Origin of the sequence: Vreelandella subterranea (genome assembly GCF_900111305.1) — a bacterium.
Taxonomy (GTDB): domain Bacteria; phylum Pseudomonadota; class Gammaproteobacteria; order Pseudomonadales; family Halomonadaceae; genus Vreelandella; species Vreelandella subterranea.
Genome location: NZ_FOGS01000004.1, coordinates 1 through 56527 on the forward strand (window position 1 = coordinate 1; position 56527 = coordinate 56527).

At 59.0% G+C, this 56527-nt stretch carries 52 protein-coding genes (1 of these 52 cut by a window edge); 30 read left to right on the forward strand and 22 right to left on the reverse strand.

Going from position 1 to position 56527, the window contains the following annotated elements:
- Window positions 1-254, reverse strand: a 254-nt coding sequence (locus BMX75_RS07000) for a helix-turn-helix domain-containing protein (RefSeq protein WP_139197154.1), incomplete at its 3' end; no start/stop codon positions are given.
- 405 nt (window positions 255-659) lie between these two features.
- Between BMX75_RS07000 and BMX75_RS07005 the strand changes: the two genes are divergently transcribed.
- On the forward strand, window positions 660-1658 hold the full coding sequence (locus tag BMX75_RS07005) for a virulence RhuM family protein/type II toxin-antitoxin system death-on-curing family toxin (protein ID WP_092826551.1): 999 nt from the start codon (window positions 660-662) through the stop codon (window positions 1656-1658).
- 11 nt (window positions 1659-1669) lie between these two features.
- On the opposite strand, the gene BMX75_RS07010 is transcribed toward BMX75_RS07005, so the two are convergent.
- The 6 genes from BMX75_RS07010 to msrP all read right to left on the reverse strand — a co-directional run bounded on the left by BMX75_RS07010 (window position 1670) and on the right by msrP (window position 6129).
- A complete protein-coding gene (locus BMX75_RS07010) occupies window positions 1670-2191 on the reverse strand; it encodes a hypothetical protein (protein WP_092826553.1) in 522 nt (173 codons plus the stop codon).
- Between the two features lie 36 nt (window positions 2192-2227).
- Window positions 2228-2524, reverse strand: a complete 297-nt coding sequence (locus BMX75_RS07015) for a DUF1330 domain-containing protein (RefSeq protein ID WP_092826555.1) — start codon at window positions 2522-2524, stop codon at window positions 2228-2230.
- A gap of 72 nt (window positions 2525-2596) precedes the next feature.
- A complete protein-coding gene (locus BMX75_RS07020) occupies window positions 2597-3115 on the reverse strand; it encodes a cupin (protein ID WP_092826557.1) in 519 nt (172 codons plus the stop codon).
- 77 nt (window positions 3116-3192) lie between these two features.
- Complete coding sequence (locus tag BMX75_RS07025; RefSeq protein WP_175474708.1) at window positions 3193-4344, reverse strand: alpha/beta hydrolase; 1152 nt, start codon at window positions 4342-4344, stop codon at window positions 3193-3195.
- A gap of 145 nt (window positions 4345-4489) precedes the next feature.
- Complete coding sequence (gene msrQ / locus BMX75_RS07030; RefSeq protein WP_092826561.1) at window positions 4490-5110, reverse strand: protein-methionine-sulfoxide reductase heme-binding subunit MsrQ; 621 nt, start codon at window positions 5108-5110, stop codon at window positions 4490-4492.
- The gene (gene msrP, locus BMX75_RS07035; RefSeq protein ID WP_092826563.1) at window positions 5110-6129 is read right to left on the reverse strand and encodes a protein-methionine-sulfoxide reductase catalytic subunit MsrP; all 1020 of its coding nucleotides are present in this window, start codon (window positions 6127-6129) and stop codon (window positions 5110-5112) included. Before msrP ends, msrQ begins: the two co-directional genes overlap by 1 nt.
- Window positions 6130-6434: 305 nt before the next feature.
- Here msrP and BMX75_RS07040 point away from each other — a divergent pair, with 305 nt between their 5' ends.
- On the forward strand, window positions 6435-8153 hold the full coding sequence (locus BMX75_RS07040) for a mechanosensitive ion channel family protein (RefSeq protein ID WP_092826565.1): 1719 nt from the start codon (window positions 6435-6437) through the stop codon (window positions 8151-8153).
- Between the two features lie 24 nt (window positions 8154-8177).
- Here the strand turns inward: BMX75_RS07040 and BMX75_RS07045 are convergent, their stop codons facing one another.
- Window positions 8178-8963, reverse strand: coding sequence for a glutamate racemase (locus tag BMX75_RS07045; RefSeq protein WP_092826567.1), 786 nt, complete (start codon window positions 8961-8963; stop codon window positions 8178-8180).
- A 185-nt stretch (window positions 8964-9148) separates the two neighbouring features.
- Here BMX75_RS07045 and BMX75_RS07050 point away from each other — a divergent pair, with 185 nt between their 5' ends.
- A complete protein-coding gene (locus tag BMX75_RS07050) occupies window positions 9149-9904 on the forward strand; it encodes an alpha/beta hydrolase family protein (RefSeq protein WP_092826569.1) in 756 nt (251 codons plus the stop codon).
- A gap of 50 nt (window positions 9905-9954) precedes the next feature.
- Here the strand turns inward: BMX75_RS07050 and BMX75_RS07055 are convergent, their stop codons facing one another.
- A complete protein-coding gene (locus tag BMX75_RS07055; protein WP_092826571.1) occupies window positions 9955-13098 on the reverse strand; it encodes an acyl-[ACP]--phospholipid O-acyltransferase in 3144 nt (1047 codons plus the stop codon).
- Between the two features lie 159 nt (window positions 13099-13257).
- Here BMX75_RS07055 and BMX75_RS07060 point away from each other — a divergent pair, with 159 nt between their 5' ends.
- Window positions 13258-14007, forward strand: coding sequence for a helix-turn-helix domain-containing protein (locus BMX75_RS07060; protein WP_092826573.1), 750 nt, complete (start codon window positions 13258-13260; stop codon window positions 14005-14007).
- On the opposite strand, the gene BMX75_RS07065 is transcribed toward BMX75_RS07060, so the two are convergent.
- Window positions 14004-14939, reverse strand: a complete 936-nt coding sequence (locus tag BMX75_RS07065) for a LysR substrate-binding domain-containing protein (RefSeq protein WP_092826575.1) — start codon at window positions 14937-14939, stop codon at window positions 14004-14006. The two genes, BMX75_RS07060 and BMX75_RS07065, sit on opposite strands and share 4 nt — an antisense overlap.
- 166 nt (window positions 14940-15105) lie before the next feature.
- Here BMX75_RS07065 and BMX75_RS07070 point away from each other — a divergent pair, with 166 nt between their 5' ends.
- A complete protein-coding gene (locus BMX75_RS07070; protein WP_245748426.1) occupies window positions 15106-15966 on the forward strand; it encodes a DMT family transporter in 861 nt (286 codons plus the stop codon).
- 42 nt (window positions 15967-16008) lie between these two features.
- On the opposite strand, the gene BMX75_RS07075 is transcribed toward BMX75_RS07070, so the two are convergent.
- From BMX75_RS07075 to BMX75_RS07085, 3 genes are read right to left on the reverse strand one after another with little or no spacing between them, the layout of a single operon-like run.
- Window positions 16009-16347: an AzlD domain-containing protein gene (locus BMX75_RS07075; protein ID WP_092826579.1), complete on the reverse strand. Its 339-nt coding sequence runs from the start codon at window positions 16345-16347 to the stop codon at window positions 16009-16011.
- A complete protein-coding gene (locus BMX75_RS07080) occupies window positions 16344-17066 on the reverse strand; it encodes an AzlC family ABC transporter permease (protein ID WP_092826581.1) in 723 nt (240 codons plus the stop codon). Before BMX75_RS07080 ends, BMX75_RS07075 begins: the two co-directional genes overlap by 4 nt.
- A complete protein-coding gene (locus tag BMX75_RS07085) occupies window positions 17063-17593 on the reverse strand; it encodes a helix-turn-helix domain-containing protein (RefSeq protein ID WP_092826583.1) in 531 nt (176 codons plus the stop codon). Before BMX75_RS07085 ends, BMX75_RS07080 begins: the two co-directional genes overlap by 4 nt.
- A 156-nt stretch (window positions 17594-17749) precedes the next feature.
- Between BMX75_RS07085 and BMX75_RS07090 the strand changes: the two genes are divergently transcribed.
- The gene (locus tag BMX75_RS07090) at window positions 17750-19051 is read left to right on the forward strand and encodes an MFS transporter (RefSeq protein ID WP_092826585.1); all 1302 of its coding nucleotides are present in this window, start codon (window positions 17750-17752) and stop codon (window positions 19049-19051) included.
- An 81-nt stretch (window positions 19052-19132) separates the two neighbouring features.
- On the opposite strand, the gene BMX75_RS07095 is transcribed toward BMX75_RS07090, so the two are convergent.
- Window positions 19133-19768 carry a CDP-alcohol phosphatidyltransferase family protein gene (locus tag BMX75_RS07095; RefSeq protein WP_092826587.1) on the reverse strand — a complete coding sequence of 212 codons (636 nt, stop codon included), beginning with the start codon at window positions 19766-19768 and terminating at the stop codon, window positions 19133-19135.
- A 274-nt stretch (window positions 19769-20042) separates the two neighbouring features.
- Between BMX75_RS07095 and BMX75_RS07100 the strand changes: the two genes are divergently transcribed.
- The 4 genes from BMX75_RS07100 to BMX75_RS07115 all read left to right on the forward strand — a co-directional run bounded on the left by BMX75_RS07100 (window position 20043) and on the right by BMX75_RS07115 (window position 26160).
- Complete coding sequence (locus BMX75_RS07100; RefSeq protein WP_092827026.1) at window positions 20043-21671, forward strand: DASS family sodium-coupled anion symporter; 1629 nt, start codon at window positions 20043-20045, stop codon at window positions 21669-21671.
- Window positions 21672-21765: 94 nt separating this feature from the next.
- The gene (locus BMX75_RS07105; protein ID WP_092826589.1) at window positions 21766-22911 is read left to right on the forward strand and encodes an exonuclease SbcCD subunit D; all 1146 of its coding nucleotides are present in this window, start codon (window positions 21766-21768) and stop codon (window positions 22909-22911) included.
- Window positions 22908-25511 carry an AAA family ATPase gene (locus BMX75_RS07110; protein WP_092826591.1) on the forward strand — a complete coding sequence of 868 codons (2604 nt, stop codon included), beginning with the start codon at window positions 22908-22910 and terminating at the stop codon, window positions 25509-25511. Before BMX75_RS07105 ends, BMX75_RS07110 begins: the two co-directional genes overlap by 4 nt.
- Window positions 25512-25656: 145 nt before the next feature.
- A complete protein-coding gene (locus tag BMX75_RS07115; protein ID WP_092826593.1) occupies window positions 25657-26160 on the forward strand; it encodes a phosphatidylglycerophosphatase A family protein in 504 nt (167 codons plus the stop codon).
- A gap of 9 nt (window positions 26161-26169) precedes the next feature.
- Here the strand turns inward: BMX75_RS07115 and msrA are convergent, their stop codons facing one another.
- Complete coding sequence (msrA, locus tag BMX75_RS07120; protein ID WP_092827028.1) at window positions 26170-26793, reverse strand: peptide-methionine (S)-S-oxide reductase MsrA; 624 nt, start codon at window positions 26791-26793, stop codon at window positions 26170-26172.
- Window positions 26794-26893: 100 nt separating this feature from the next.
- Window positions 26894-27802, reverse strand: coding sequence for a LysR family transcriptional regulator (locus tag BMX75_RS07125; RefSeq protein WP_092826595.1), 909 nt, complete (start codon window positions 27800-27802; stop codon window positions 26894-26896).
- A 139-nt stretch (window positions 27803-27941) separates the two neighbouring features.
- On the opposite strand from BMX75_RS07125, the gene BMX75_RS07130 reads away from it, so the two are divergent.
- From BMX75_RS07130 to BMX75_RS07175, 10 genes are all read left to right on the forward strand, one after another.
- Window positions 27942-29459, forward strand: coding sequence for a CoA-acylating methylmalonate-semialdehyde dehydrogenase (locus tag BMX75_RS07130; protein WP_092826597.1), 1518 nt, complete (start codon window positions 27942-27944; stop codon window positions 29457-29459).
- Window positions 29460-29486: 27 nt separating this feature from the next.
- The gene (locus BMX75_RS07135; RefSeq protein WP_092826599.1) at window positions 29487-31151 is read left to right on the forward strand and encodes a GMC family oxidoreductase; all 1665 of its coding nucleotides are present in this window, start codon (window positions 29487-29489) and stop codon (window positions 31149-31151) included.
- A 191-nt stretch (window positions 31152-31342) separates the two neighbouring features.
- Window positions 31343-31546: a cold-shock protein gene (locus BMX75_RS07140; protein ID WP_009101184.1), complete on the forward strand. Its 204-nt coding sequence runs from the start codon at window positions 31343-31345 to the stop codon at window positions 31544-31546.
- A gap of 260 nt (window positions 31547-31806) precedes the next feature.
- Window positions 31807-33576 (forward strand): SLC13 family permease, encoded by a 1770-nt coding sequence (locus BMX75_RS07145; RefSeq protein ID WP_092826601.1) that lies wholly within the window; start codon window positions 31807-31809, stop codon window positions 33574-33576.
- A 91-nt stretch (window positions 33577-33667) separates the two neighbouring features.
- Window positions 33668-34333 (forward strand): alpha/beta hydrolase, encoded by a 666-nt coding sequence (locus tag BMX75_RS07150; RefSeq protein ID WP_092826603.1) that lies wholly within the window; start codon window positions 33668-33670, stop codon window positions 34331-34333.
- Window positions 34334-34373: 40 nt separating this feature from the next.
- Entirely contained in the window at window positions 34374-35072 is a 699-nt protein-coding gene (locus tag BMX75_RS07155; RefSeq protein ID WP_092826605.1) for a hypothetical protein, read from the forward strand.
- The gene (locus BMX75_RS07160; protein ID WP_092826607.1) at window positions 35069-36559 is read left to right on the forward strand and encodes a complex I subunit 5 family protein; all 1491 of its coding nucleotides are present in this window, start codon (window positions 35069-35071) and stop codon (window positions 36557-36559) included. Before BMX75_RS07155 ends, BMX75_RS07160 begins: the two co-directional genes overlap by 4 nt.
- On the forward strand, window positions 36556-38061 hold the full coding sequence (locus BMX75_RS07165) for a proton-conducting transporter transmembrane domain-containing protein (RefSeq protein WP_092826609.1): 1506 nt from the start codon (window positions 36556-36558) through the stop codon (window positions 38059-38061). Before BMX75_RS07160 ends, BMX75_RS07165 begins: the two co-directional genes overlap by 4 nt.
- On the forward strand, window positions 38058-39830 hold the full coding sequence (locus BMX75_RS07170) for a complex I subunit 5 family protein (RefSeq protein WP_092826611.1): 1773 nt from the start codon (window positions 38058-38060) through the stop codon (window positions 39828-39830). Before BMX75_RS07165 ends, BMX75_RS07170 begins: the two co-directional genes overlap by 4 nt.
- Window positions 39831-39851: 21 nt before the next feature.
- A complete protein-coding gene (locus BMX75_RS07175) occupies window positions 39852-40856 on the forward strand; it encodes a YihY/virulence factor BrkB family protein (RefSeq protein WP_092826613.1) in 1005 nt (334 codons plus the stop codon).
- Window positions 40857-40911: 55 nt separating this feature from the next.
- Here BMX75_RS07175 and BMX75_RS07180 read toward each other — a convergent pair whose 3' ends face one another.
- Complete coding sequence (locus BMX75_RS07180; protein ID WP_092826615.1) at window positions 40912-42321, reverse strand: PhoH family protein; 1410 nt, start codon at window positions 42319-42321, stop codon at window positions 40912-40914.
- Between the two features lie 359 nt (window positions 42322-42680).
- Between BMX75_RS07180 and BMX75_RS07185 the strand changes: the two genes are divergently transcribed.
- From BMX75_RS07185 to BMX75_RS07210, 6 genes are all read left to right on the forward strand, one after another.
- Entirely contained in the window at window positions 42681-42950 is a 270-nt protein-coding gene (locus BMX75_RS07185) for a hypothetical protein (protein ID WP_092826617.1), read from the forward strand.
- A gap of 166 nt (window positions 42951-43116) precedes the next feature.
- A complete protein-coding gene (gene ybaK / locus BMX75_RS07190; protein ID WP_092826619.1) occupies window positions 43117-43584 on the forward strand; it encodes a Cys-tRNA(Pro) deacylase in 468 nt (155 codons plus the stop codon).
- A 93-nt stretch (window positions 43585-43677) separates the two neighbouring features.
- Complete coding sequence (dbpA, locus tag BMX75_RS07195; protein ID WP_092827030.1) at window positions 43678-45075, forward strand: ATP-dependent RNA helicase DbpA; 1398 nt, start codon at window positions 43678-43680, stop codon at window positions 45073-45075.
- A gap of 45 nt (window positions 45076-45120) precedes the next feature.
- Window positions 45121-45999 carry a PA4780 family RIO1-like protein kinase gene (locus BMX75_RS07200; protein WP_092826621.1) on the forward strand — a complete coding sequence of 293 codons (879 nt, stop codon included), beginning with the start codon at window positions 45121-45123 and terminating at the stop codon, window positions 45997-45999.
- Between the two features lie 167 nt (window positions 46000-46166).
- A complete protein-coding gene (locus BMX75_RS07205; RefSeq protein ID WP_092826623.1) occupies window positions 46167-48056 on the forward strand; it encodes an ABC transporter ATP-binding protein in 1890 nt (629 codons plus the stop codon).
- A gap of 31 nt (window positions 48057-48087) precedes the next feature.
- On the forward strand, window positions 48088-49095 hold the full coding sequence (locus BMX75_RS07210; RefSeq protein ID WP_092827032.1) for a zinc-dependent alcohol dehydrogenase family protein: 1008 nt from the start codon (window positions 48088-48090) through the stop codon (window positions 49093-49095).
- A 97-nt stretch (window positions 49096-49192) separates the two neighbouring features.
- Here BMX75_RS07210 and BMX75_RS07215 read toward each other — a convergent pair whose 3' ends face one another.
- Window positions 49193-49924, reverse strand: a complete 732-nt coding sequence (locus tag BMX75_RS07215; RefSeq protein WP_092826625.1) for a YebC/PmpR family DNA-binding transcriptional regulator — start codon at window positions 49922-49924, stop codon at window positions 49193-49195.
- Window positions 49925-50118: 194 nt separating this feature from the next.
- Here BMX75_RS07215 and BMX75_RS07220 point away from each other — a divergent pair, with 194 nt between their 5' ends.
- Window positions 50119-50736: a LysE family translocator gene (locus BMX75_RS07220; RefSeq protein WP_092826627.1), complete on the forward strand. Its 618-nt coding sequence runs from the start codon at window positions 50119-50121 to the stop codon at window positions 50734-50736.
- An 87-nt stretch (window positions 50737-50823) separates the two neighbouring features.
- Window positions 50824-51309 carry a glutathione peroxidase gene (locus BMX75_RS07225; protein ID WP_092826629.1) on the forward strand — a complete coding sequence of 162 codons (486 nt, stop codon included), beginning with the start codon at window positions 50824-50826 and terminating at the stop codon, window positions 51307-51309.
- On the opposite strand, the gene BMX75_RS07230 is transcribed toward BMX75_RS07225, so the two are convergent.
- Window positions 51306-51689: a DUF7079 family protein gene (locus BMX75_RS07230; protein WP_092827034.1), complete on the reverse strand. Its 384-nt coding sequence runs from the start codon at window positions 51687-51689 to the stop codon at window positions 51306-51308. The two genes, BMX75_RS07225 and BMX75_RS07230, sit on opposite strands and share 4 nt — an antisense overlap.
- A 139-nt stretch (window positions 51690-51828) precedes the next feature.
- Here BMX75_RS07230 and fabV point away from each other — a divergent pair, with 139 nt between their 5' ends.
- On the forward strand, window positions 51829-53034 hold the full coding sequence (gene fabV, locus BMX75_RS07235; RefSeq protein WP_092826631.1) for an enoyl-ACP reductase FabV: 1206 nt from the start codon (window positions 51829-51831) through the stop codon (window positions 53032-53034).
- A 164-nt stretch (window positions 53035-53198) separates the two neighbouring features.
- A complete protein-coding gene (locus BMX75_RS07240; protein WP_175474711.1) occupies window positions 53199-54176 on the forward strand; it encodes a GlxA family transcriptional regulator in 978 nt (325 codons plus the stop codon).
- On the opposite strand, the gene BMX75_RS07245 is transcribed toward BMX75_RS07240, so the two are convergent.
- From BMX75_RS07245 to BMX75_RS07255, 3 genes are all read right to left on the reverse strand, one after another.
- Window positions 54168-54962 carry an SDR family NAD(P)-dependent oxidoreductase gene (locus tag BMX75_RS07245; RefSeq protein ID WP_092826633.1) on the reverse strand — a complete coding sequence of 265 codons (795 nt, stop codon included), beginning with the start codon at window positions 54960-54962 and terminating at the stop codon, window positions 54168-54170. The genes BMX75_RS07240 and BMX75_RS07245 overlap by 9 nt on opposite strands.
- Before the next feature lie 155 nt (window positions 54963-55117).
- Window positions 55118-55438, reverse strand: a complete 321-nt coding sequence (locus BMX75_RS07250; protein ID WP_066321531.1) for an antibiotic biosynthesis monooxygenase family protein — start codon at window positions 55436-55438, stop codon at window positions 55118-55120.
- Window positions 55439-55529: 91 nt separating this feature from the next.
- Window positions 55530-56527 carry the 3' portion of a C45 family autoproteolytic acyltransferase/hydrolase gene (locus BMX75_RS07255; RefSeq protein ID WP_092826635.1) on the reverse strand. Its footprint extends 37 nt past the window's final position, so the window shows 998 of its 1035 coding nt (coding positions 38-1035); its start codon lies beyond the right edge, outside the window; its stop codon occupies window positions 55530-55532.

Sequence of the window (56527 nt, forward strand, 5' to 3'; positions counted from 1 at the left end):
AGTTGCTTGGCGACGATGTTGATCATGCTGGGCAGGCGCTTTGTCCATTTCCAGGCGGTACGTCGCCGGTCATTACTACGGCACTGAGCCATCTCAGGCTCATAACCGTTGTCTGTCGCGTTACGACGCAACTCACGGCTTATCGTGCTGTTATGAACGCCAAGGTTTTTAGCGGCCTGTCGCTGGCTCATCCCCACCCCAATACAAGCGTGAATCTGGTATCGTTGGGTCTGGGTCAGTTGTCGGTATCCCATGCTCTGCTTCACTTTGGTCGGTAAAGCAGGGAGGGTACCGGCGCTGGCCCTCCTGCTTCTACCGGGTGGTCCAAAGTGCTGCAGTTATTCTATGAATCCAGGCTTTACAAGCTACCCGGCGGTGTGCGCAGTATGCGTTATTAGTCGCTGCCATTTCTGCATGTTGCCTACCATTGGCGTCGGCTAAACACACCTGCCTTTAATCCCACCTGCCCCCTCTTGATGCTCCTTCCCGGTATCTATTCGCTAAGGCAGCCTGTGACGACGCTGTTTCGTCATTTTGGTAACAATATTTTTTTGATAAATAGCATGTATGAATATACAGTTAATGAGAGGGTTATGTTTGGCTAATTAAGGGATTGCGTTAGCGATGTGTTGGCCGCAATAAAATGGAGGCAGCAGTCGATGAATGACCAGCAAATACAGATATTCACCAGCGAAGATGGGCAAGCACACCTAGAGGTGACGCTGGAGCAAGAGACCGTTTGGCTGAGCCAAGCGCAGATGGGGAGCTTGTTCGCTACTACATCCGAAAACGTTCTCATGCACTTGCAAAATATTTTTAAAGATGAGGAGCTGAGTGAGCAGGCAACTACTAAGGATTTCTTAGTAGTTCGCCAAGAGGGCAAGCGACAGGTTCGGCGCCGTATCAAGCATTACAATCTGGATGCGATTATTTCGGTGGGGTATCGGGTCAGCTCCAAGCGTGCCACCCAGTTCCGCAAGTGGGCCACGCAAGTATTAAAAGACCATTTAGTTCAAGGCTATACCCTGAATCAGCGTCGCCTGACCGAACGTGGCATAGAGTTCGAGCAGGCGGTGAGTTTGCTCAGCCGCACCCTGACTAATCAAGGCCTGGTTTCAACAGAAGGCGAAGCGGTTGCTCGCGTGATTAGCGATTATGCGCGTTCCTGGAGTCTGCTACAGGGCTATGATGAGCAGCAATTAACCGAGCTAAACATCAAGCAGCCCGGTATGCACTCGCTGGAGTTGGAAGAAGCCTTGAGAGCCATTGGTGAGTTAAAGCAAACCTTGATCGCCAAAGGCGAGGCAACCGAACTGTTTGGGCAGGTGCGGGGCGACGGTTTGACATCAGCCTTGGCCACCATTGAACAGGGCTTTGGCGATGAACTGTTTTACCCCAACGTAGCCACCCGAGCGGCGCATCTGCTTTACTTTGTGGTTAAAAACCATCCATTGGCCGATGGAAATAAGCGCTGTGGCTCGTTTCTATTTTTGTGGTATCTGCGCCGCAACGCGGCCTTACTCGCCCGGCCTGTCGAGCAACTGATCAACGACAACACCCTGGTGGCGTTAGCGTTGTTAGTGGCTGAAAGCCTGCCCGATCAGAAAACGCTGATGATACGGCTAATCGAGCATTTTATTCTGCTGAAGGAAAGTTAATGGCCGGGCTATTACGGCTGAGGAGAGTTCTTTGCTGGCTCCGGCTCGATCACGATTTCATGCGCAAGCCGCTCTTCTTCCAGCGCTGCCAGGGCAATTTGATAGCAGTCTTCGATATGACGGTTGCCCATCACCTTCATGGCGGTGAAGCTGATGCTGCCTGCCACGGCGCTGCCGATCAGCGGGACAAACTTAGTCACGCCTTTTGCGGCGACCTTGATGCCCATCTTGTTGAGCACCGTCACGATAAGCTTTTTAGTAATGTATTTCCCGGCAAGCTTGCTGCCGGTGTTGGAGATGGCGGTCATCACAAAGAGCTTGGAGTCGGTATCCAGGCTTTCGATTTGTTCAGGCGATAAGCCAAATTTTTCATTAATTCGGGGAATCAACCGCATCAAGATGGCCACGTCTGAGCCAAGATCCACCCCCGGGATGGGAATGATCGCCGCCCCGGCAGAAAGGCCTGAACTCCTCGTGACCATCGAATGGCACGACTGCTTGATGGCGTCGAGGTCTTCACGTGACTCGATCATGATGCGGTCCTCTCTTGATAGACGATGGTGTGTTACTTAGGCGCCTTCAATCCCATCCACGATAAACACCCGATAGTCGGCCCCCTGAAAACGGTGCTGGCGGGCTTCCTGGTACGCGGGGCTTTCATACCAGGCGCGGGCGGCGGCCATATCGGGAAAGCGTAGAATGACGGCCCCTTCCATGGCGCTACCTTCGAGCACTTTGAAATCGCCGTAGAACGCGAGCGGTTCCGGGTCGTGGCCTTCGCGGGCGGCTTTGGCCTTTTCGCTATAGCGCTCCATTTCGTCACTGTCGTGGGTGTGTTCTTTGATCATTACCACGTAAGCGGTCATATGAGGCTCCTGGTCGGTGTGAAGTGTGGGTCTCTGGGCATCATACCGCCTATGGGCAGGGCGCTGCCCGTTTTAAGCGTCTTGTCTCCAAAGCGATGTGAGTGAACCGCCGACAGGGTCGTTCTCGGGCAGCGCCACGCTAGCCACACGTGCCTTAGCCGCTTCCAACTGTGCCGGGTCGCCGCGCTCTATGGCCGGGTTTTGCCCCGGCGGGTAGGCGCCCACCATGCAAAAGTCATCATCCGCCTCGAGGCTGGCATGCCCTACACCTGCGGGCAGCACCAGCACATCGCCCACACAAAGCATCAGTTCGCGGCCGTTGGGGCCGCCCAGCCGGGCACGGGCCTGCCCGCGAAAAATGCCCAGTACCTCATGGGCAGTGGAGTGGAAGTGATCAAAGTCATAGAGATGGTAGCGCCATGACGGCGGCCAGCCATGGCGCTTGAAAATGGCTTCGAACGTGGCGGCGCGTGCCTCTGGATCAGGTGTGTCGATAACGTCTCGGTAGATCAGTACCGGCAGTGGGGAGTTGGGGTAGCCGGTTGTTTCATCGCTGTCGACATACAGCGTTTCGGGTTGTGGGGTATTCATCAAGGCCTCCGGTGTCATGATGTCTGACTCGTAGCGTAGTTGTGAGTTGCGCGGTGAGTCAGCCCCGTTGCCGACGATCAGTCGCCCGTGATGTCGCGGATATTGTCCAGAAGGTCGTCAAAGTAGGGGTTCCAGGTCAGGCGGGCATGGTATTTTTCCGCTTCTTTATGCCCCCAGGCGCTAAACCACAAAGCGCCAGCGTCGTCGGGTGGTTCTAGATCCCCCTGGCCGTTTTCCAGCATGGTGTAGCTGCCCGCTTCGCCGTAGTAGGGGTTGTCGGGCGCAAACAGCACATTCATGTGGGAAAAGTTGCTGATCCGCCGGTCGGGCAGGTAACTGGTCAGAGAGGTGACGCGTGGATCATCAAGGTGTTGAGGCGTGTCGCCGTACCACACGAAGCGCGATGCCGGGTGGGTGAAGCGGGTTTGAAAGGCATCGAGCGTCGCGTCTGGGTCCAGCACGCTGTCGTGCTGGCTCATGGTCATCAGTACGGGTTTATCGAAGCGCTCGGCGGCGAGGTTTTTTTGCACGGCATTGACCGAGCGATAATACAGCGAGGCGCCGCGCGATGGCAGCGACTGGTAGGTGACGATATTGTCTTCGTCATCGATATCGAGCCAGTCCCAGAAATAAGAAATGGCCGGGGCGAGAAAGAGGTATTGGCTGTCCGAATAAAAGCCGGGAGAGAATAGCAGCAACCCGTCGACGCGATCGTCCTTGAACGCTTGGGAAGTGACCAGATTGCCACCGGTCGAGAACCCGCCCAGCCAGAGCTCATCGACTTCATCCGCAAGCAGCTGGGTGTGATGGGCGACGGCATCTTCCCAATCCTCATGGCCCGGGAGCATCAGGTCGGCGGGGCGGGTGCCATGGCCGGGCAACAGAATCGAACGAACCAGCCAGCCGTCTTCCGCCATGGCGTTGGTCATATCCGTGAAGTACCAAGGGCTTGAGCCCAGCCCGTGCACGAACAGAATGCCGCGCTTTGCCAGTGTGTCCGGGCGACGTTCAAACGGCGCGTTGAGCGCTATCTCTCGCTGGTGGTCGTCGCCGATGAAGGCGCGATTGTCGGCAATCCACGCGCGGGTGTCGCGCACGTACTGATCGAAACTGGCCTGGTCATGGCGCGGCAGGCTGCCCGAGGATTGAAAGCGTGGAGAATCCGGCGGCACGGCGCAAGAGGTCAGCAACACAAGGGCGGAAAGCAGAACGCTCAGACGAAGAAACATGCAATGCTCCATCAGTAAGTGACTTGGCCTTTGATAGGCCTTGGGACTGCCTCACTGTCGTAACGGATCACCGGCTTCTACTTCCTTTTTCAGTGGCGAGAAGCTTCTATCCATTTCCATTTGGTTTCGCACATCTATATAAGTATTAAGATCGACTCAACTGATAACGCAGTTTAGGCAGGGATCGCGACACAGGAGGAAGACGGGTGGCCATGACGAGCGCGCCGATGACCGCATACATGGCCCATTCGCCCATGTCGGCGCGTACCACCCAGAAGAAGTGCAGCAGCACCAAGCCCAGAATGGCGTAGGAAAATTTGTGCAGCGACTTCCAGCGCTTGCCCAGGCGGCGCATCGACCATTTGTTGGACGTCGCGCCCAGCACGGCCAGGCCGATCAAGGCGATCATGCCGACGATAATGTAGGGCCGTTTGACGATTTCGCTGCCCAGCAGTGCCCAGTTCAGCCCCAGGATAAACAGCGCGTAGCTGAGCAGGTGCAGGGTGGCGTAGGCGAGTGTCCAGAGACCCAGCTGGCGCCGGATCAGCGCGAAGCCTTTCCAGCTGGTGAGCTTGGTAAGTGGTGTGAGGCTGAGGGTAAGCAGCAGTAACCACAGCCCGCCGATGCCAATGTTGAGCAGCAGGTAGCGCCCCGGCTCAGGCCCGGCGGCGTTGTTCGCCACCTGCCAACCCCAGAATATCAGCGGCGCGAGTGCTGCCAGAAACACCGCCGCACGCCAGGCTAACCATTTGCGCTGCGTTGCCATCAGTAGTGCTTCCTCAAATCCATGCCCGCATACAGTTCAGCGACTTCATCCTCGTAGCCGTTGAACATCCGGGTGTCGATGGTATTGGAGTTGAACAGGGTGTTGGGCAGACGGCGTTCGGTCGCCTGGCTCCAGCGGGGGTGATCCACATTGGGATTAACGTTGGCATAAAAGCCGTACTCATCCGAGGCAATTTGCTGCCAGGAGTTGACCGGTTGTTCTTCGACCAGCGAGATGCGCACGATTGACTTGATACTCTTGAAGCCATACTTCCAGGGAACCACCAGCCGCAAGGGGGCGCCGTTCTGGTTGGGCAGCTCGCGGCCGTACATGCCCATGGCCATTATCGTCAGTGGGTGCATGGCTTCGTCTAAACGCAGGCCTTCCACATAGGGCCAGTCGATGATCGAGAAGGATGAACGCTGACCGCGCATCTGATCCGGGTCGACCAGGGTTTCAAAGCGCACGTACTTGGCTTTGCTGGTGGGGTCGGCGCGTTTGATGATCTCGGCGAGCGGGATGCCAAGCCAAGGAATCACCATCGACCACGCTTCAACGCAGCGTAGGCGATAAATACGCTCTTCAAACTGTGACGGTTTGACCAGATCCTCGAGCGCAAAACGCCCGCCGTTGTTCACTTCACCATCGACCACCACGCTCCACGGCTGGGTTTCCAGGCTGCCTGCATGGCGGGCAGGGTCGCCCTTGTCGGTGCCGAACTCGAAGAAGTTATTGTATTGGCTGGCGTCATCAAAGGGCGCGAGCTTGTCTTTTTCAGGGTCGCTTGGGGTGATGGCATCCCACTTGGCATCGCTGATTTTTTCTTTCAGCCAACCGGGTGCATCGCCTTCGGGAACGTCCGAATAGTCCTCGGCGGCTGCCTGGGCATGGCCTGAGAGCGCAAGCCCTGCCCCCAGGCCTGCCATACCGCCCATAAAGCGCCGTCGTGAAAGGTAAATGGATTCCGGCGTGACGTCGGATTCGTGCAAATCACTCGGTTTGGCAATCTTGATGAGCATTGGATGCCTCCTGTGGGGGTAAGCCGATCGCCGCATTGGGGCATCTTTTTTGGCGAAGTCCCCATCGCTATCTATCGGCAATGGCACTTGGATGACCAAGCACGTTAAAAAGTTCTACGTAACTTTTAACACAATGGATGCAGGGAGAGGTAACGATGAACTGTAGCGAAGGCGACAGCATTAAGCCCCTGGAGAGCCTTGATTCATCGTATAAGGTAGGCTGTACTTTTATCCGCTACTGACACGGATAGCCTTCCTGGCAGTTGGTGGCAGATATCTGGGCTCACTCAACTTAAAAGGCGTTTATGAAAAAAAGTAACGCGTGGCTGATACTGGTGGTGGCATTCACTTTTTCCAGTCTGTGTGCGGCCCAAACTCAAGGAGATGAGAGCGAGAACCCTCGGTGGTTTAACGTTGATTCGCTCAACACGGGCCTTGGCGAAGTCCCTGAGGAAGCCAACCGGGTCACGCCACGTGAGACCATGCGAAGCTTTCTCGATCTCACCGAACAGGGCGAGTACGAAAAAGCGGCCCACATGCTCAATCTGTCGGAATTGAGCGCAGCTGAGCAGCGCGAACAAGGTCAGGAACTGGCTCGGCAACTGGCAGAAGTGTTCAAGCGTGGCGAACGGATCAGCGTCGATAACCTATCGGGGCGCGAAGACGCCGTGATAGAAGACCCCGCCGGACAAAACCCGCGCGTTGGCGAAACGCGGCGTAACCTTGAGTTGGCATCGTTGCGAGCCGATGGGCAAACCTATGATATCCGGCTAGCTCGCTACCGCGTGGGGGATGATGAACCGGTGTGGCTGATCATGCCTATCAGCGTCTCGTATATTCCAGTGCTTTACGATCAGTACGGGCCGTCGATGCTCGAGCAATACATTCCCGAAAGGCTGCAGTCGTCGTTTGGCATATTGCGGCTTTGGGAATGGCTCGCTATTCCGGTCTTTTTGCTGTTCGTAGGCATGGTGGGCTGGGGGATCCACCGCTTGATCGGTTTGATGTCGAACTGGCTGCCCTTCGGCGCTTTCCGCATGTTTGCCGAGCAGATTGGTATGCCGACGGCACTGATCGTGATGTCGCTGTTTACCCAAATGCTGCTGGACTACGTGGTGTCGTTTTCGGCGGTCGCGACCACCACTTTCCGTGTGTTGCTTATCGGTATTCTTGCCTGGGGCGCAGGCACCATCGCGCTGCGCTTTGTGGATACCCTGATGCTGCGCATGACGCGGCGACTGGTGGGGGAGATCGATGACAATAAGCCCAAGGACGAGCGCAAGCTGCTGACATCGCTTTACGCGCTGCGCCGGATCATTATTCTAATCACCGTCACGGGCATGTCGGTTTACATCCTGGGACAGGTTCAACTCTTCGAGACCATGGGCTTATCGATTCTGGCCTCGGCCAGCGTCTTGGCAGTATTGGTGGGGGTGGCAGGCCAGGCGGTGCTAGGCAACATCCTGGCTTCTTTCCAGTTGTCGTTTGCCAAGCCCATCCGGATTGGCGATTTGGTTATATTTGAAGACCAATGGTGCTATGTGGAAGGTATCTTTTACACCTATATTCGCTTGAGAACCTGGGACGAGCGGCGGTTGATCGTCCCCGTGACCTACTTTACGTCCAAGCCTTTCCAGAATCTCTCGGTCAAGAGTATCAAGATGTATCGCTATGTGGAGCTGACGCTGCACCTGAGCGCGGATATTGGCCTGATAAGAGACAAGTTTTTTGAGTTTGCCAAGGAAGAAGACAACGTCATCGAGCACCATAAGCTGCTTTGTTACGTGACAGCACAAACGGCAACTGCACAAACCGTGACCTGTTATCTAATGACCTCTGACCCCATGGCCGGGTGGACCGCGGAAATGCACGTACGCGAAAAGCTCATGGCGTTCATCCGCGATAATCATCCCGAGTGGTGGCCGAGAGACGTCGTGGTTATCAGCCATCAGGATGTTGCGCGTGGAGCGAAAGTTAAACACTCCTCGGAGGCGGACAACGCTGAGGGGAAAGCGTCGGAATAGAATGCTGACGCACAGCATTGCGCCTTATGGCGCTGAGACTACCTCTAACGGGATGTCCACGCCGAATTGCTGCAACATGCGTCGGAAGGTCTCTACATTATAGGTCTCACTTTCTGTTACCAGCCCTTGGATCTGACCTGTACCCAGTGTCCCTTCGCCTAGCCCCGTGACAATCGATTCAGCGGGGTCGAGGAAGCGGCAATTGGGTCGCGCTGCTTCAAAGAAGGGACGCAGCCATGGTAAATGCGTACTAGAAAGTGTCAGCGTGTCGATATCGGGATGCTGTCGGAAGACGTCGTCGATAAAAGCCGTGACTGCTTTCTGCGTTGCGTTTGGGTCGAATAGAAAGGCGCCATTCTCGACAAATTCAACCATGGACGAAGCATTGATCAGGCTGACATTATCCGAGTGGGACGCATGTCGAGCGATGAACTTCTTCAGTGAAGAGCTTTCGATGAGTGAATGCACCCCCATGATGCCAACCTTGCCGCTCGCTGACATGGCGAGCGCTTCTTCGATGGGTGGGTAGACGCCGAACAATGGCACCAAGGTGTTCTGACGAATGTCATCCAGCACCATGATAGAAGGGGCATTCGAGGCGATGACAATAGCCGAGGGAGCGTAGCCCTCAAGAAAACGCAGCGTGCGGTTCATGACAGCGAGTAGTTCTTCCCGCCCCTTGCTCCCATAAGGAAAGCTTGCCCGGTCAGCGAAATACACAATGTCCTGTTGTGGAAGACGCTTGTGTATCTTGTCAACGATGGCGTAGCTACCAATGCCAGCGTCGAAAACAGCGATTGGCTGATGCATAGCAATATCCTTGGTTTCAGCGATATCTAATTATTAAAAAGATTTCAATGCTATGGAAGCAATATCATCAACTGTTAATCTAGTTAAGTTTTATACGATGCTGAGGCGCGGTACTGTATGAACCTAGGAAGAATGAATAACATGGCGTTGGCGGGGAAGTTTAGAGCTAAGGAGTGGCTGTTTAAATGCCGTTAAATATCGTGCAGCGCGAGCTGCCTGGCTGGGGCGTTACTTATGGTCCGTCGGGCGATGGCCCTTTCCCAGCCATCATGTTGCTGCATGGCTCTGAAGGTGCCTGGGCAGGGTGGAGTCATCGTGACGCAATGCTATTCGCCGCCCATGGCTTCTTGGCGTTCCCTTACGGCTACTCAAGCGGCGGCAATGCCTGGAACGCCGGGCATATTATCGATTACCCGCTGGATCGTAGCGTAGAGGCATTTAAAGCCCTATGGGAATTCCAGTTCGCTGATGAGCGAGTAGGGCTTTATGGTCTTTCACGCGGTGCCGAACAGGCTTTATTGCTTGCCTCACTGATGGCAAGAGATAAGATTGAAGGAGCGCCAGATGCGATCGCAGTCCATAGCCCACCCGATGTGGTGTGCGGTGCCTTTGATGCCCGTGGCTTTCGCGATGCGGGTGATCCGGGCTGGCAAGCCTGGGACGTCAGCAAACGCGCCTGGACATGGCAGGGGAGTCATGAAGGCCTACTGCCCACCACGCCTATCGAAATTGAGCGCTACCCTGGACCGCTGTTTCTCTCCCATGGCACGCAAGACCGCATGTGGTCGGTTGAGATGACCAAGCGCTTGGAGCAGCGCCTACTCAAGCATGGCCGCAGCCCTGAAGTGCACTACTATGAAGGCGAAGATCATATTCCCAGCGGCGCTGGGCAGAACCAGCACTTTGAGCTGCTTCTGGGCTTCTTTTCAAAACACCTGTAAGTCACTGTTCATCATTTTCCCATCACCACGGTTGCGCAATTACTAAAAGGTTAACGAGCAATCAGCGTCAAAAAACCATCTTCATCGATAAACCCTTTATCGCCGGTGACAAACCAGCGCTGTTCGTCGAGCTCCTTGATGACGTCATCTTGGCGGGTCGGGTCGTTCAGATAGCCCAGCATCACCTGCGGGCCGCTGATCAATATCATGCCCGCTTCACCGGTGGCCAACTCTTCAAAGCTCTCCGGATCAACGATCTTGAAGCTGGTGCCGGGTAACGGCATACCTACGGTGCCTGGCTTGCTGCCGCGTTGTACCTGCTGGTAGTTAGCGTCCACGGCGTCGGGCAGGTTGACCGATGCCACCGGTGCAGTTTCAGTGGCGCCATAGCCTTCGTAGATAGGCGTGCTGAATTTTTGCGCAAAGCTGGCGCGCAAGCCCTCATCGAGTCGCCCTCCCCCTACGATGACTGCCCGCAAGTTTTCCAGCATTGGTGGATGAACCTCTGGGCACTCCACAAACGATGCCAGAGAGCTGGGCATACTAAACATGAGGCTGACTTTGTACTTGGCAATGGCACTGGCGATTCCCGGGGCATCGGTGGGGTCGGGGTGGCACACCAGCGGCAGCCCTTCAATCAGCGGTAACAACTGAGTCACTGTGAGGCCGAAGGCGTGGAACAGGGGTAGCGAGCCCATCACCACATCGTTGCTCTGGGTGTTGAGTACATCCGAGGTTTGTTTGATATTGGCCATCAGGTTGCGGTGGCTGAGCATCACGCCTTTGGGTTCGCCTTCGCTGCCGCTGGAGAAGAGGATGGCAGCGGTCGCGTCGGCATCTTGGCCATGGCAGAAGCAACGCTGGAGTAGCCAAGTCGGCAGTATTCTTACCGCAAGCCAGGTGCTCAAGCGCTCGGCGCGGCCAATCTTGGTCTGCAGGTCTTCTAAAAAGACTACCTGCTGCTCACTGAGCAATTGGCTAACGTCGAGCCCGCGCTGCTCAAGCTTCTTCACAAAGCGCTGTGAGGTGAACACAGTGGTGATTTCCGCCTGGGAAAGGGCCGAGGAAAGTACTTCCTGGTCGGCGGTATAATTCAGGTTCACCAGTGTTTTACCGGCCAGCAGCGTGGCCATATTGGCAATGACCCCGGCACTGCTGGTGGGCAGCAGCAGGCCAACGTTCTGTCCTGGGTTGAGTTTGCGAATTCGTTTTGCCATCAGCAGGCTGGCGGTGAGTACCTGGCTTGCGTTGAGTGGGCGGCCCAGATTATCGGCCAGGGCAAGCTCGCCAGGGCGGCGTTTAACGCTTTGAATCCAGGCGTTGGGTAGGCTGGAAAGCTCCCCCATGGCCTGCTGCCAGGAGCGGGTCGCCTGCTCAAAAATACGCCGTTTCAGCACGTCAGCGGGGGTATCTTTGGGCAGCGGCTTGCCAAAGGCGACCACCACCGAGCGGTGCAGCGGTGCGTTGCGCAGCTCCTTTAACTTGCTGGAGGAGCGGGAGAACTGGCTGCCCCAGAGGCCGCGCAGGTAGAAAGGCACAATCTTGACGTCGGGGTTGGCCATGTTGCAGGCGCGCTCGTAGCCGCGGCGGAACTCGCCCAGTTGGCCAGTGCGGCTAATCGCCCCTTCGGGAAACAGGCACACCACTTCGCCTGCGTTGAGTTGTTCAGCAACATCGGCCAGGGCCTTTTCGGCACCACTGCCGCGCTCGATGGGAATACAGCCGAGTGCTTTGAAGAACCAGTTGAGGTACCAGCGCTGGTAAACCGATCTGAGCATCACAAAGCGTACCGGGCGGGGGCTGGCGATCTGCACCATGGCCCAATCCACCCAACTGATATGGTTGCCCAGCAGCAGCACGCCGCCCTGGGCGGGCAGGTTCTGCAAGCCCTGCACATCGACCCGGTAGCGGCGGGTCAGCAGGAAGCTCAACAGAAAGCGCACCAGGCTTTGGGGCAGCTTAACAATGGTGTAGCCACCGCCGACCATCGCCACGGTGGCGATGAGCAGCAGCAGGTAGTGGCTATCCACACCCGCGAGGGCGAACAGCGCCGTGAGCACCAAAAAGCCCAGCATGGCGATGTTCTGGATCCAGTTATTGGCGGCCAGCACGGTGCCTAACTCGCTGTCGGCGGCGTGAAACTGGATCAGGGCGTTAAGCGGCACGATAAACAGCCCGCCCATCATGCCGATAAACACGAAGTTCAGTGCCTGGCTGCCGGGCGTGGAGAGAAGCGGCAGGCACCATAACCCCACGGCCACCCCAACAGCGCCTACCGGAATCAAGCCTGTTTCTATGCGGTTATGTGAAAGCTTGCTGGCCAGCATGGAGCCCAGCGCAATCCCGATACCGCTAGCCGCCAGAATGCCTTGCAGCACCAGGGTGTTATCGATACTGAGGGCGTCTTTGGCATAGGCGGGGAAGGCCGCCAGCAGCACCTGGCCCACCGACCAGAAAGTGGCCAGGCCGATAATGGAGAGCCTGATCACGGGCTGGCGGACGATAAGCTGCAGGTTATCTTTCAGCGCAGCACCCTTAATGTAGCGCTGCCAGGTGAGCGGGGTATCCGGTTGCGTAGTGCTATCAAGCGGCAGACGGTAAAGCGTTGCCACTTGAATAGCGCTATTGAGCACCAGCAGCCAGCCGAGCGGCGCTATTTGGCGCAATAGCTGCGCTGGGGTGTGATCATCTGGCGATACCCAGGTCTCAAACAGGGCGGTAAATGCCACGGTGCCCGCCAGGATAGCGCCGATAGTCACGGCCTGAATCAGCCCGTTGGCCTCCGCCAGGCGCGGTTTGCCGAACAGCCCTTTGACCAAGCCGTACTTGGCCGGTGAGTAGAAGGCTGACTGAATCGCCAGCAGCAGCGTCATCGCAAACGCCAGCCAGAACCAGCCTTGGTAGTAGGCAGCGGTGATGCCCAGTGACACCGCCACGGCGGCCCAGGCCGATGCGCACAGCACGCGTACCTTGGGGTAGCTGTCTGCCACGTGCCCCGCCGGGCTAAACAGCAGGATAAATGGCAGTAAAATCAGCCCATTCACCAGCGCGGTGAGGACGACCTGCGTTTCGCCATCGTAACTTTTAAAGATCGTGTTCTGAATGACAATCTTGTGCCCCAAATCCACAAAGGCATTGAGAAAAATGGCGATCAGGTAGGGCAAGGCGCCCTTTAAATGCAGCAGTCGTTGCATGGTTGTGTAGCCTTTTAAGTCCCTGGAAGTGTTGGCACTTTCTCTATGAGGCTTACTGGTTGCAACTCATTTGCACAAAGTTGTGATATAAGTGCCGGTTGGTAGCGTTATGCGATACTTTGATGTGTAATGCCTTCCATGCCGTCCAAGGAAGTTTTTATGTCTCAAGCCGAGTCACTGATTGAAACGCTTAAAAGCCAGTTGCGCGCTCAGGGGAAAACCTATGCCGATGTTGCCCGGTGGCTAGCACTCAGCGAGGCCTCGGTGAAGCGCTTGTTCGCTGAAAAGCACTTCACTTTGGCGCGGCTAGAGTGCATCTGTGATCAGCTTAACCTTGAGTTCGCTGAGCTGGTGCAGACCATGCAGGCAGGGGAGCAGCGTCTGCAGGAACTGACTCAGGCCCAGGAGCAAAGTATCGTCGATGACCATGAGCTGTTTCTGGTAGCGGTCTGCGTTATCAATGGCTATAGCTTCGATGAAATTCATCACCAGTACCAGCTAAGTGAAGCCGAGTGTATTCAGCAGTTACTCAAGCTTGAGCGTCTTAAACTCATTGAGCTGCTTCCTGGTAATCGGATCAGGCGGCGGGTAGCTGCCAATTTTCGCTGGCAGGCGGATGGGCCGATCCAGCGCTTCTTTCAGCAGCATATCGCCAACGAGTTTTTCCGCTCCCGCTTTGATAGCGACAGCGAGAAGCTGGTGGTACTCAATGGCCTGTTATCCCCCGCCGGTAACGCCGAGTGGCAGCAGACCATGCAGCGCTTGGCTAAAGAGTTTCATGCGCTATGCGAACGAGAGAGCGGGCTGCCTATCCACCAGCGGTTTGGCACCACTTCCGTGCTGGCGGTAAGGCAGTGGCAGTATGGGTTGTTTCAGGATTACAAACGTGAAGCCGAGGCAAAATCCTAAAGCGCTGTACCACGAAAATGAGCGGCTTCTTGCTCTAACCACTCGATGAAACGCGCCACTGCCGGAGGTGTTACCCCTTCAGAAGGCAGAACCAGTTCATAGGCGAACGGAGAAGCGAGCGGATACTGTTCCCCAAATGGGCGCACCAACACGCCGCTGGCGAGCCGGTCGGCCACGAGAGGGTAACTGGCCAGTACTACGCCTTGCCCGGCCATAGCCTGGTCGAGGGCCAGGCTGTAGAGCGAGTATTGGCGCTGGTGGGGGAGCTTCTTGATGGCCACTCCGGCGTTTTTAAACCAGTCTTGCCAGCTTGGGATCGGGTGGCCCGCCTGGCTGCACCAATCGACGGTGAGCAGTGTCTGGGCCATCAAGTCGGCGGGCTCGTGTATATCTTCCTTGGCCAACAGGGTGGGCGAGCAGACAGGAAAGAGGGTGTCTTCAAATAGACGCTGGCTGGTAACGCCGGGCCAGGGCCCCTGGCCGTAGCGCAGCGATAAGCGTGCCCTGTTGGGCATCCATAGCGGTGGCGTTAAGCGCGCCTCGGCATCCAGAGAGATTTCTATGTGCCGCTCACTGGCTTCAAAGCCGGGTAAGCGGGGGAGTAGCCAAAGCTGTAGGAAAGAAGGCGGTGCACTCAGTAGTAAGCGAAAAGCGTCTTCTGAGCGCTCGGTGACGTTCTGCACGCCACTGGCGATGCGCAAAAGCCCCGCTTGTACATCTTCGGCAAGCCCCCGGCCAGCTTCGGTGGCGCACACGCCATTGGCATGCCGTTCAAACAGCACCACGCCCAATCGATCTTCCAGCTGTTTCACCTGTCGGCTAACGGCGCCAGGGGTTACTCCCAAACGAGACGCGGCGGCTTTAAAGCTATTTTCCCGCACCGCTTCGGCAAACGCGCGCAGTGCATTCAGCGGTAGCCTCTCAATTTTCATAGCGTGAGTTTTCCTGAGTCTAGGCCTGATAAGTAATCGCTTGTACGCAATTTCGCTGGCTGCTGCAATGAGCGCCTTGATGCTAGAGGAGCTCACGATGAATAATCAAAGGATAGTCTCAAATGCCGATACTGCCAGCATACTTGGGCGTTCGCAGCGAAAGTCTGTGGATACTACAGCCGCATCGTTAATGCTCCTATTTTGCCTGGTGCTAGGGTTTCAGCAGGTGGCGATCAAAGGCGTGGCTGAGGATATCTCACCCGTCGTGCAGATTGCCCTGCGCTCCGCTATCGCCGGTTGTCTGGTGGGGGTGCTGGCCTATTGGCGCGGCATTCGCTGGGCGGATATGAGCCGCCATCGGGGCGCTGGGTTACTGGTTGGGCTCGGGTTTGCGGCCGAGTTTGCTTTTGTTGCCTGGGGGCTGACCTACACATTGGCATCGCATATGTCGGTCTTTCTCTATACAGCCCCCATTTTCGCCGCGCTGGGGCTGCACCTGTGGGTGCCGGGCGAGCAGCTCTCCCTTCGCCAATGGTGGGGTGTTGGTCTGGCGTTTATGGGCATGGTGATTGCCATGGCGCCCAGCGGTGCCTATAGCATCGATATCCTCATCGGCGATGCGCTGGGTTTGCTGGCCGGGCTCTCTTGGGCGGCGACGACGGTGGTGATCCGCAAGACCTCGCTTTCCGAGGCGCCCGCGGAGCTCACCCTGAGCTATCAACTGAGTGTGACGGCGCTGGTGCTATTGCCAGTGGCGGCGTTATCAGGCCAGTTAATGAGCGCGCAACTTACCTCCATGGCGGTTGCCAGCCTTGGTTTTCAGGCGCTGATCATTTCATTTGCCGCGCTGATGCTGTGGTTCACGCTGCTGCGCCGCTATCGCGCGTCCCAGTTGGGCGTGTTCTCGTTTCTGGGCCCGCTGTTCGGCATCCTTTTTGGCACTCTGTTGCTCAACGAGCCGCTAAGTATCAATTTTCTGATGGGTGGCGGCGTTATCCTGGTTGGCATTGTACTGGTGACGCGATAAGGCCGTTGATCCCGACGTGATAGGCGGTGGCTTGACGAGGGCTTACCCCACTAAAGCCGCCACGATTTCCACCAGGCCAAACACGCTGACGCCGGCGGCCACTGGCCAACCCAGCGAGCGTAACCGCCGCCACACCAGCAGCGTGACGCCAAGCCCGATGACGGTCGCTATCCAGGAAATGAGACCAGGGTTCACTGGCACAACGGATACGCCTAGCACGGCCGCAATCATCAGCGGGCCGAGGATGCCAAGCCACTGGGGCATGGCGTTCATGCCGGTGTCGCTATCCAGGCGTCGCTGCATCCACATGAATGGCACTACCCGCATGAGCAGGGTGCCAAAAGCCGACACCACAACGGCGAGCCAAAGCGCGGTGCTCATGAATCACGCCTCCTGTTGTCGAATCTTACCGTGTAGAAGCATAGCGCGCCGCAGGCGGCCGCCAGCGGAATGGCCACGTTGCTCCAGCCCACCAGCGTCAAACCCAGCGCAGCCAGGATAGTGAGCCCCATGGCCATCGCCCAGCGTTTATCGGTGAAGCGAGGCGCCACCATGGTAAGAAACAGCGCGGGGAGCGCGAAGGGCATAATCTCCCCCAATAGTGGCCAGCGGGCGGTAAACGCTTCCCCGGCGGTGGCGCCTACGGCGGTGCCGATGATCCAGGCGCCCCAGGCCAGCAGCGAGGCGCCGACAAACCAGCTAAACCGTTTGGCGTCAGGCAGTTGGGGGAGGCGTGTCAGGGCTAGGGCAAATACCTGATCGGTCAAACCGTGCATCAGCCAGGGCCAGTGGCGGCTGCGCGGTAACAACGCCGCCAGGTTAGGGCCGTACACCACATGGCGTACGTTAATCAGCATTGTCATGGCCACGACAAGCCATAGTGGAGACCCCGCGGCCACCATGCCCACGAACAGGAACTGCGAGGCGCCGGCGTAAATCAGCGTCGAGATCACGACCGCTTCCCAGGTGCTGAAGCCTGCCTGGGTGGCAATCAACCCAAACGAGAGGGACACCGGTATGTAGCCACCCAGTAGTGGAATTGCTTCACGAACGCCCTGCAGCGCGCTTAGGACGGGAGAATATCGGGCAAGCTGGCTCATGGTGTTTCGCCTTCTTTGCCGTAGGTAATGGTCATTAGCAGGGTGGCCGCCGTCGCTTGGGTGCGGTAGAGGTGAGGCCGGTCAGCGCAAAAGGTGACATGGCACCCAGGGGTCAGCGTTGTCGTATCTCCCTCAGGCCCTGCTTCCAGCCAGCCGCTGATCAGCGTGAGGGATTCTCGCGTGCCCGGTGTATGGGCTTCGGCACTGCGTAATGTATGGGGTGCGCAGCGCATCCAGTAGGCGTCCACCTGGGGTGAATCCTTGCCCTGATCGATAAGACGCACCTGAACGCCGTCTTCGCCGAGCGGCACGGAAATAGGCGCGACCAAGGTGCCGAAGGGCACGTTCAACTGCACGGCCAGGCGCCAGATCGTGTCCAGGGTAGGGTTGCCGTTGCCTTGCTCGAGGCGGCACAGGTTGGATTTGGCGATGCCTGCCTTGCTGGCCAGCTGCGAAAGCGACCAGCCGCGTTCTAGGCGGAGTCTTTGTAAATGGTGGCCAAGGGTGTTGAGTGAAAGTGAATCCATGTGAGCGCCGCCTGTTGGCTATATAGATGTTCCTTTTATAGAACGTTCTATATAAAGAACGTTAGCCTGTCAATCATCCAGCCTATCAATGATAGCGTCCATGGCGAATGGCACTCTTTATGCATCACCATTGAGGTACTGCCACGAGGAAGCGCAATGCGTTCATTGGCGATGCTCAAACCGGTCAGATCGATTCTTTGGAGTGTAGCGCTGTTGCTGCTGGGCAATGGCCTGCTCAATACGCTGTTAACCTTGCGCGGCACGGGAGAAGGTTTCTCCAGCGCGGTACTGGGGATGATCATGTCCGGCTATTTCGTCGGTTTCATCTGCGGCACCTGGGTGAGCGGACGGTTGATTCGGCGAATGGGGCATATCCGCACCTTTGGGTTCTGTGCGTCGATTTGTGCGACGGTGGCGCTTTTGCACCTGGTGTTTATCACGCCCTGGGTATGGCTGCCGCTGCGGGTTATCTACGGCCTCTCGTTTATTACCCTGATTACCGTGATCGAAAGCTGGCTGAACAGCCAGGCGGCAAGCCATGAGCGCGGGCGTATTTTTGCCGTCTACATGGTCGTCAACCTGGGTGCGCTGGCCACGGCTCAGCAGCTTCTGCGGCTCTCGTCGCCCCAGGGCTTTTTGCTGTTTGTGGTGATTGCCATCCTGATCAGTTGGGCGCTGCTACCGATCACCATGACCCGTCGCGTCCAGCCCAAGATTTCCGAGCGACCCAAAAGCAGCCTGCGGGCGCTGCTGGGCTTCGCCCCGCTGGCGGTAGCGTGCGCCGCGCTCTCGGGGCTTGCCATGGGGGCATTCTGGTCGATGACGCCGGTCTATGCCACGCAGCTGGGGTTTGATATCGCTGGCGTCGGTCTGGTGATGAGCGTGGCGATCATCGGTGGCGCGCTACTGCAGATTCCCATTGGTCGCTTCTCGGACAAGCACGACCGCCCCAAAGTGATGACCTGGGTGGTACTGCTGGCGGCGCTGGTCGCCGCGGCCATGCCCTTTGCGCCCAGCCATGAAATGCTGCTTGGGCTATATTTTATCTGGGGCGGTTTGGCGTTCTCGCTCTACCCGCTGGCGGTGGCGCAGCTGATTGACCAACTCCATCCCGATGAAATTGTCGCCGGCTCGGCGGACATGTTGGTGATGCACGGCGCAGGCTGCGCGGTGGCACCGATTGCCGCGGGGTCACTGATGACGGTCGTCGGCGGTCACGGCCTGCCTATCTATATTGCCTGTGTGTTTGCCCTGCTGGGTGCGTATGCCATCTACCGGCGTCGTCGGGTAACGGCCCTGGTGACCCACACGGCGCACTTCGAGCCGATGGTGCAAAGTAGTGCAGAGGCACTGGAAATGATCTTTGATGATGCCCAACGTGATCTTTTTGACGACCCAAGCTTCTACGAACCGCATGAGCGCGAGCGGCTTAGAGATGCTTTAACGTCAAAAGCATGACGCTGGTGTCGGGTACTGCCCATGTCATTGTGCTGGCGCAAAGCAATGTCTGTGCTTTGCCAGCCCGGCTAGGGGTGGGGCTTATCCCATGCCACCTCCGTTGGCTTTGTGGGCGCGCAGCGTCCAGTAGCCGCCCCATAGACGCGTGGCCGTGGTGATCAGGCAGGCGATCGCAAACACCACCGCCAGGATAGCGAAGTGCGAAGGGAACAGACAAAACAGCACCAGAGCCACTACGGTCTCGGTGCCTTCGGTCAGCCCTTCCAGGTAGTAGAACGCCTTGTTGGGAAAGTGGGGGCGCTCGATGGCCTGCTGCTTGGCGGCAATGGAAAAGGCCAAAAATGACGTGCCGGTGCCGATAAAGGCAAACAGCAGCAGCGCCGCCGCCAGGGCGTTTTCCGCCGGATTGGCCAGGGCAAAGCCCAGCACCACCGCCGCGTAAAATACAAAATCGAGGCCGATATCCAGAAAGCCGCCCGCCTCACTCGACCGGCCGCTTACCCGTGCCAGCGCGCCGTCCAGGCCATCGCCCAGGCGGTTGAGTACCACGGCCACCAGCGCAAGACCGTAGTATTCCCAGGCCAGCAGCGGCAGGGCGCTGATGCCGATCAGGAAAGCGACGAAGGTCACCTGGTCGGGCGTGGCGCGCCCCTTCAGCCGTTGAGCGAGCCGTTCAAGCGGGCGGTGGGTCAGCGGCATGGTCCAGCGGTCGAGCATATGTGGCTCCTTGGAAGAAAAACAGCAAGTTAACATATCGACTAATCAGTGGTGCGGTGTCGTGGGCTGCCGTATTTGATAATACTAAAGTCGTTATACTTTGGTATTAGTAAGCCATAAAGTACTGGACTAAAGGCGTAGGGAAGTGGAAAACGGGGCCCCGAGAATCCGCGTGTATTGATAGGCTCACTGGTCAATGGTGGGTCGTGCGCATTGTTCAATACCTTACACCCTACTCCGTGAGCGAAATTGTCGTATGCGAAGCAATGGAATGATGACGGTGTGGGACCAGCTCTGGGTCTCTCACCAACAGGCAAAAACACTCTTGATGTGCGCGCTGCCCACCTCGGGTGGTGTGGGAGGCGGTGCCTCTTCAGGCAATGGCTCGGGCGGGGAGCCGCGTCCGCCAGCATATACAAAGCCGCAAAAAGTCGGGCTGGTTTTGGGGCCGCTGCTGTTCGCCTTTGTGTTGCTGTTTTTCCATCCTGCCGACCTCAGCGTTGAAGGCCGCATGGTGCTGGCCACCACATTGTGGGTGGCCGTGTGGTGGATTACCGAGGCGATCCCGATTCCGGTGACGTCGCTTTTGCCCATTGTATTGCTGCCGATCACTGGGGCGCTTGAGGGCAGTCGGGTAACGGCGGCCTACGGTAACCCGATTATCTTTTTATTCCTGGGCGGCTTCATGATCGCCCTGGCAATGGAGAAATGGGGGCTGCACAAGCGTATTGCGCTGGTGATTATTGGTCTGCTGGGGACCAGTATCAACCGCATCGTGCTGGGCTTTATGGCGGCCACCGGGTTTTTGTCGATGTGGGTGTCCAACACGGCCTCGGTGATGATGATGCTGCCGATTGGCACGGCGATTGTGTACCAGGTTACCCAGGAGCTGAGCAAAACAGATGGCGACCACAGCGACGATATCGATAAATTCAGCAAGGCGCTGATATTTGGTATCGGCTACGGTGGCACCATTGGTGGCCTGGGCACCTTGATTGGGACGCCGCCCAATATCATTCTGGCGGCCACCGTGTCGGAGCTGTTCGGGGTGCAGATCTCCTTCGCCGAATGGATGTTGTTTGCCTTTCCCGTGGTAGTGGTTCTGCTCTTCGCCGCCTGGCTGCTGCTGACCAAGGTGGTTTATCGCGTCAGGCTTGCCGATTTGCCAGGGGGCAAAGCGGTGATCGACAAGGAAAAACAGGCGCTGGGTACGACCAGTTTTGAAGAAAAAGCCGTGCTGGCCGTGTTCCTGTTTGCGGCCTTCATGTGGATCACGCGCTCGTTTTTATGGGAAGGGCAGTTGCTCAATATCCCCGGCATCAACGACACCATGATTGCCATGGTGGCGGCCATTGCGCTGTTTTTGATTCCCTCCAAAAGTCGCGGCGGCTGCCTGCTGGACTGGGAGGTGGCCAAGGATGTGCCCTGGGGCATTCTGCTGCTGTTCGGTGGCGGCCTGGCGATTGCCGCTGGCTTTAGTTCCTCTGGCCTGGCCGTGTGGATCGGCGAGCAGATGAGCGTGCTGGAAGGCGTCAACTTCCTGATGGTGATTCTGCTGGCCAGTGCCATGGTGCTGTTCCTGACCGAAATCACCTCGAATACCGCCACCGCGACGATGATTCTGCCCGTGCTGGCGTCGCTGGCGCTGGCGCTGAACGTGCACCCCTTCGTGCTGATGGTGCCCGCGGCCATGGCCGCCAACTGCGCTTTCATGCTGCCGGTGGGCACGCCGCCCAACGCGATCATTTTCGCCACGGGCAAAATCAAGATTATCGAAATGGTGCGCAACGGTTTCGGGCTCAATATCCTGGCGCTGGTGCTGATCGTCGCGGCGGTCTATATCCTGCTGCCGATGATGTGGGGCGTTGATTTGACCAGCTACCCCGACGCCTTCCGCCGTTGATTCATTGGCGGTTGAGCTTGGCCTGTAACGCCCCGCCACGAGCGGGGCGTTTTGCTAGTATGATGCCGTTATTCTTCTTGCTGCTGAGTTTGTCATGCGTCTACTGCACACCGCCGACTGGCATCTGGGTCGGCTGTTTCACAACCTGTCGCTGCTGGATGACCAGCGTTACGTCCTCGATCAACTGATCGATATCATCGACCGGGAGGCCGTCGATGCGGTGCTGATCGCCGGGGATATCTATGACCGCTCGGTGCCGCCTGCCTCGGCGGTCGCCCTGCTGGACGACGTCCTGAGGGCACTGTGCAGCGAGCGCAATCTGCCGGTGGTGATGATTTCCGGCAACCACGACAGCGCCCAGCGGCTGGGCTTTGGCGCGCGCCATTTACGTCAGGCGGGGCTGCACATTCTGTCTGACCTGGCCGACATCGAACGGCCGGTGACGCTGTCTGCCAACGGCGTGGAGGTGGATGTTTTCGGCATTCCCTACGCCGACCCGGAATATGTGCGCAGCCAGTTAGGGGTCGACGTGCGCGACTTCGACAGCGCCCACCGTCACCTGGTCGAATGCATCAACACAAAGCGCCACCCAACGCGCCCCACGGTATTGATGAGCCACTGCTTTGTGGATGGCGGCAGTGCCTCGGACTCCGAGCGCCCCTTGACGCTTGGCGGTGCTGAAAGCGTCGCCTGGGAGCCCATGCAATCGTTCGACTACGTGGCGCTGGGGCATTTGCATGGCCCCCAATGCCGTGGCGGAGAGCATATCCGCTACAGTGGCTCCCTGCTCAAGTACAGCTTTTCCGAAGCAAGCCAGCGCAAGGGCGTTACCCTGGTGGATATCGACGAGCAGGGCGTCCGCCACATCGAGCACCGCCCTTTGACGCCGCGCCTGGACGTGCGGATCCTGGAAGGCGAGCTGGATTCGCTCATTGCCCAGGGGCTTGGCGACCCCCATGCGGACGACTACCTGCTGGTTCGCCTGACCGATCGCCACGCCATCCTCGACCCCATGGGCAAGCTGCGCGAGGTCTACCCCAACGTACTGCACCTGGAAAAGCCCGGCATGCTGGAATCCCGCGGCCGCCAACAGCTGGATCGCGAGCGGCTGCGGTTCAGTGCGCTGGACATGTTCAGCGACTTCTTCGCCCAGACCAGCGGCGAGGCGATGACCGACGAGCAGGCCGAGGCCATGAACGAGCTGATCAGCCAGCTTAACCGTGACGAGGAAACCCGATGACGCCGCTAAGCTTGACCATGCAGGCCTTTGGCCCCTTCGCCGGTCGGGAAACCCTCGACTTCACCGCGCTGGGGCAAAGCCCGCTGTTTCTGATCAACGGCCCCACCGGCGCGGGCAAAAGCTCGATTCTGGACGCCCTGTGCTTTGCGCTTTATGGGCAGACCACCGGTGCCGAACGTGACGCCAGCCAGATGCGCTGCGACCAGGCCGCGGCGGATGCGCTTACCGAAGTGACGCTGGACTTTCGCCTGCGCGGCAACGCCTATCGGATACGCCGTGTACCCCAGCAGGAGCGCCCCAAGGCACGTGGTGAAGGGACCACTACGCAAAACGCGGAAGCCCAGCTTTGGCAACTGACCGCTGAAGGCGAGAAAGGCGACTGCCTGGTCGCCAAAAGCGTCAACGACGCCACGACCCAGGTCCAGGGCCTGATAGGGCTCGACGCCAGCCAGTTCCGTCAGGTGATGGTGTTGCCCCAGGGCAAGTTTCGCGAGATGTTGCTGGCGGACTCGAAAGACCGCGAAAAAATCTTTTCTCAGCTGTTTCAAACGCAGATCTTCCAGCGTATCGAAGAGCGTCTGCGGACCCAGGCCAACCAGATCGAGCGCGACGTCAATAACCACCGCCAGCGGGTGCAGGGTATTCTGCAGGCCAGTGACGTGGAAAGCGATGCTGCCCTTGACGAAGAACGCCGCGCCCTGGCGCCCCGGTACCAGGCCGCCCAGCATGACCTGGCCGAGGCCAGGGCGCGCCGCGAAGCCGCTGAACACGCCGAGCGCCAGGGCAAGGAGCTGCAGGCCCAGTTTGATCAACAGGCAAGGCTCCAGGCGGACAGGAAAGCGCTGCTAGATCAGAAAGACGACATCGACGACGCCCAGGCACGGCTGGCCGCCCATGGCCAGACCCAGGCGTTGGCAACGGTGTACCAGCGCCTGCAAGCCGCCCAGCAAACGGCCCGGTCGACCCGCGAAGAGCATGCCCAGGCAGAGCGCGCCATGGCTCAGCAGCAAGCGGCGCAGGCCGATGCCCAGAGAGCGCTGGCGGATGCCAGGCCGCAGTTTGAGCAGCTACCCGCCATGCGCGAGCAGGCGTTTCGCTTGCACCGTGCCGTTGAGCAATGCCAGGAACTGGCGGCGCTTGAGACTCAGCGTGGGCAGCTTGCCGAGCAGGTCGAAGGCGCGGCCACCGAGGTCGCGCGACGGCGGCCGGGGGTTGAAGCCGCAGAGCAGCATGCCTCCGAGCAGGAGATGCGCTGGCATCAGGGGCAGGCGGCGCTTCTGGCAGCGCGACTGGAAGCCCGGGCGCCTTGCCCGGTCTGTGGCAGTCGCGACCACCCGGCCCCGGCGATCGCCGAGCAGGCGCCGGTGACCCAGGCCGAGGTCAAGCAGGCGCGTGCGGCGTTCGAGACGTCTCGCCAGGCGTTGTCGAAAGCCGAGCAGCACCACGCGCAGTTAAGCCAGCAACTCGCCGACAAAGAGGCACATTGCCAGCGGCTGCGCGGCGAACTGGGTGAGCAGTCCTCGCTTGAGGCTCTGGAAGCCGCACAGGCCAAGCTCAAGGCCGATATTCAAGCCGCCGAAACCGCCTGGCAGACCGCTCAGGAAACAGCCCAGCAGGCTCAGACGGCGCTGGTTCGCGCCGAGACCACCCTGGACGACGTCAACCAGCGCCAGGCCCGCGCCGACAGTGCCCTTGATGAGGCGCAGGAAGCGTGGCAACACGCCCTGGCCGATAGTGTCTTCGACGACGAGGAGGCGTTCAACCAGGCGCGGTTAAGCGACGAAGAGGCGCGACGACTCAGCGACGCGGTGGACCACTTTCAGCGCGAACTGGCCAAGCTGGAAGGGCAGTTGGAGGCAATTCACACTCGCCTTGAGGGGCAGGAGCGGCCGGACCTCGCCCCCCTGGCAGAACGGGTCGCTGCGGCAAAGGCTCAGGAGCAGACCTTTGAAAAAACCTATCAGCAGCTGGCCGCGCGGATGGCGCAGTTGGATGCCACGCGCGAAAAGCTCGATGCCGCCCATGCCGCCCAGGCATCCCTTGAAGCCCAGTATCGGGTATGGGGGACGTTGAGCGAGGTTGCCAACGGCCGCACAGGGCAACGCATTAGCCTGCAGCGGTTTGTGCTCGGCGTGCTGCTGGACGACGTCTTGATTCAAGCCTCTGAACGCCTGGTGCACATGAGCCGCGGTCGCTACCAGCTGGTGCGCCGGGAAGACCCGTCCAAAGGCAACCGCGCCTCGGGGCTGGAGCTGGACGTGGCCGATACCTACACCGGCAAGAACCGCCCGGTGGCGACGTTATCGGGCGGTGAATCCTTTATGGCCGCGCTCTCGCTGGCGCTGGGGCTTTCCGACGTGGTTCAGGCCTACGCTGGTGGCATTCAACTGGATACGCTATTTATCGATGAAGGGTTTGGCAGCCTCGACCAGGATGCGCTGGACCAGGCGATTGCCATGCTCAGCGAACTGCAAATGGGCGGGCGCATGATCGGGATTATTTCCCACGTCAGCGAACTCAAGGAGCAAATACCGGTCCGTGTTGACGTACGGGCGAGTCGTCAGGGAAGCTCGGTGGACATAAAGGGGGCATTGCTTTAATGCCAGGGGAGCATTGGTTTTCGTAGGCGTCGTTCATGCTGCGTTCATATAGCATGTTCTATAACGTGAATTGTCGTCAGCGAGTCCTGAAAAGACTCTCTAATTAGGAGTAAAAGGATGAACGAGAAGCGCGGCAGGCCGGTTGATGCTCGACACGCTTAATTTCTGGGTCGCCACCGGCTTCGGGCTGGGTCACTTGCCGCTAGCCCCGGGCACCTTCGGCTCGCTGATTGGCATCCCGCTGGCGTGGTGGCTGTTGGGCAGGCCCGTTGGCTATCAGGCAGCGGGGGTCGCGGTGCTCTTGGTGGTGGCGGTGCCGGTATGTCACGTCGCTGCATGGCATTACGCGGGTCTTGATCATGGCAGCATCGTTGCCGATGAATATGTCGCCTTTCCATTGGCCGTCATCGGGTTAACGGCCGCACGCCAGCCGCTGGTCATGCTGCTGGCGTTTGCGGTTTACCGTTTTTTCGATAGCGTTAAACCGCCGCCGATTCACCTGGCCGAGTATGTTGATGGCGGCTTGGGTATTGTGCTGGACGACGTGATTGCCGCCCTCGTGACCTGGGTCGTGCTGGCGCTGCTGTTGAAGTTGTGGCAACGCCGAACGCTAGAAAGCACCTGGCACCGCTGTCGTTGGTGGCGATAAAGTACCTGGTCAGTCAAACGTAGGCCCGCCAGCCTCGTCGCCCCAGACTTCTTCCAGGCGGCCATCACGACCACAGCTGAAGCGGTAGAACTTGTAGCGGACCGGGTTCTTCTCGTAGTAGTTCTGGTGGTATTCCTCGGCTGCCCAGAAAGTGTCAGCGGGCAGTATCTCGGTGGTTATTGTCTCGTCGAAGCGTTCGTCCATCGCTTCCTTGGAAGCTTCGGCCAGTTCGCGCTGTTCGTCATTTTGATAAAAGATCGCCGAGCGGTAGTGGTCGCCGACATCGCAGAACTGGCGGCCGACGGCGAAGGGGTCGATATTGCGCCAGTAAATGTCCAGCAACTGCTCGTAGCTGATCTGGTCCGCGTCGTATTCGACCCTGACCACTTCTATATGGTCGGTGTCACCACTGCTGACGTCGTCGTAGGTGGGGTTTTCCAGCTCGCCGCCGGTATAGCCGGAGATGGTCGCCGTCACGCCGGGCTGGCGGTCGTAAGGGGGCTCCATGCACCAGAAGCAGCCGCCGGCAAATATCGCTTCCGCGGGCGTTTCGGCCTGCAGTGAGGTGCTGGCGATGCCAAGGACGGCCGTAGCGATACCTAGTGCTAACGGGCGACGTGGTAGCTGTTGCATCATGAGGTTGACTCCCGGGAGGTGAACCATACTGTCACCACCTTCGATTTGTTAGGTTGCGGGTGGTTCACTTTCCTTGCAGGCGACAGGTATTCCTTCGTTAAAGCTGGCCGTGGCGTGGGGGCCATACGTCGTCAAGGGTTTTTAGCGCGGCGGCGATGGGGGGCTCGGTGGCACGATCATGTCGCCAGATAAGGCCCAGCGAACAGGGCAGCCGAACATGGTCGGCCACGGCCAGCCCACTCTCCTGGCGTTCAGCCATGGCCAGGGCATCACGCGCCAGGCTAAGGCCCACGCCAGCGCGTACAAGGTCAAGCATGCAGGCTTCCTGGTCGACCTGGGCGACGCGGTTCGGCGTGATGCCGCCGTCGGCCAGGCAGTGCTGAAGAAGCCGGTAGTGGACGGAGTCGGGGGGCGTGACGATCCAGGGTAGGCGTGCCAGCGACGCCCAACGCGTATCCGCAAGTCGCGCCTCCCAGCCGGCGGGGGCAATCACGTGATAGTCAAACTGGGTCAGTTCCCGCCAGGCCAGCGCCGAGTGGCCGGTGCCTTCACCAGGCGGCGCGAGATAAAAGCCCACGTCCAGCTCGCCCTTTTCAATGCGCGTCAGTACGCGGCCGCTCATGCCGTGGTGCAGCTCGGTTTCAAGCTGTGGCGCCCTGAGCATCAGGCGGCTCAGAAAGGCCCCCAGGCGAATAAACTCCGGGTCGACGATGGTGCCAATGGTCAATTTGCCGCGCAGTGTGCTGTGCAGGGCGCTGGCGGTCTGTTCAAAGGCGCTGGCGCTGGCCAGCGCCTTTTCGGCGGCTGACAGAAGGGCAAGCCCGTCGGCGGTCAGGCTCAGGCCTTGAGGGCGTCGGCTGAACAGGGTGAGCCCCAGGCTGGCTTGAAGCTGCTTCAACTTTAGGCTTACGGCGGGCTGGGTGAGGTGCAGTTGTTCGGCGGCGCGTGACACGCTGCCAGCGCGGGCAACCGCCACGAACGCCCGTAGTGAGGCGTATTCCTGCATGGGCAACCTTCCTTAAGCGTGTTGTTATTAGCAAAGCTTATATCGTGGTTAAGAATTACTCAATTGATCGCCTCTGTTAGGCGGTTAATCTGGGGCTATCGCCATTTTAACGATCACGACACTTATAAAGGTTACTTCAATGACCACCGCGACCACGACCACTATCCAGCATTTTATCAACGGCCAGGTAAGCCAGGGCACGGGTGATGCCCAGGACGTATTCAACCCCGCGACGGGCCAGGTGAGCGGGCGGGTGTCGTTGGCCGGTGAGCACGATGTAAACGCCGCCGTGGAGGCCGCCCAGGCCGCGTTTCCTGCTTGGGCCGATACGCCGCCGATACGCCGGGCACGGGTGATGTTCAAATTCCTGGAGTTGCTCAACGCCAATAAGGACGCCTTGGCCGAGGCGATCACCAAAGAGCACGGCAAGGTGTTTACCGATGCCCAGGGTGAAGTGGCCCGGGGTATCGATATCGTCGAGTTTGCCTGCGGTATTCCCCAGTTGATGAAAGGGGACTACACCGAACAGGTGAGCACCGGGATCGATAACTGGACGGTACGCCAGCCGCTTGGCGTGGTGGCGGGGATCACGCCGTTCAACTTCCCGGTCATGGTGCCCATGTGGATGTTCCCGGTTGCCATCGCCACGGGGAATACCTTTATCCTCAAGCCTAGCCCGCTGGACCCCAGCGCTTCGTTGATGATTGCCGACCTGCTCAAGCAGGCCGGTTTGCCCGACGGCGTGTTCAACGTGGTGCAGGGCGGTAAGGACGCGGTCGAGCAACTGCTGGATCACCCCGAGGTCAAGGCACTGTCGTTTGTCGGCTCGACGCCCATTGCCAACCTGATTTACGAGCGTGGTGCCCGCCACGGGAAACGCGTCCAGGCGCTCGGCGGGGCGAAAAACCATATGGTCGTGATGCCCGATGCACATCTGGATAAAGCCGTTGATGCCCTGGTCGGCGCCGCCTATGGCTCCGCGGGGGAGCGCTGCATGGCGATCAGCGTGGCCGTCCTGGTGGGTGATGTGGCGGATAAGATCATGCCAGCGCTTGCGGAACGCGCCAAGTCGCTCAAAGTGAAAAACGGTATGCAACTGGACGCCGAAATGGGCCCGATTGTGACCCGCGAAGCGCACCAGCGCATTACCGGCTACATCGACAAGGGTGTGGCCGAAGGGGCTGAGCTGCTGGTTGACGGGCGTGAGTTTGACGCTTCCCAGACCGGCGACGGCTGCGCAGACGGTTTCTGGATGGGCGGAACGCTGTTTGACCATGTCACCCCGGACATGACGATTTACAAAGAAGAAATTTTCGGCCCGGTACTGGTCTGTGTGCGGGTTCCCGATGCGGCGACTGCCATTCAATTGATCAACGATCATGAGTTCGGCAACGGCGTCAGCTGCTTTACCGAAAGCGGCAGCGTGGCGCGGGAGTTTGGTCGCCGCATCCAGGTGGGCATGGTGGGTATCAACGTGCCCATCCCGGTGCCCATGGCATGGCACGGCTTCGGCGGCTGGAAACGTTCTCTGTTTGGCGATACCCATGCCTACGGCGAGGAAGGTGTGCGCTTCTACACCAAGCAGAAGTCGATCATGCAGCGCTGGTCCGACTCGATCGATGGTGGCGCAGACTTTGTCATGCCCACCGCCAAGTAAACGCCGACGCGTTGCGGGAGCCAGCTCATGACCGATACAACCAACAACACCTTTGACTTCATTGTCGTGGGGGCAGGCACCGCCGGGTGTCTGCTGGCCAATCGATTGAGCGCCAACCCCGATCATCGGGTGCTGCTGATCGAGGCGGGCGGGCGCGATAACTATCACTGGATTCATATTCCGGTGGGTTACCTTTACTGCATCAATAACCCGCGCACTGACTGGATGTTCCGCACCGAGCCGGATAAAGGGCTCAACGGTCGCTCGTTGATTTACCCCCGGGGCAAGACCCTGGGCGGCTGTTCGAGCATCAACGGCATGCTGTACGTGCGCGGCCAGGCGCGGGATTATAACCACTGGGCCGAGGTGACCGGCGACGATGCCTGGCGCTGGGAAAACTGCCTGCCTGATTTTATCAAGCACGAACACCATCATCGCCTGGATAAAGGCGGCGATGCCGATGCCGAGCACCGCGACTTCCATGGCCACGGCGGTGAATGGCGGGTGGAAAAGCAGCGGCTAAGCTGGCAAGTTCTGGATGATTTTGCTGAAGCTGCGGCACAGTCGGGGGTTCCCCGGACACGCGACTTTAATCGCGGCGACAACGAAGGGGTGGACTACTTCGAGGTCAACCAGCGCGCCGGTTGGCGTTGGAATACGTCAAAAGCGTTTTTGAAGCCGGTGCGGCAGCGTCATAACCTTACCGTTTGGCACTCGACCCATGTCAATCAACTCTTATTTGCTAACGATGGCACAACGCCACGCTGTGTGGGGGCCGAAGTGGTGCGCAACGGTGAAACGCTGCGCGTGGAGGCCCAGCAGGAAGTGATCCTGTCTGCCGGGTCGATTGGTTCGCCTCAGTTATTACAGCTTTCCGGCATAGGTCCCGCTGACCTGCTGGCCGAGCACGATATCGAGGCAGTGAGCGCCTTGCCCGGCGTGGGCGAAAACCTGCAGGATCACCTGCAAATCCGCTCGGTGTATAAGGTGCAGGGCGGTAAAACACTCAACACCTTGGCCAACTCACTGGTAGGCAAGGCGAAAATTGCCCTGGAGTATGCGCTTAAACGGACCGGGCCCATGAGTATGGCGCCCTCCCAGCTGTGCATCTTTACGCGCAGCTCAGAGGAGTACGACTACGCCAATATCCAGTACCACGTTCAGCCGTTGAGCCTGGAAGCGTTTGGTCAGCCGCTACACCCGTACTCTGCGATTACTGCGAGCGTGTGTAACCTGAATCCCAGCAGCCGCGGGACCGTCAGAATTAAAAGCCGCGACCCGCGCCAGGCACCGGCGATAGCGCCGAACTACCTGAGTACACCAGAGGATCGCAAGGTGGCGGCCGATTCGCTGCGGGTGACGCGCAGAATTGCCGAGCAGCCGGCGTTTGCCAAGTATCAGCCTGAAGAAGTAAAACCGGGCCTCGAGTATCAGAGCGACGACGAGCTGGCACGGCTGGCAGGCGATATTGGCACGACGATTTTTCATCCGGTGGGCACCGCGCGGATGGGGCGGGACGACGACCCCATGGCGGTTGTCGATAGCCAGTTGCGCGTCCGTGGTGTCACTGGCCTGCGCGTGGCGGACGCCAGCGTGATGCCGACGATCACCAGCGGCAACACGAATTCACCGACGCTGATGATCGCTGAAAAAGCCGCAGGGTGGATATTAGCGGCGCGGTCATCTTACTGACACTTTTTTACGCGATAGTATTGACGTGTGCTGAAACAAGGCGCATTCTTCTGAGCAGTAGGTTAGCAAGTCGAACGTTGTCAGCAGTATCGAAGCGCCGCAAGCGTTGAGTCTGGTGAAAGTTTCTTGTTCTACCCACTGCAACTCGGGTATTACCCGGCTTTAAATACGCTTTATCGAGGATTTCGATCATGGCAACTGGTACCGTTAAGTGGTTTAACGACACTAAAGGCTTCGGCTTCATTTCTCCGGACGACAACGGCGACGACCTGTTCGCGCATTTCTCCGAAATTCAGGCTGACGGCTTCAAAACTCTGCAAGACGGTCAGAAGGTTTCCTTCGACGTGACCCAGGGTAAAAAAGGCCTTCAGGCTTCCAACATCAAAGTTCTGTAATCTAGAGCGATGATGTGTGCCATCAGCCGATAGCTGATGTGCTGAAAAACCCCGCCTATGCGGGGTTTTTTGCTTTTCAGCGTTTGTAACCTGCCCTATCTCACATCTCACATCTCACATCTCACATCTCACATCTCACATCTCACATCTCATACCCATAAATTCCATTTTGGTCTTTAAATGTTTCTAAAAATAACTTTTTAGAATATAGGATTGGCGTCACAATACCACCATGCTTATTGGTTAAGGATGCCGTGGTTATGTCACTTGACGCTTGGATAGCGGTAGGGGTGGTGCTCACCATCTTCCCGTTAATGGCTTTTACACGCCTGGGGCCGGATATTATATTGCTGGGCGCGGTGATTGTGCTATTGACGCTGGGAGTGATAGATCCCCAGCAGGCGCTGGGGGGCTTCTCCAATAGTGGCCTGTTTACCGTGGCGTTTATGTATGTGCTGGTGGCAAGCATTCGCGAAACCGGCGGCATCGACCTGATCATTCGCTATGTACTCAAACAGCCCAAGAGCGAGCGGGGCGCGCTGGTTCGCCTGCTGCTGCCGGTGGCCTCGCTTAGTGGCTTTGTCAATAATACCCCGGTTGTCGCGACCTATATTCCCGCGGTCATGAGCTGGAGCCGTCGGCTGCGCCTGTCTCCCCAGCGGCTGCTGATGCCGCTTAGCTTTGCCTCTATCCTCGGCGGCACCATGACGCTGTTTGGTACCAGCACCAACCTGGTGGTGCATGGGCTGTTGCTGGAGCGCTACCCTGAGCTAGGCATGGGGTTGCTGGATTTGGCCTGGGTCGGTGTTCCTGTCGCCGTCGTAGGATTGGGGTATCTTATTTTACTCGGGCCACGATTGTTGCCCGCCAGGGAAGGGCTGGCCAATGCGTTTGCCAACCCGCGGGAATTCACTATTGAAATGGAAGTCGACCCGGCAGGCGTGCTGGTGGATCGCACCGTCGAAGAGGCCGGGCTACGCCACCTGCAGGAGCTGTTTCTGGTCGAGATTGAGCGCGCGGGCAACGTGGTCAGCGTCGTCGGGCCCGGCGAGCAGCTTAAAGGTGGTGATCGGCTGGTGTTTGCAGGCACCTCTGACGCAGCAGTGGAGTTGCAGCAAATCCGCGGCTTGATCCCCTCCCGGGATGGCACCTCCAGCCTGGAAAAGGAGTTTAAAGAGCGCCGCCTGGTCGAAGCGGTGGTCTCGAATCAGTGTCAGTTTATCGGCCAGCGTATTCGCGATGGTCACTTTAGAACCCTCTATGGGGCAGCGGTACTGGCGATTTGCCGTGGCGGAGAACGGGTTAAGGGCAACCTGGGCCAGGTGCGACTGCAGCCCGCCGATGTGCTGCTGCTGGAGGCACGCCCCCCTTTTATTGAGCGGCACCGCCAGTCGCGGGACTTTTTGCTGATTAGTGAGCTCAATGGCGCGGCGCGGCCGGTGCATGAAAAAGCGCCGCTCGCCTGGAGCCTGCTGCTAGGCGCCGTGCTGCTCGCCGCGCTTGGCGTGCTGAGCATGCTCAACGCTGCCATGCTGGGTGCCGCATTGGCGCTGCTGACTGGCTGTTGTTCGGTAGGCGCTGCCAAGCGTGGCCTGGATACCCAGGTGCTGCTCACCATCGCGGCCTCCTTTGGGGTAGGGGCGGCGCTGCAGAGTTCCGGCGCTGCCGGGGTGATCGGTGGTGGGGTGTTGACCCTGGTGGCGGGTAATCCGCTGCTGCTGTTAATCGGCACCTACTGCGTGGTGGCGCTGCTCACCGAACTGGTCACCAATAACGCCGCAGCAGTGATTGTTTTTCCGGTGGTGATGAGCGCCGCGGAGAGCTTGGGGGTTAGCCCGATGCCCTATGTGGTGGCGGTCATGTTTGCCGCCTCGGCGAGCTTTTTAACCCCTATTGGTTATCAAACCAACCTGATGGTGTATGGACCAGGTGGCTACCAGGTGGGGGATTTTCTCCGTTTGGGCAGCGGGTTGAATATACTGACGGGTGCTATAGCGCTGGCGTTAATTCCCCTGGTATGGCCTTTTTAAGTGCGTTGTAACGACTTTAGGCCCTCACCCGCTCGCTGTTAGCGTGGGTTTGCGCTAGGGTGATGCTTTTTGCATGAAGGGATACGATGTTATGACTGCTCCAGGCGAACTGGTTATTGAGCCGAAAGATGGTCAACCCGCTGATGCCTGTGTGTTGATTATTCACGGCTTGGGTGCGGATGGGCACGATTTTGAGCCGCTGGTGCCCGCATTGGCGCTGCCCAAGGGTTCCCGCGTGCGCTTTGTCATGCCCCATGCGCCACGCCTGCCGGTAACGATCAACGGCGGTATGGTGATGCCTGCCTGGTACGATATCTTGGCCATGGATTTAGGTCGCCGTGTCGATGAGGTGCAACTCAAGAAATCGGCCGAGCGAATCCAGGTGCTGATTCAAGAGCAGATCGACGAGGGCATTGATAGCCAGCGCATTATCGTGGCGGGCTTTTCGCAAGGAGGCGCGGTCGCCTACCATGCCGCGCTGACGTTTCCTGCGCCACTAGGAGGCCTGCTGGCCATGTCGACTTACTTTGCGACTGCCGACACGATCGACCTCGCGGAAGCCAATCGTCATATCCCGATTGAGGTTCAACACGGTAACTTTGACCCCATTGTGCCGGAAAGCCTGGGCCGTAGTGGCGCCGATCGCTTAAAAGAGATGGGCTACGCGGTCAACTTCCGCCAATACCCCATGGCCCATGCGCTCTGCCCACAGCAGGTCAATGATATCGGCAAGTGGCTGAGTTCGCGGCTGAACTGATCACCTATTCGTGACCGATGCAAGGACGTAGCGAAAACGAATGATAGCTTTCTTTGAGGCGATAGCCGCTTTTGATGTAATAGAAGTACTGCTGGCGCTGGGCCTGACAGGCTCGGCACTGGTGTGCCTGTTTGATCGCCATCTGGTGCGTGCCTGCTACTTTTTTGTGTTCTTTGCGGCTGCCATGACGTTGGCATGGTGGCTACTTGGCGCTCCCTGGCTGGCAGCCGCTGAACTGGGTTTGGGGTTAGGGTTAACCGGCCCGTGTTTTTTTTATGCCCTGGGCCACGTTCTTCCCAGCGCTTCCTCTTCTCTTGAGCGTGATACCTTCAGCGAGCCTGGATCCCGGGTGGCGATGCGGGTGCTCTTGGCGCTTGCCTGGTTTGGCATGGTGGGCGCCGCGATTCGCACGGTCATTGCCGACATGGCGTATTCACCCTTAGAGCACCCGTTGCTGCTTGCCGGGGTGGTGATTGCCGCCAGTGCCTTGGGCGCCTTTGCACTTCACCGTCATCTACTGCGCCGCCTGCTGGCATTTAATCTGCTCGGCTCAGGGGTGTTTATGCTGCTGGCGGGTGTGGCGGGTACCTCGGCGGCGGCCCAGGCGTTCATCAGCGTCGGGCTGGTGGTCGCCTGGCTGGGGACAATGCTGGGTGCGCTACTGATTAGGCGGCTGTTGCACCTGGAAGGCGTAGAGGCCTTGGGGCGTGACGGTAACCCCAAGGAGAGCGCTATATGATTTGGCGCTTTGGCCTTTTTGATGGCACCTTTGAGCCCCTGGCGTCGACACACTGGGCGCTGGTTGCAGCGCTTGGCTTGCCGTTACTGCTGGGCATGCTGGCGGCACGCCTTCCTCCTCGGCAGGCATGGCCCGTCTTGCTAGCCAGTGTGCCGGTATTGGCCTCTGGGCTGATGCTGCTATCGGCTTATGATCAAGCGGGACCACTGCGATGGCAATGGGATATCGCCGGGATTCAGCTGTCGTTGCGTTTAAATGGGCTGAGCGTGCTGATGCTGTTAATGACCCAGGTGATTGGCGTTGCGGCAGCGCTCTATACACCTGGGTATCTGCGCTTAAGCGAACCTGGACCCTTGTCACGCTGGCTGTGGCCGCTGATGGGCGTTGTGCTCAGTACACTGTCGTTAATCTGGCTGGCCACCGACCTGTTGACGCTCTATGCAGCACTTGAGCTGATGGGACTGGCGGCGGTCGGCATGCTGATGCTATCGGCAAAGGCGTCCGCACTCGTGGCAGGAATGCGCTATCTGCTGCTGGCGCTGGTGGGTTCGCTTACCTATCTCCTTGGGGTGGCGCTGATCTTGGGTCACTGGGGTCGGCTGGATTTGCCAGGCTTGGCTGAGGTCGTAGAGCCAGGACCGGTGGCGTGGTTTGCCGCCGCATTGATAGGCGCCGGGCTGGCCTTGAAAGCCGCGCTATTTCCCCTGCATGCCTGGCTGACCCCCGTTCATGAGAGCGCCTGGACGCCGGTAAGCGCGCTGCATGCGGCGCTGGTGGTCAAGGCATCGCTGTTTATACTGCTGCAGCTGTGGAGCATCCTGCTCCCTGATGCCTTCTACGCCCCGCGTGTTATCGCCTGGCTGGGCATGCTGGCGATTGTATGGGGCGGGCTGCTGGCATGGCGTACCGATTCACTTAAAACCCTGGTGGCTTCGTCCACCGTGGCGCAGTTGGGCTACCTCATGGTGGTGTTTCCGTTGCTGCTGGGGCCGGATGTTGCGCCGCTATCCCGTGCGTTAGCCTGGGACGGTTTCTGGCTCCAGCTAATCGGTCACGCTTTTGCCAAAGCGGCGATGTTCATGGCCGCTGGCAACCTGATGTTGGCAACGGGGGAGAGTACGCTCAAGGGGGTGGCGGGCACTAGCCGACGGATGCCGCTGTCGCTGTTGGTGTTGGGGGTTGCCGCGGTCACGTTGATGGGCTTACCCCCCAGCGCTGGTTTTACTGCTAAATGGTTGCTACTTGACGCTATGGTCAGGTCTCAGCAGTGGTGGGCCATCGCTGCGCTGTTAATCGGGTCGTTGCTGACGGCCGCCTATGTATTTCGCTTGTTTCGCTACTCGTTTTACGAGTCAGCACCGCACCATCACTACCAACCACTTGCTCCGGGTATGGATCTTATCGCACTCACGCTTGCTTTAGCCGCCTTTGCGCTGGGGCTGCTGGCACATTTCCCACTGACGTTGCTACACGGAGGTGGTGCATGAACGCGGCTTGGCTTCCGTTAACGACGCTTTTGACGTCGCTTTTGGCCGCGGTGGTCATTTTCACGTTGCCTGAGAACGCGCGGCGACTGCGGACCAGCGCCAACCTGTTGGCGGCTGTCGGTAAAATAATACTGGTAGGCCTGATGGCTGTGCGTGTTTCGGCGGGACATGAAGATACGTTCAGCTTTCAGATAGTGGGTAACGTTGATTTCGTGCTGCGTGCTGACGCGCTCGGGGTGATGTTCGCCGGGCTTTCGTCACTGCTTTGGCTGTGTACGACGGTGTACGCGATAGGTTATCTGGAAGGTTCGGCCAATCGGAAGCGCTTCTTTGGCTTCTTCAGCCTGTGTGTTGCCAGTACCTTGGGGATTGCGCTGGCAGGCAACCTGTTCACCTTCCTGATTTTTTACGAGATGTTGACGCTTTCCACCTATCCGCTGGTGGTACATGCGGGCACTCAAAAAGCCCTCGATGCTGGACGCATTTACCTGCGCTATACGCTAAGCGCCGGCGTCGTGTTGCTGCTCGGGGCTGTTCTGTTATATGCCCTGACCGGTGAGCACTCCTTTTCATCGGAGGCAGGCCTTGGCAACTACCTGGCAGATCACCGGGGCCTGCTATTGCTGATTTTTGCTTTGCTGGTGGGTGGTCTGGCTGTCAAGGCCGCGATGGTGCCGCTGCATGGCTGGCTCCCCAGGGCGATGGTCGCCCCTGCGCCGGTCAGCGCTCTGTTGCATGCGGTGGCCGTGGTGAAGGCCGGCGCCTTCGGTATATTGAGAGTGATTTACGACCTTTACGGTATTGAGCTGAGCGTTGAGCTTGGCGTTACCACGGCATTGGCGGTGATGGCTTCCATCACGATTATTTACGGCTCGTTGCGCGCGCTGGCCCAGCAAGAGCTCAAGCCACGCTTGGCGTTTTCGACTATCAGCCAGGTCTCCTATGTGGTGTTGGGGGTCAGTCTGTTTGGTCCTTTCGGCACGATTGGTGCACTGGCGCATCTGCTCCATCAAGGGTTGATGAAAGTCACCCTGTTCTTTTGTGCAGGCAATTACGCCGAAGAGCTGGGTGTCCATCGCATTGACGAAATGGACGGCGCGGGGCGGCGCATGCCGCTCACCAGCCTCGCCTTTACCATCGGGGCGCTGGGCATGATCGGGCTGCCTCCTTTGGCCGGGTTTATTACCAAATGGTATCTCGGAGTGGGTGCCGTTCAGGCTCAGATGTACTGGGTGGTCGCTGTGTTAGTGGCGAGCAGTAGCCTCAACGCAATGTATTTCCTGCCGATTCTGCACCGTCTGTGGTTCCGTACAGGGCCTGCGCACGGGCAAGGGCAGTGGCCGAAAGAGCAGCGTTTAGGTCGTTTGGAGACCCATGGCTGGCTGCTTTGGCCCATGGTATTTACAGCTCTGGCAAGCCTGGGCGCGGGACTGTTGGCAGGCTTGCCGTTTAGCCCCTTGGACTGGGCAAGCCGGGTCGCCTATGGGGAGTATCTGCCATGATGTCGTTGCTGTTGGTGCTCTCACTGCTATGGCCGCTCGGCGTGGCGATGCTGGTAGCGTGGCAGGTTTATCGCGCCCCTGCCGGAAGGCATGACTACTTTTCATGGTGGTGGCTAAGCGCCGCCTGGCCAGCATTGTTGTTAGCCTACGGCGGCGAGGTCCAGTGGACAATTGATGTCTGGATGCTGGGTGGGGAGTGGGAGTTGAACACGCTAACCCGACCGTGGCTGGCCTTTACCGCTTTACTATGGAGCCTGGCAGCCGTGCATGCCAGAGGCTACTTTGCCGCCGAGCAGTCTCAAGCCCAGAGCGGTGATCAAGCTGTCCAGCGTCGGCTGGCGCGCTTATCGCTGTTGTGGCCGTTAGCCCTGCTTGGCAACGTGATGCTGATCATCGCGCAGGATATTGCCAGTTTTTACCTGGGCTTTGCGCTGATGACCTTTGCGGCCTACGCGCTGGTGGTGCATAGCGGCACCGATAAAGCCCGTTTGGGGGCCAAGGCTTATATCATCCTGGCTATCGTGGGAGAGGGGCTGATCCTTGGCGGCTTTCTGTGGTCAGCGGGTGAAGCCGACACCCTGACACTTCAGGGGGTACGCGAAAGCATCCTGGTGGCAGAGCATGGCGCCTGGATGGCTGCCTTGCTGTGCCTGGGCTTTGGGGTCAAGGCCGGTGTTATCGGGCTGCACGTATGGTTGCCCTTGGCCCACCCTGTAGCGCCTGCGCCTGCCAGCGCGGTATTGAGCGGTACAATGATCAAAGCGGGGCTACTGGGCTGGATCAGCGTATTGCCCCTGGGCGAAGCAGGGATGTCAGCGCCGCTGACGCAATTGGGTCAGGTGATGCTCGTGGCGGGGCTCGCAGCCGCTTTTCTGGCAGCATTTTACGGGGTTTTTCAGCACCACCCAAAGGCCGTATTGGCTTATTCAAGCATCAGCCAGATGGGCATGCTGACAGCGCTGGTGGCGATGGGGCTGGTTGCTCCGGACGCCTGGTCAATACTTTGGCCGGGGGTCGTGCTGTTTGCTGCCCACCACGCACTGGCTAAAGGCACGCTGTTCATGGGGACCAGCATCAGCGAGCATATGCCGCGCTGGTCGCTGGCTTTAATCTGGCCACTTCTGGCGCTGCCGGGTATTTCCCTGGCGGGTGCCATCGGCGCGGGCATGGTGACTAAGTGGGCTGTCAAAAGTCCGCTCTACGAGATGGAGCATGACACCTTGATCAAGCTGCTTAGCTGGGCAGCCGTCGGCACGGCAGCGCTTGTGAGCGTTGCACTTTGGCGACAGTGGCAGCAGCGTCAGCCCGGGGGCAGCAATGGCTGGCAGTGGGGAGCTTGGCTGGTGGGTATTTCGGCGGCATTGATAACACCGCTGTGGCTGCCGTTACCCGCAGAGAGCATTACGATGCCTCCCCTGAAGGAGTGGCTGGGGATTCTATGGCCGCTCTCCGTCGGCATAGCGCTCGTGGCCACGGGTCGCCTCTTGCTTCGCTTTATCAATACGGCAGCGCCACCGGCTGGTGATCTTTGGTGGTTATATGCAGGTGTTATCGCTGCTGGCCTTGGGCCTGTCAAACGTATTAACCGTGGGTGTTCCGAGCTGAAAACGGCGTGCGTGGTTTCATGTCGGCAGGCTGAACGTAGCTTGATGGACGCATTAACTCGCATGCTGGAGGCTGAAAACTGGATGCGCCATCATGTAAGTGGTTTGATGATGGCACTTGCCTTATTACTTGCGGTGTTATTGATATGGGAAGGCCAGCGATGATACGTCTGCCGGGAGAGGTCGATGGGTAAATTTGCCCGTGGTCGCAAAGCCGAACTCCCCAACGAAATTCCCAAACCGGGCTGGCATGACATCATCTGGCGTGTTTTGCGCTCGGCACGCCGTGACCGCATCACGCTGCTGGCGGCGGGTGTTGCCTTCTATGCGCTGCTTGCGTTGTTTCCGACCATTGCGGCGGTGATCTCCATTTGGGGGCTGTTTTTCGACCCGAATGAAGCAAGCCAGCAACTTTACAACCTCATCCGTTTGATGCCCCCCGAGGCGGCCGAGCTGATCGACAACCAGGCCCAGGATGTGGTGGATAGCGTTGGGTCGAGTAATGAGATGGCGGCGCTGGTGAGCCTGTTGATTGCCATGTATATCGCCTCCAAGGGCGTCAGTGGCCTGATCGTGGGGTTGAACGTGGTGTATGGCGAACAGGAACAACGCAGCGTTTGGCGCTTGGCGGTGCTGGTGACCACCATGACGTTCGGCATGATTGGCATGACGCTTCTGACGCTTGGGTTCATAGGCCTGGTGCCGATGCTGGTCGATGCATTGGCGGTTGTTTCACCCCTGGACCGGATCATCGATTTCATGCGCTGGCCGGCCTTGCTGGTGATGATGAGTGCTGTCATCGCCCTGCTTTATCGTTTTGCGCCCTATCGGCGTGCCGCCAAATGGGAATGGCTGAGCGTCGGTACCATGGTGGCAACGCTGCTATGGCTGTTGGGGTCGGGTGGGCTTTCGCTGTACGTGCGCTATTTCTCCAACTTCAGCGAGCTGTACGGCTCTCTTGGGGCCGTGGTGGTGTTGATGCTGTGGTTTTTACTCTCGGCGTTTGTAGTGTTACTGGGAGCCGAAATCAACTGCGAGCTGGAACGCCAGACACGCCAGGACACGACCATTGGCAAGGAACGCCCGCCGGGAGCGCGCGAGGCCTATGCTGCCGACACCCTGGGCCGTCAGCATCCGTGGCATGAACAGGACGACACCCAGACGCCGCGGGATAATCCACGCGACGACTAATCTGATGCACGCCGCCTCCTGCCGCAGGGCAGGAGGCGGGCTTGGGTTGAAAGGTTTACAGGAGTTCTTCGGCGGCCAGGGCCAGGCGTGAACGCTCGACGCTTTTCAGCGTGATATGCCCGGCATGGGGCCAGTCGCGGAATCGCTCTACCACGGCGGCCATGCCGCAGGTATTGGCGGTCAGGTAAGGGGTATCGATCTGCCCGACGTTACCCAGGCAGACGATCTTGGTATTGCGCCCGGCCCGGGTGACCAGGGATTTCAACTGTTTGGGGGTGAAGTTTTGTGCCTCGTCGATGATCAGGAAGGTATCGTTGAGGGTACGCCCGCGCATGAAGCTCGGTGCGCGGATCTGCACCCGTGAGCCAATCAGCTGCCGGGTGGCACCGTTATCCCAGGTGGACTCGCCTTCATCATTACGCAACAGGTTGTCCATGTTGTCGTGGAAGGCGCCCATCCACGGCGACATTTTTTCCTCCTCGGTGCCGGGTAGAAAGCCAATATCCTCGCCCATGGGAATCGGCGCCCGGGTAAACACAATGCGTTCGAACTGTTTCTGGTCCAGGGTCTGCTGAAACGCGGCGGCCAGGGTCATGAAGGTTTTGCCGGTGCCCGCGTTACCGGCGATGGTAACCAGGTCAATCTCCGGGTCCATCAGCAGGTTAAGGGTGAAGTTTTGCCGACTGTCGTGGGCGTGAACCCCCCAGACGCCTGCATGGTGGCGGTAGTTGGTAAGCAGTTGAAGCCGTGCCGAGGAAGGTCCCAGCTCGCGGACGATCGCTTCGAATTCAGCACCGTTTTCGCTATCCGACACCAGCATTCCCACATGCCAGTGACGCGGCATGTCGCCACTCAGTTGGTAGAAGGTGTGATGATCGGCTCGCTCGACGGTCACGTCCACGTTCAGCGCTTCCCAAAGCGAGGCGCCTTGAGGGCCTGCCGAGGTGTATACCTGGGCACCTTCGATCATCGCGTCGCTATCGTCGAACGCACGATCATTCAGGTAGTCCTCGACCGGGACTTTCAGCGCCGCCGCCTTGACCCGCAGGTTGATATCCTTGGTGATCAGGATCACCGAGGCATCGGGGCGTTCTTCGCGTAGCCGACAGGTTTCGGCGAGAATACGGTTATCGGGGCTGTCGTCCAGGGAATCAAAGGGTTTGAGGTCACGGTAGCAAAGAAAGTGCAGCTTGCCGGATTCGCCGGTGATGCGTGGAATCGGAATACCGCTTTGAATTTCGTCGAAGGTGACTTGGCTGGTGAGGTCTGAAAGCGTACGGCTTATCTGGCGCGCTGTACGGGCGATTTCGCGGATACCGTTTTTGTGCTTATCCAACTCCTCAAGGACGGTCATGGGGATAACGACATCGTGCTCGTCAAAATTGTAGAGCGCGGCGGGGTCATGGATCAGGACATTGGTGTCCAAAACGTAAAGCCTGGTTGCTTTCTTATCGAGTCGTACCATCGTGGCATTCACTCCGTGGTTGACGGCAACGTCGACACTGGCAGGTGCGTCTTACGTCCTAATGACACTTGCCTGTGTCGTTAAGATGGCGTGTCCTGGTACCTCCTTATTTAGCGCTTTTTAATAGCTTGGAAGGCATTGGCGTTTTTTGCCAATAAATCTATTTCAACGAACGATGTCAACGCCGAATGAGCGCTTTCTGACACCATGCGGACATTTATTTGACGGCGTTACCGTTTGCTCTTATGCCGCTGACCGAAACGTACGAAAAAGATTGACGTCTGCTTGAAGGCGGTGCTATTAAGTGCTGCCGACAATAGGTGTCGGTCTAAGAGTGTTACGTTGAGGGTCGTAAAAACATGCCATTGCGCCGCTGTTTGCCTGTACTGCTATTGACCTCACTGGTTGCTGGCTGTGCAACTTCTACCATTGCCCCAAGCTACACCAGCGACAACCCTGATATCATGCGAATTGGTGGTGAGCGTCCCGCTAACCGCGATACGACCGTTGAAAGCGCCGGTTCATTCTGTCTGGAAACAGCCGAGCGTTGGAACGACCATGGCCGCACGCCCGATGGCCAAACGCTGTGGGCGAAAGATACCTTGCGTAAAGTGGTTTCCTGCAACTGACCGCTATGCTGTATGCAATGTCAACCAAAACGCCAGCTGAACGTTAAGCTGGCGTTTTGGTATGCGTTTTACTCAGTTGACGCACTGTGCTTGATCACGCTATCAATATTAGCAGAAGCTACTGATAGCTCCAGGCTGGCTGATGCCTTTAACTGAAGAGAACGACATGACTCCCGCGATTAAAAGTGCCCAAAACGCTGGCATTGCCTTCCAAATCCACGAATATCATCATGATCCGGCTGCCGAGTCCTACGGCCTGGAAGCGGCCGAGAAGCTGGGTGTTGCCGCTGAACAGGTGTTCAAGACCCTGGTCGTCAAGCTGGATGGCAAGCAACTGGCGGTGGGCATTGTGCCCGTCACCGGGCAGTTGAACCTGAAGCAGATCGCCAAAGCCGCCGGTGCCAAAAAAGCCGCCATGGCGCAACCCGATGAAGTGCAACGCACAACGGGGTATGTGCTGGGCGGTGTCAGCCCGCTGGGGCAGAAAAAGCGTCTGGCCACCTTTATCGACCGTTCTGCAGAAACCTTTGCCACGATTTATGTCAGCGCTGGAAGGCGAGGGCTTGAAATTGAGCTGGCGCCCAAGGACCTGCAAGCACTCAGCCAAGCGCAACTGGCTCCTATCCAGGCATGACAACAAGGCGCGAGGGGGCGCTTTCTGGTATGGTGCGAGGCATTAAGGCCGCTCATGCTTAGCGGGGTATTTTCGCCCCTTCAGGAATTTTCCGTGTCCGACACTTCTTTTGCTTCTCTGGCACTGCCAAGCGCACTTGCCAGTAATCTCGACTCTCTGGGTTATCACCACATGACGCCGGTTCAGGCACAAAGCCTGCCGCCCATGCTGGCTGGCCGCGATGTCATGGCCCAGGCCAAGACCGGCTCGGGTAAAACCGCCGCCTTTGGGCTGGCATTGCTGGCCGAGCTGCGCGTCGAGGCGTTTGCCGTTCAGGGGCTGGTGCTGTGCCCCACCCGGGAGCTTGCTGATCAGGTGGCTGAGGAGCTACGCCGCCTGGCCCGGGCAATGCCCAACGTGAAAATCCTCACCCTGTGCGGGGGAGCGCCGCTGGGGCCACAGCTTTCATCGTTGGATCACGGCGCGCATATCGTGGTGGGCACGCCGGGGCGCATTGACGAGCACTTGCGCAAAGGCTCTCTGACGCTTGGTTCGCTAACGACCCTGGTGCTGGATGAAGCCGACCGCATGCTGGATATGGGCTTTCAGGAAACGATTGACGCCATCATTGCCGACACCCCGGCCGACCGCCAGACGCTGCTGTTTAGCGCCACCTTCCCGGACGAGCAGGCATCCGGCGGGCTGGCAGCGATGACGCGCGGCGTGATGCGCGACCCGGTGACGGTCAAGGTGGCCGAGGTTCATGACGCCACCACCATCGACCAGCATTTCTACCAGGTCGCGAGCGAAGACGCCCGCTTTGCGGCACTCAAACAGTTGCTGTTGGTTAACCGGCCGACCACCAGCGTGGTGTTCTGCAATACCAAGCGCGAGACTCAGGCGGTGGCCGACCAACTGGTCGATGCCGGTTTTAGTGCGGTCGCGCTGCACGGCGACCTGGAGCAGAAAGACCGCGACCGGCTGCTTGTCTTGTTTGCCAATCAAAGCGCGTCTATCTTGGTCGCCACCGACGTGGCGGCCCGTGGCCTGGATATCGCCCAACTGGATGCGGTGTTCAACTACCAGATCGCCCGTGAGCTGGACGTCCACGTCCACCGCGTGGGGCGCACCGGGCGGGCTGGGGCGAGCGGCATTGCCTGTACCCTGGTAACCCCCAAGGAGACTTATCGGCTGGAAAAGCTGGCCGACGTGCTGGGTGAAACCCTGACCACCGAGCCGCTGCCCAAGGCAACGAACGCTTTGCCGTTCGAGCCGCCCATGGCCACCCTGCAACTGGCCGGTGGCAAGAAAGACAAGTTGCGCCCCGGCGATATTTTGGGTGCACTGACCAGTGAAGGCGGCTTGCGCGGAGACCAGGTAGGCAAGATAAAAGTGCTTGCTCGCAGCGCCTACGTGGCGGTTGTGCGGGACAGAGTTCAGCAGGCCCAGGCAAAGCTTGAGCGTGATAAGTTGAAAGGGCGAGCCTTTCGCGTCCGTCGCATTCGCCATTAAGTGTCTATTTGAGCGTGAACTGAAAAGGAGCCAACGCAGCGACCCATGAAAATTCCTAAACGATTACAGCCCTTGGTTGATGACGGCATGATCGACGAAGTACTGATGCAATTGATGAGCGGTAAGGAAGCCCAGGTCTATGTGGTGCGCTGCGGCGAAGAGGAGCGCTGCGCCAAGGTCTTCAAAGAAGCCAAGCAGCGTAGCTTCAAGCAGGCGGCCCAGTACCAGGAAGGACGTAAAGAGCGTAATTCCCGCCGCGCCAGAGCGATGTCCAAGAAAACCCGTTACGGCCAGAAAGAGCAGGAGCAGGCCTGGCTCAACGCGGAAGTCGATGCGCTTTACCGGCTGGCCGGTGCAGGCGTGCGGGTACCCGAGCCCCACGGCTTTGTGGATGGCGTCCTGCTGATGGAAATGATCACCGACGCCGACGGCAACGTGGCTCCACGCCTGGATGAAGTCACCTTGACACCGGAGCAGGCAGAGGCCTACTTCGCGAAGGTGATTCAGGACGTGGTGCGCATGCTGTGCGCCGGTTTGATCCACGGCGACCTGTCGGAGTTCAACGTGCTGGTGGATGCCCATGGCCCGGTGATTATCGACCTGCCCCAGGCCGTTGACGCCGCCGGTAATAACAGCGCCGCGGCGATGCTGTATCGCGATGTGGATAACATGCGCAACTACTTCGGCCAGTACGCCCCCGCGCTTCTCGACACCCATTACGGCAAAGAAATGTGGGCGCTGTACGAATCCGGCGAGCTGCATCCCGACAGCAAGCTCACCGGTCATTTCGACTTTGATACCCACATTGCCGACGTGGATGAACTGATGGAAGTCATCGACGACGCCAAAGAAGAAGAAGCCGAGCGCCAGGCGCGCATGCGCGACGACGGCGAGGATGATGGCGAGATTCCACAGCCTTATTGACGCTCCAAACGGTTAGCAGCAACGGCAAGTTTAGCCGGTACAGGATTGTGTCGACCACACCGCCGCAACAGCGCTGCTGGTTACTCGCCTGACCGGTAAGTGGTGGGACGGTTGGCTGCTGTGCTTCCGGCCTTCCTGCCCATCATCAAACGGAGGAAGGACTCTTCATGCTCTCGCGTATGCTCGCGCCATTGTTTCGTTACTTTGAAACGCGCGTTGACCCTTATCCTGAAGGTAAAGTGACGACACCACCCAAGGGGCTGGCGGCGTTCATCTGGCATTTTTCCCGCCCGGTTTGGCCGCTGTTGCTGCTCATGTCGCTGTTGACTGCCCTGGTTTCCGCCGCCGAGGTGGTGTTCTTCAGCTACATGGGCGAGCTGGTGGATTGGCTCGGCAAGGTGGAGCGGGAGAACTTCTGGGCCGAACATGGCCTGTGGCTTTCGGGGGTAGGGGTTCTGGTGCTGATTGGCCTGCCGCTGTTGGTCTTGGCGCAGTCATTGGTGACGCACCAGAGTATCTTCGGCAACTACCCGATGATCGGCCGCTGGCTATCGCATCGGCATATGCTCAGCCAGAGCCTGGCGTTTTATCAGGACGAGTTTGCCGGGCGCGTGTCGCAGAAAGTCATGCAGACGGCGCTGGCGATTCGCGAAACCGTCACCAAGGTAATGGATCTGCTGGTCTATGCCATCGTGTATTTCACCGGCGCGGCGATTTTGCTGGGCCGTGCTGATCCTTGGCTGCTGCTGCCGCTGGGGCTCTGGCTTGCTGGCTATCTGGCGATCATGTGGTTTTTCGTACCGCGTCTGCGGGATGTTTCCATGGCTCAGGCGGATGCCCGCGCCCAGATGACCGGTCGCGTAGTGGACAGCTACAGCAATATTCAGACCATCAAGCTGTTCGCCGACACCCAGCGGGAACAGGGCTACGCCAAGGATGCCATGGAAGGTTTCATGGGCACCGTGCACCGTCAAATGCGCCTGGTCACCATCATGAGCGTGTGCCTGACACTGCTGAATACGGCCCTTCTGGTGGGCACCGCGGGGATGGCAATCAGTGCCTGGTACCTGGACGCGATCTCATTGGGCGTGCTTGCCATTGCCATCGCACTGGTCATGCGGATTCGTTTCATGTCGGACTGGATTTTATGGGAGGTCGCTGGGCTGTTTGAAAACATCGGTACAGTACAGGACGGCATGAACACGATCGCCCAAGAGCCTACCGTTCGTGATACACCCAATGCCCGGGCGCTAAGCGTTCCCCATGGGGCGATTGCTTTCGAGGGGCTGCGCTTCGGCTATGAACAAGCCAAAGGCGAGGACAGAACCGTGTTCGACGGCTTGAGTCTGACTATCGCGCCGGGTGAGAAAATCGGCCTGATCGGCCGCTCCGGGGCGGGTAAGTCGACACTTGCCAATCTGCTGCTGCGTTTTTACGACCTTCAGGGCGGGCGCATTGTTATCGATGGGCAAGACATCGCCGGGGTTACGCAGACTTCGCTGCGCCACCAGATCGGTATGGTGACCCAGGACACCTCGCTACTGCACCGTTCGCTGCGCGATAACATCCGCTACGGCAGTCCCCACGCCAATGATGACGACGTCTGGGAGGCGGTATGTCGCGCCCATGCGGATACCTTTATCAATGATCTGGTCGACCCGAAAGGGCGGCGTGGGCTGGACGCCCATGTGGGCGAGCGCGGCGTCAAGCTGTCCGGCGGCCAGCGGCAGCGCATCGCGATTGCCCGGGTGTTGCTCAAGAATGCCCCGATCCTGGTACTCGATGAGGCCACCTCGGCGCTGGACTCCGAGGTGGAAGCCGCCATCCAGGAGCAGCTCGATACCCTGATGGAAGGTAAAACGGTGATTGCGATTGCCCACCGGCTGTCCACCATTGCGATGCTCGACCGGCTTATCGTGGTCGATGAAGGCCGGATTGTCGAAAGCGGCACCCATGCCCAGCTACTGGAAAAGAATGGCATTTATGCGCGTCTATGGCGTCGGCAATCGGGTGGGTTCATCGGCCTTGATGTCGATGCTGTTAGCCCCAATGATTAATGTACCGACCATTCTGTCCAAAGAGGTGTTCATGCAAGCGATTCAACTCAATCAGCCCGGCGGTCTCGACAAGCTAACGGTAGTGGATCAAGCCGCGCCCGGCGAGCCGGGGAAAGGCGAAATTCGTGTGCGCTTGCACGCCAGTTCGCTGAACTTTCACGACTACGCCGTGGTAGCCGGAATGATCCCCACCGAGGAGGGGCGTATTCCCATGTCGGATGGTGCAGGCGTTGTCGACGCCGTCGGTGAAGGCGTGAGCGAGTTTTCCGTGGGCGACCCGGTGGTGTCGACGTTCTTCCCCGGCTGGCTGGAGGGCCCGGCGCGGGTTGGCGACTTCCGTACCACCCCCGGCGATGGCATCGATGGCTATGCGCGTGAGCAGGTGATCGCGCCTGCCACCTCGTTCACCTACCAGCCGGCTGAATACAGTCACGCTGAATCCGCCACCCTGACCACCGCCGGGGTTACAGCCTGGCGCGCATTGGTCGTCGATGGCGGACTGAAAGCTGGCGATACGGTGCTGGTACTGGGCACCGGCGGCGTGTCCATCTTTGCGCTGCAATTTGCCAAGATGATGGGCGCACGGGTCATCGCCACGTCGTCCTCCAACGAGAAGCTTGCCCGCCTGCGCGAATTGGGCGCGGAGCACACCATCAACTACAAAGAGACGCCCGAGTGGGGCAAGGCCGTCAAGGCGCTGACCGAAGGCGAGGGCGTTGATCATGTGGTGGAAGTGGGTGGCTCTGGCACGCTTCCGCAGTCGATCGATGCGGTCAAGATCGGCGGTCATATTGCACTGATCGGCATATTGACCGGCCGTGAGGGCGAGATTCCCACTGCCAAGCTGATGGCCAAGCAGGCCACCCTGAAAGGCTTGATCGTCGGCAGCCGTCGCGACCAGATTGAAATGATTCGTGCCATCGAGGCCAATGGCATGCGGCCGATTATCGACCGTGAATTCCCGCTGACCGACATCGCCGATGCCTTCCGTCACCAAGAGGCCGGGAAACACTTTGGCAAAATCTGCCTGACCTTCTAGTGATGGATAAGCCCCAAAGCGTGACTGTCAGGCCTTAGCGCCTGGTCCTGCTTTGCACCAGCGCCGCCATCATGGGCGGCGCTGGTGTATCAAGCATTTATTCGTCGTCTGAGGGCAGCTCAGCGCTATGGTAGACGTTTTGTACGTCGTCCAGATCGTTCAGCATGCCGAGCAGTTTTTCGAACATGGCCACATCGTCGCCTTCGACCGGTGTGGTGGTTTGCGGCAGGAACTGAATTTCATCGGCCTCGAACTCGATGTCGCCGAAGGTGTCGAGCAGCGCCTGCTTGGCCTTGGCGTAGTCGATATGCGGCGCAAACACGGTGATGCGGCCGTCTTCCTGCTCGATATCAGTGACGTCGACATCCGCTTCCATCAGCGCTTCCAGCACGGCTTCCTCGTCGCTACCGGCAAACGCGAAAATCGCGCAGTGGTCGAACATATGGCTGACGCTGCCGGGGGTGCCGATTTTGCTCTTGGTCTTGGTAAAGCAACCGCGAACGTCGCCGAAGGTGCGGTTGGGGTTGTCAGTCAAGCACTCGACAATCACCATGGCATTGCCGGGCCCGAAGCCCTCGTAGCGCGCCGCTGAAAAGTCTTCGCCGCCCGCCCCGCTGGCTTTATCCAGCGCCTTGTCGATCACGTGAGAGGGTACCTGATCCTTCTTGGCACGCTCCATCAGGCCGCGTAGCGCCAGGTTGCTATGGGGATCGGTGCCGCCCGACTTGGCGCAAACGTAGATCTCGCGACCGTACTTACTGTAAACCTTCGTCTTTGCATCGGCCGTTTTGGCCATGGATTCTTTACGGTTCTGAAAAGCCCTACCCATGTTGACGTCCTGTAATTAGTGATTCCCCTGCTGATCAGGGTGTCATCAAAAAAGCCAAAGTTTACCCAACAGGATATCATGCTAACAGCGTTATTTGCGTAAGCGCAGGCGTCTCATCGCCCGACATGGCTTACACTGCAAGGCGTCATCATTTGCCGATGTCGAAAGGACAATAAACGATCTAGGAGGATCATATGCCATTCTCGCTATGGTTGTCGCTCGCGGCGGTATGCGCCATGGGCGCGATGTCACCGGGACCCAGTCTGGCGCTGGTACTGCGCCATACCCTGGGTGGGGGGAGGCTGTTGGGCGTGACCGCGGCGTTATGCCATGCCGGTGGCGTTGGGCTCTATGCCCTGCTGACCGTGCTGGGCCTGGGCGCGCTGATTGTGCAGTGGCCGACCCTCTTCCAGTTGATTACCTGGGTAGGGGCTGCGTATCTTGCCTGGCTGGGCATTAAAGCGCTGCGTGCCGGTAGTGCCGGGGCGATGCAGCAACAGGCAATGGTCACGTCCGGCGCCCGGGCTGCCAGGGAGGGCGTGTTGGTGGCGCTGGGCAACCCCAAATTGATCCTTTTCTTCGTTGCGCTGCTCAGCCAGTTTGTCACGCCCGATATGAGCCTGGTTGCCAAAGCGCTCATCGTGGTCACGGCGATGGTCATTGACGGAGGATGGTACGTGCTGGTGGCCGTTGCCCTGTCGCATTCACGGGTGCTGCCCTGGCTTCAGCGCCGCGCCCACTGGATTAATCGGGTGACCGGGATTTTGCTGCTGGCATTGGCGCTTCGCGTGGTGGCCGGTCCGCTGGTCTAGGTTGGCAGAGACTGGCTTGGGGAACTGGTGCGTCGAGCATAGACATGGCATGGTAAGTGGCGAGGCGTTCCAGGGGGGAGGCGGCAGATGACATTTTACGATCAGGATTGTTACAACCACATGGGGCAGCCGTTTAACCTGCGGGCGTTGCAGGGGCAGGTGTTGCTGATCGTCAACGTCGCCAGCCGTTGTGGCTATACCCCGCAGCTCAAAGAGCTGGAAATGCTTTACCAACGCTATCGGGATCGCGGTTTCACGGTACTGGGGTTTCCCTGTGATCAGTTTGGCAAGCAGTCGCCGGAAAGTGCTGAGGCCTTTTGTACCTTTGGCGAGCAGCAATATGGCGTCACGTTTCCGCTCATGGAAAAAGTTCGGGTCAATGGCAGTGACGCCCACCCGTTGTTCGTGTTTTTAAAGCGCGAGGCGCCCGGCGTGTTGGGGACGACAATGATCAAATGGAATTTTACAAAATTCCTGGTCGGGCGTGATGGCAAGGTCATTGCGCGCTTTGGTCCCCGGGATCATGGCCGCTTGTTACGGCTACGCCTGGAACGCGCGCTCGACGAGGTTTAGGTCTCGCCGCGGGCGACCATTACCCGGTTCATCAACTCGTTCCAACGATGGCGGACCATCATGGTCGTCAGACCTGAAAACAGTGCCCAGCTCTTGCGCCGCCAGCCTGTCAAACGCAGGTTGTGGCTGACCAGTTGCTGCATCAGTTTGCGGTTATTGAACTCACGCCATTCGCTGGCAATGGACAGTTGATGGCGGGCCATCACCGGCGCCATCTCCAGGCGGAACATCCATTCAAGCTCTTTGAAGGTCATATCAAAGCGCTGAACGACCTCGACCATCTGGGCGTAATCGCGCTCACTTGGCTCGCGGTCCAGCCATAACGGGGCCAGTGCCAACCATAAATCGCCACGTTCATCGACTAGCTGCTGTGCGTTCATTAACAAAGCCTCACGGGCGGTCTGTGATAAAACAATATCCTGACGTGAAAGGTCCATAAGCTCAATAGCGGACAGCGCCGCTCTAGACCGCTAGAATAGTGCCACTGATGAGCTAATTATTTTGAAAGCGAGGTTCCCCTTGATTATCAAACCCAAAGTACGCGGCTTTATTTGCACGACCACCCACCCGGTCGGCTGCGAGCAGAACGTTCGCGAGCAGATCGAGGCCACTCGCGCCCGCAACCTGGATAAAAGCGCCGGGCCCAAAAAGGTGCTGGTGATCGGGGCTTCCAGTGGGTACGGCCTGGCGGCGCGCATTACCGCGGCGTTCGGCTACGGAGCGGATACCCTGGGGGTGTTCTTTGAAAAACCGGCGACCGAGAATAAGCCCGGCACCGCAGGCTGGTATAACAGTGCGGCGTTTGACAAGTTCGCCAAGCAGGAAGGCCTTTACAGCAAGTCGATCAACGGCGATGCGTTCTCCCACGAAGCGCGCCAGAAAGCCATTGAACTCATCAAGCAGGACATGGGCGAAGTCGACTTGGTGGTCTACTCGCTGGCATCGCCGGTGCGCAAGCTGCCGGATAGCGGCGAGCTCAAGCGCTCGAGCCTTAAGCCGATTGGCGAAACCTACCGGGCGACCGCGATCGACACCAACAAGGACGCCATCATCGAAGCCGAGGTGGAGCCCGCCACCCAGCAGGAAATCGACGATACCATCACCGTGATGGGCGGCGAAGATTGGGAACTGTGGATGGATGCGCTGGACCAGGCCGGTGTGCTGGCCAAGGGCGCGCGCAGCGTGGCGTTCAGCTATATCGGCACGGAAATCACCTGGCCGATCTACTGGCACGGTGCGCTGGGCAAGGCCAAGGAGGACCTGGACCGTGCCGCAGCGGCGATCGATGCCAAGCTGAAAGAGACCGGTGGTGGCGCTAACGTGGCGGTACTCAAGTCGGTGGTCACCCAGGCCAGCGCGGCGATCCCGGTGATGCCGCTGTATATCGCCATGGTGTATCGCATCATGAAAGAGCAGGGCGTCCACGAGGGTACGATCGATCAGCTTAACCGCTTGTTCGGCGAGCGCCTCTACGCCCCGCAGGGCGGTGAGATGGCCACTGACGAAGTGGGCCGTCTGCGCCTGGATGACTGGGAGTTGCGCGACGATATCCAGAAGGCCTGCCAGGATCTGTGGTCGGAAGTCACTACCGATAACCTGTTCGAGATCACCGACTACGCAAGCTATAAACACGACTTCCTGAAGCTGTTTGGCTTCGGGCGCGACGATGTTGATTACGACGCCGATGTTGACCCGATGGTCGACTTTGATGTGGTCAACCTCTAAACCAGTTGCCGCTAAATGGCGGTATTAGCGTTATGAAAACGTCGGGCCTGGGAGCTCGGCGTTTTTGCATTTATACGTCATGTTTTGTTCACCGCGACGCGGCCACTGCCTTTACCCAGGCAATTGGTTAAGATGTCGGTTTGTTTTCGTCACGGCGGTTTTCCATGCAGCATAACCCGGTCAACTCCCCCAATGCCGCGTCGCGACGGCGGGTAGCGTTTGTGCTGCTGCCGGGGTTTTCGATGCTGGCACATGCTGGCGCGCTGGAACCTTTGCAAATGGCCAACCAGCTCAGCGGGCAGATGCTTTATCACACCGTCACGCTGAGTATGGACGACGAAGCCGTTCGCAGTGGCGCGCAGCTTTCCGTGCTGGCGCAGCATACGCTGGCAGGCACGCCTGGGCCGCTTGATCTATTGCTGGTCTGCGCCCCGACGCCGCTGCCCTATGCGCTGCCCGCCAAGCTCAATGAATGGCTGCGGGGATACGTGGGGCGCGGCGTGATGCTGGGGGGACTGGCGGGTGGCACCGAGGTGCTGGCGCGCTGCGGGCTGCTGGAAGGTTACCGCGCCACGCTGCCCTGGCAGCGGTTCGACGCCTTTTCCCAGGCCTATCCGCAAGTCACGCTTTCCCAGCAGCTGTTTGAGATTGACCGCGACCGGCTTTCCTGCGCAGGCGGCACGGCGGCGATGGACATGATGCTGACGCTTATCGGTCAGCACCACGGCGCTCGCCTGGCCGAGCAGGTCTCGGAGCAGTTCGTTTGCGACCGGATTCGACTGGCGGACGAGCGCCAGCATGTGCCACTGCGCAGCCGCTTGGGCCATGCACCGCAAAGCCTGGTGGATGCCGTGACGCTGATGGAAGCCAATATCGAGGAGCCGCTCTCTACCCTGGAGCTTGCCGAGCATCTGGGAATATCCCGGCGCCAGTTGGAGCGGCTGTTCAAGAAGTATCTGCAGGCGGTGCCCAGCCGCTACTACCTGGACCTGCGTCTTCAGGAAGCCCGCAAGCAGCTACGGGAAAGCGACCTGGCGGTAGGCGATATTGCCTTTGCCACTGGCTTTTCTTCCGGGGCGCATTTTTCTACCGCCTACCGCCACCACTTCGGCATGACGCCGAGGGAAGAGCGGTTAGGTTAGCGTATCGACAATGCCGCCTTCCACGCGTAGGGCGGCGCCGGTGGTGGCGCTGGCCTGGGGCGAGGCCGCATAGACGCTCATGCTGGCGACTTCCTCGGGGGTTGCCAGGCGCTGGATGATCGATGAGGGGCGGTTTTCCTGCACGAAACGTGCTTCCACATCCTGCTGGGAGATGCCTTCTTTCTGGGCGATCTCGCCAAGCATGTTGAGCACCCCTTCTGAGCGGGTCGGCCCGGGGAGGATGGCATTGACGGTCACCTGGGTGCCGCTCAATACCTTGGCCAGCCCCCGCGAGACCGACAGCAGCGCCGATTTGGTCATGCCGTAATGGACCATTTCGCTGGGGATGTTGATGCCCGATTCACTGGACAGGAACTGGATGCGGCCCCAGTTGCGCTCACGCATGCCTTGAGCGTAGTGGCGCGAAAGGCGCACTGCGCTCATGATGTTAACGTCGAAGAACTGCTGCCAGGTGGCGTCGTCGACCTCAAAAAAGTCCTGTGGGCCGAAGATGCCGACGTTGTTGATCAAGATATCGGTGCTGGGCTGTTGCTTGATCAGCGTCTGGCAGCCGTCGGCGGTGCCCAGGTCGGCGGCCACGCCCGTCGCTTTGGCGTTGGGAACGTCTTTCTTGATGGCCGCGATGGCCTCGTCAATGCGTGCCTGGGTGCGCCCGGTGATAACCACCTCGGCACCTGCATTGGCCAGGCCCTGGGCAATCGCAAAGCCGATACCTGCGGTCGAGCCGGTGATAATGGCGTGCTTGCCGTTGAGATCAATCTGCATGGAGTGCTCCTCTCGTCCTGAGTATCAGTACCTCACTACACAACGAATAACTTTATAGCTTGCTAAGGAATATGGGGCTCTTATGGCGCTCTTCAAGGGCAGCGTTCTTCCATACCAGGCTCATTCATGCCAAATGTGATCGCTAGCCCGCCCGTTTATGACTCGGCATTCGGCGGCATCACCACCCACTCCGGCTCCTCGAATTCGCCAATCAGGCGGATCTCGCAGCAGGGGGCCGCACGGCGGATGATTTCCTTTATCTCCGGGTTGGGCTGGGCTTCCATGGCGTCGCGGCTGGCCTTGCTGTCCCAGTGGGCAATGGCGATCAGGGTGTTGGGATCGCCGATCTTGCGATGCAGCTCGGTGCCGCGTGCCCCTGGCGCCTGCTGGATGAGCTGGCTGGCGCGGACCCAGGCATCGGCGTAGTCCTCGGCGCGGTAGCCGTCGCGGATATGCACTTCGAAGATATATTTCATGGCGCTTCTCCCTGTTGCTGCTGAAGCTTTTGATCCTGGGCCAGTGTATCCCGCCCAACATCCTGATACAGCTGCCTCTGTTCTCGCGCCGCTAGTCGAGCGCGATGCTCAGCGTCTGCCGGGCATTGCAGGGGTAGCCGTGGCGCAGGTGCAGGGTGCGCTCGTCGAGGTTCATCACCACCGCGAAAAGGGTCTCCATGCGCTCGGCCTCGGGCAGCTCGATGTCAGTGTGCTTGCAGATCGACATGGGCGCATTGTGGTGGTCGCTCAGTACGTCGAACAGCGCGCTGACGCTGGCCTTGGGCGGTGGGGCGAGCAGCTCATCGAGGCGGCGCAGGCGCACGTGGGAGTCGGGCTTGGGGAAGTCGGCGACACAGGCGGCCGCGGCGTAGAGGTGGTTGGTGTGGGTCACGCGCCCGTCGCGGGCCTCGAGTACCCCTGGCGGCCCGGGCTGGACCTCGAAACCGGCGGCCTGGCCTGCAGCGCTGGCGACCAGAAAGTGTGCCGGTGAGGCGACGCGGTCTTCCGCGACGATGCGTTGGGCGCTGGCGAAACCGTCGCTCTCGAGCAGCTTGCGCAGGGCGACGTGGATCGGCAGGCCGTCGCCGCAGGTCTGCGAGCGGATGGCGTTGAGACACACGCCGAGGCCGTGGGCGTTGAGGCCGATCTTGGCCAGCATCCCGGCCTCGCCGACGCTGACCAGCGGCGGGGCGTCGTCGCCCTCTATGCGCAGTACCACCACGTTATCGAGCTGGTCGAGGCGCCAGTCCCAGTTCTGGGCCAGCCATTGGCGACCCTGCTGGTAGAGCGAGAAGGCGGAACAGCCGCCGCTGGCTTGGGTTAGCGAGATCTCGCTGCGGCAGTTGAGGGTGAGAATGTCGTCGCGCTGCAGGTCGGCGCCCTCGGCAATGCCCTCGAGCTCATCCAGGATCGCCGGAAAACCGCGTTCGATAGCCGGTATAAAGCGCTGCGCCACCTGCCGGGCGGCGGCCCAGTCGAGGCCTACAAAGTCTTGAAACAGCCGGTCATAGACCTCAATGCTGCGCTGAATCTGTGCGGCATGGCGCTGGCCATGGGCCACGCCAATGG

Bases quoted from the DNA above. Each gene is read 5' to 3' on its own strand.
- BMX75_RS07180 (WP_092826615.1), bottom strand. From the start codon at position 42,321: ATGGTACGACTCGATAAGAAAGCAACCAGGCTTTACGTTTTGGACACC.
- BMX75_RS07250 (WP_066321531.1), bottom strand. From the start codon at position 55,438: ATGAAATATATCTTCGAAGTGCATATCCGCGACGGCTACCGCGCCGAG.
- BMX75_RS07045 (WP_092826567.1), bottom strand. From the start codon at position 8,963: ATGCATCAGCCAATCGCTGTTTTCGACGCTGGCATTGGTAGCTACGCC.
- BMX75_RS07105 (WP_092826589.1), top strand. From the start codon at position 21,766: ATGCGTCTACTGCACACCGCCGACTGGCATCTGGGTCGGCTGTTTCAC.
- BMX75_RS07065 (WP_092826575.1), bottom strand. From the start codon at position 14,939: ATGAAAATTGAGAGGCTACCGCTGAATGCACTGCGCGCGTTTGCCGAA.
- BMX75_RS07015 (WP_092826555.1), bottom strand. From the start codon at position 2,524: ATGACCGCTTACGTGGTAATGATCAAAGAACACACCCACGACAGTGAC.
- BMX75_RS07040 (WP_092826565.1), top strand. From the start codon at position 6,435: ATGAAAAAAAGTAACGCGTGGCTGATACTGGTGGTGGCATTCACTTTT.
- BMX75_RS07115 (WP_092826593.1), top strand. From the start codon at position 25,657: ATGCTCGACACGCTTAATTTCTGGGTCGCCACCGGCTTCGGGCTGGGT.
- BMX75_RS07050 (WP_092826569.1), top strand. From the start codon at position 9,149: ATGCCGTTAAATATCGTGCAGCGCGAGCTGCCTGGCTGGGGCGTTACT.
- BMX75_RS07200 (WP_092826621.1), top strand. From the start codon at position 45,121: ATGAAAATTCCTAAACGATTACAGCCCTTGGTTGATGACGGCATGATC.
- BMX75_RS07095 (WP_092826587.1), bottom strand. From the start codon at position 19,768: ATGCTCGACCGCTGGACCATGCCGCTGACCCACCGCCCGCTTGAACGG.
- ybaK (WP_092826619.1), top strand. From the start codon at position 43,117: ATGACTCCCGCGATTAAAAGTGCCCAAAACGCTGGCATTGCCTTCCAA.
- BMX75_RS07220 (WP_092826627.1), top strand. From the start codon at position 50,119: ATGCCATTCTCGCTATGGTTGTCGCTCGCGGCGGTATGCGCCATGGGC.
- BMX75_RS07110 (WP_092826591.1), top strand. From the start codon at position 22,908: ATGACGCCGCTAAGCTTGACCATGCAGGCCTTTGGCCCCTTCGCCGGT.
- BMX75_RS07170 (WP_092826611.1), top strand. From the start codon at position 38,058: ATGATGTCGTTGCTGTTGGTGCTCTCACTGCTATGGCCGCTCGGCGTG.
- BMX75_RS07145 (WP_092826601.1), top strand. From the start codon at position 31,807: ATGTCACTTGACGCTTGGATAGCGGTAGGGGTGGTGCTCACCATCTTC.
- BMX75_RS07140 (WP_009101184.1), top strand. From the start codon at position 31,343: ATGGCAACTGGTACCGTTAAGTGGTTTAACGACACTAAAGGCTTCGGC.
- BMX75_RS07125 (WP_092826595.1), bottom strand. From the start codon at position 27,802: ATGCAGGAATACGCCTCACTACGGGCGTTCGTGGCGGTTGCCCGCGCT.
- BMX75_RS07210 (WP_092827032.1), top strand. From the start codon at position 48,088: ATGCAAGCGATTCAACTCAATCAGCCCGGCGGTCTCGACAAGCTAACG.
- BMX75_RS07025 (WP_175474708.1), bottom strand. From the start codon at position 4,344: ATGTTTCTTCGTCTGAGCGTTCTGCTTTCCGCCCTTGTGTTGCTGACC.
- BMX75_RS07160 (WP_092826607.1), top strand. From the start codon at position 35,069: ATGATTTGGCGCTTTGGCCTTTTTGATGGCACCTTTGAGCCCCTGGCG.
- BMX75_RS07240 (WP_175474711.1), top strand. From the start codon at position 53,199: ATGCAGCATAACCCGGTCAACTCCCCCAATGCCGCGTCGCGACGGCGG.
- BMX75_RS07090 (WP_092826585.1), top strand. From the start codon at position 17,750: ATGCGTTCATTGGCGATGCTCAAACCGGTCAGATCGATTCTTTGGAGT.
- BMX75_RS07080 (WP_092826581.1), bottom strand. From the start codon at position 17,066: ATGAGCCAGCTTGCCCGATATTCTCCCGTCCTAAGCGCGCTGCAGGGC.
- BMX75_RS07230 (WP_092827034.1), bottom strand. From the start codon at position 51,689: ATGAACGCACAGCAGCTAGTCGATGAACGTGGCGATTTATGGTTGGCA.
- BMX75_RS07135 (WP_092826599.1), top strand. From the start codon at position 29,487: ATGACCGATACAACCAACAACACCTTTGACTTCATTGTCGTGGGGGCA.
- msrA (WP_092827028.1), bottom strand. From the start codon at position 26,793: ATGCAACAGCTACCACGTCGCCCGTTAGCACTAGGTATCGCTACGGCC.
- BMX75_RS07055 (WP_092826571.1), bottom strand. From the start codon at position 13,098: ATGCAACGACTGCTGCATTTAAAGGGCGCCTTGCCCTACCTGATCGCC.
- BMX75_RS07010 (WP_092826553.1), bottom strand. From the start codon at position 2,191: ATGATCGAGTCACGTGAAGACCTCGACGCCATCAAGCAGTCGTGCCAT.
- BMX75_RS07100 (WP_092827026.1), top strand. From the start codon at position 20,043: ATGACGGTGTGGGACCAGCTCTGGGTCTCTCACCAACAGGCAAAAACA.
- BMX75_RS07060 (WP_092826573.1), top strand. From the start codon at position 13,258: ATGTCTCAAGCCGAGTCACTGATTGAAACGCTTAAAAGCCAGTTGCGC.
- BMX75_RS07075 (WP_092826579.1), bottom strand. From the start codon at position 16,347: ATGAGCACCGCGCTTTGGCTCGCCGTTGTGGTGTCGGCTTTTGGCACC.
- BMX75_RS07225 (WP_092826629.1), top strand. From the start codon at position 50,824: ATGACATTTTACGATCAGGATTGTTACAACCACATGGGGCAGCCGTTT.
- BMX75_RS07130 (WP_092826597.1), top strand. From the start codon at position 27,942: ATGACCACCGCGACCACGACCACTATCCAGCATTTTATCAACGGCCAG.
- BMX75_RS07005 (WP_092826551.1), top strand. From the start codon at position 660: ATGAATGACCAGCAAATACAGATATTCACCAGCGAAGATGGGCAAGCA.
- BMX75_RS07245 (WP_092826633.1), bottom strand. From the start codon at position 54,962: ATGCAGATTGATCTCAACGGCAAGCACGCCATTATCACCGGCTCGACC.
- BMX75_RS07185 (WP_092826617.1), top strand. From the start codon at position 42,681: ATGCCATTGCGCCGCTGTTTGCCTGTACTGCTATTGACCTCACTGGTT.
- BMX75_RS07150 (WP_092826603.1), top strand. From the start codon at position 33,668: ATGACTGCTCCAGGCGAACTGGTTATTGAGCCGAAAGATGGTCAACCC.
- BMX75_RS07165 (WP_092826609.1), top strand. From the start codon at position 36,556: ATGAACGCGGCTTGGCTTCCGTTAACGACGCTTTTGACGTCGCTTTTG.
- BMX75_RS07085 (WP_092826583.1), bottom strand. From the start codon at position 17,593: ATGGATTCACTTTCACTCAACACCCTTGGCCACCATTTACAAAGACTC.
- BMX75_RS07215 (WP_092826625.1), bottom strand. From the start codon at position 49,924: ATGGGTAGGGCTTTTCAGAACCGTAAAGAATCCATGGCCAAAACGGCC.
- msrQ (WP_092826561.1), bottom strand. From the start codon at position 5,110: ATGGCAACGCAGCGCAAATGGTTAGCCTGGCGTGCGGCGGTGTTTCTG.
- BMX75_RS07155 (WP_092826605.1), top strand. From the start codon at position 34,374: ATGATAGCTTTCTTTGAGGCGATAGCCGCTTTTGATGTAATAGAAGTA.
- BMX75_RS07020 (WP_092826557.1), bottom strand. From the start codon at position 3,115: ATGAATACCCCACAACCCGAAACGCTGTATGTCGACAGCGATGAAACA.
- BMX75_RS07175 (WP_092826613.1), top strand. From the start codon at position 39,852: ATGGGTAAATTTGCCCGTGGTCGCAAAGCCGAACTCCCCAACGAAATT.
- msrP (WP_092826563.1), bottom strand. From the start codon at position 6,129: ATGCTCATCAAGATTGCCAAACCGAGTGATTTGCACGAATCCGACGTC.
- BMX75_RS07205 (WP_092826623.1), top strand. From the start codon at position 46,167: ATGCTCTCGCGTATGCTCGCGCCATTGTTTCGTTACTTTGAAACGCGC.